We start from the raw sequence: 55,603 nt of genomic DNA on the forward strand, positions 1-55,603 counted from the left end.
TCGTCGGCATACCGCTCTACCTGGTGCTGTGGCTCCTGCTGCCGACCACGGACGGCACCATCGCGCTCGAGAAGGTGCTCACCCGCTGACCCGCCCCGGCGCCGCGGGCGGCGGTGAGGAGGGCCCGAGGACGGTGCGCCGTCCTCCCGCCCGACCTGCAAAGATGGATGGCGTGTCGAAGCCCACCGCTGCCCGCAGCTTCCCCCGCCTGCTCGTCGCCGCCTGTGCGTTCCTCTTCGTGTCCGGCTACTTCGTGGTCCGGTTCCCCGACGTCGAGGGGGCGGAGTACGCCTCCTACGGCTTCAACCTCCTCATCGCGCTCCCGGCGTTCGTCGCGATCGTGCACCAGCTCGGTGCGGCACGCGGGGTCGCGACCCTGGCTGCGGTGTCGGTGTTCGGCTACCTGATCGAAGGCTTCGGGGTCGCCACGGGCGTACCCTACGGCGAGTTCTACTACGGCGAGGCCATGGGGCCGAGGATCCTCGACCTCGTTCCCTACCTGCTCCCGCTCTCCTACGTGCCGCTCGTGATCGGTGCCGTGGCGATGGTGTCCGGATCGGGCACCGCACTCCGCAGGATCGTGCTCGGCGGGCTGCTGCTGGTCGTGATCGACGGTGTCCTCGATCCGGGAGCGGTGGCCCTCGGCTTCTGGATCTGGCCCGGCGGCGGCCCCTATTACGGCATTCCGCTCTCCAACTACGTGGGCTGGTTGATCTCCGGTCTCATCGCCTCAGCCCTCGTGACCCTGATCGGCGGGCGGCGGCTCACAGCGCGACCGCTGCGCCCCGGCCTGCTCGACAGCCTGCTCGTCTCGATGTTCCTGTGGCTGGGCGTCTGCATCTTCTCGGGGCTGGTGTTCCCCGCCGTCCTCGCCGCGGCGCTGATCATCGCGCTGGTCCGACGGCGCCTGCAGCTCGCCCGCGCTCTGTCGACGACGTCGGAACCCTCCGAGGCCCTGGGAGCCCGGGCCCGCTGACGGGTCGAACCACCGGACCCCGGAACCACCCCGACCCGCGAGGGACGCTGGGGTCACGAGGGATCCAGGAGGGTTCCGGGTCCGCGAGCACCTCCGGTATCGCGCGTGTCGAGCCCCGTGACCGTTCGAAAAAATCTGTTGGTGCTACCAGCGGTTCAGACGGGCCCGAGCCGTGCCAGGAGCTTCTGCGTGGACATCATGGCGCCGCCGAGGACCGCCGGGAGCCCGCCGCCCGGATGGACCGACGCACCGACCCTCCACAGCCACGGCCGCAGCGGATCCGAGTAGGGCGGGACGTGGAACGGCCCGCTCATCCAGGCGGGATGCACCGCGCCGTACAGCGCTCCGCCGGCCGACCCGCGCTCGCCGAAGTAGCCGGGGTCGAGGATCTCGTGCCGTGCGATGTAGCTCTCGAGGGGCTCGGGCAGTCCGAGCACGCGCGTGGTCCTGTCGAGCTCGCGCTGCACGAAGGGGTCCGCCAGCGTGTAGGTCTTCCCGTTCGCGGGTGCGGTCAGCAGGAGGGCGAGCGTCGCGGCGCTGTTCGGGTAGACACCCTCCGCCGGGTAGTAGTTGGCAAAGGCCATGGTCTGGTCGGGCTCCTCGCCCGCTTCCAGGCTGCGGTACAGCGCGGCCGGACCGTCCGGCATCACCACGCCGTGCCGCGGCGTCCCCGCCGGGAGCGGGCGCTCGAGGACGGCGTAGATCCCGACCGCCGAGCAGGTGAGCTTCCGCGGCGTCCGTGGGGGCCGTCCGCCCAGCAGGCCTGCGAGGCGGTGGGCATCCAGACCGCTGACGACGGCGTCGGCCGGATAGGTCCCCACGGAGGTGACCACACGACGTCGTCCGATCCGGTGGGCGCCCTCCCCCGTCCGGATCTCCACGCCGGAGCCGAGCGCGATGCGCTCGAGGGACCGGACGAGTTCGTAGATGCCCCCTGAGGGGATCCAGACGCCGTCCTGCGCCATGATGGCCGGCATGCTCGCGTAGAGCGCGGGTGTGCGCGTGGGGCTGACGCCCGCGTTCAGCGTGTGGATCGCGATGACCTCGCGCAGGCCGTCGGGGAGCCACGGGAGGCTGTCGAGGTAGCTGCGGGTGGTCAGTCGCCTGCCGTACAGGCCGGCGAGGCGCGCGAGCGCGGGGTACGACGACCCCTCGAGCGGCCCGGTGGTCAGCAGGCGTGAGACGTCCTCCCCGAGGATGCCGTGCTCGGCGGCGAACCGCGTCCACGCGGCATGCCAGGGGTGGCCCTCGGGAACGGGCAGGGTGCAGGCCTCGCCCCGGTAGTAGTAGGTGCCGACGTCGGACAGCCGCTCGAGTGCGAGACCGGCGACTCCCTTGGCGGGCGCGGAATCGGCGGGGGCCACGGCGTCGAGCCGCGCGAGCAGTTCCTCCCAGACCGAGGGGAAGGTGAAGAGCGACGGGCCGGTGTCCATCCGCTGGCCGTCCACCTCTATGCGGCGGCTCTTGCCGCCCACGTGGTCAGCGGCCTCGAGCAGCGTGACGCTGTGGCCTGCCCGGCCCAGCAGCGCGGCCGCGGTCAGCCCGCCGATCCCTCCACCGACGACGACGACGCGGCTCATCGGTACATCCCGAGCGTGAGCGCGACGACGAGCTGGACGCCCGCGACGGTGCCGGCGACGTAGGGGAAGGCGATCGAGTAACGGTAGAGGCGGTGTCCGGTCTCGGGTCGCGGGTCACGCCAGAGACCCCACAGCAGCCAGCCCGCGATCAGCGCGTTCACGACGGCGACCGGGAGATTGACCAGCGCGAAACACACCGTGGACACGGCCCACCAGGCGCCGCTCCAGGCGACGACGCCGCGCGGACCGAGCCGCACCGCCGTCGTCGTGATGCCCACGCCACGGTCCTCGTCGATGTCCTGGACGGCGTCGTACGTGTGTTTCGCCGCGCTCCAGGCCATGAGGCCGAGCGCCGCGGGCCAGACCGGGGTGGCGCCGAGCGCGTAGGGCACGAACACCAGCGGGAAGGCGTAGGCCGCGTTGCTCAGGGAGTCCAGGTAGGGGCGCGCCTTGAAGCGCAGCGGCGGGGCGGAGTAGAACACGAAGACGAGCGCGTAGAGCGCGATCCACACGAGCGCCGGGACCGGCAGCGTGAGCGCGAACCACGCGAGGAACGGCACGTTGGTGAGGACCACGGCGATCCAGATGGCGCGGACCTCCGACGCCCTGATCCGTGCCCCTTCGAGCGAGCCCTTGCGTGGGTTCAGGGCGTCGGTGTCCTGGTCGAAGACGTCGTTGACGCCGTAGATCAGGAGGTTGAACGGCAGGGTGAGCCAGAGCAGCAGGGCCAGGGCCTGCCCGTCCCAGAAGGCCCCGGTGAGCCAGAGGCCCACCACCCCGGTGCCGATGGTGTTGATCCACAGCACGGGCCGGGAGATGTGGATCATGCGCAGCGCCGCTGGCGCGAAACCTGCCTGGGGCACTCCGGGTGTCCTCCTCGGACCTGTGGGGCGCACCTCCGGTGAAGCCCGGAGCATGCGCGCGTGGAGGTCCCAGCCTACGTGCTCGTACCCCCGCCGGAGGTCCTGTGCACTGCCTCGCACTCCGCCCCGCACCCTGCCGTGCAAGGGGTGCCCCGGCCGCGCGGGTGGTCGGTCCGGCCCGCCGTCGTGTGTCTAGAATCATAGGCGGGCCCGACGCCGTGCTCCTGCTGGATCACCCACTCCCTCGTCAAAGGAACCCACGCCCCATGAGAATCGGAATCCTCACCAGCGGTGGCGACTGCCCCGGCCTGAACGCCGTCATCCGCGGAGCCGTGCTCAAGGGCATCAAGACGCACGACCAGGAGTTCGTCGGGTTCCGGGACGGGTGGCGCGGCGTCGTCGAGGGTGACGTCATCGACCTCCCCCGCCATGCGGTGCGCGGCATCTCGAAGCAGGGCGGCACGATCCTCGGTACATCACGGACCAACCCCTTCGAGGGCAAGGGTGGAGCCGAAGCCATCAAGGAGAACCTCGAGCGCCTCGGTATCGACGCGATGATCGCGATCGGCGGGGAGGGCACGCTCGCCGCGGCGAAGCGCCTGACCGATCTGGGCCTCAAGATCGTGGGTGTCCCGAAGACCGTCGACAACGACCTCGACGCCACCGACTACACCTTCGGCTTCGACACCGCGGTGCAGATCGCCACCGAGGCGATCGACCGTCTGCGCACCACCGGCGAATCGCACAGCCGCTGCATGATCGCCGAGGTCATGGGACGGCACGTGGGCTGGATCGCCCTGCACGCCGGCATGGCCTCCGGTGCCCACGCCATCCTCATCCCCGAGCAGCAGACGAGCATCGAGCAGATCGCCGAATGGGTGTCCACGGCCAACGCCCGCGGACGTGCTCCCCTCGTGGTCGTCGCGGAGGGCTTCGTGCCCTCCCACATGGAGCAGGCGCACTCCGAACGGGGGCTCGACACCTTCGGCCGGCCCCGGCTCGGCGGCATCTCCGACCAGCTGGCCCCCGAGATCGAGGCCCGTACGGGCGTCGAGACGCGCGCCACCATCCTGGGGCACATCCAGCGCGGCGGTGTCCCGACGTCCTTCGACCGCGTGCTCGCGACCCGCCTGGGCATGGCTGCCGTGGACTCCGTGAAGGACGAGCTGTGGGGCACCATGGTCTCGCTCCACGGCACCGAGATAGCGCACGTGGGCTTCGAGGCCGCCCTCGGCAACCTCAAGCGCGTGCCGCAGCACCGGTACGACGAAGCTGCGATCCTCTTCGGCTGACCGCCGACGCGGCCGCGCCCGACCACTCACCCACCGACACCTTCCCACCGAGACCCACGGAACCGAGACGGACCCCATGGCACCCGGCACACCACCCGGAACGGAACTCGACGCAGGGACGATCGCCATCATCGAGCTCGCCTGGGCGCGACTGCTGGGGCTCGACGACGACGCCTTCGACGACGGCCGCGCGGACCGCCTCTACGGCGTGGACAACTCCGCCGACGTCCTCACCTTCGTCACACTGTTCGGCCGTGAGGTCCTCCGCGGCCCCTCGTGGGCGGTGGACGCCGCGCGCGACCTGCCGGGCATCGAGCTGCGGAGACACTCCACCCTGCTCACCCTGAGCAGGGACCACGGCGGCCGCGGACTCGGCGAGGCCCGGCTCTACTTCTGCGACGAGCTGCCGGTGCTCGACGGCCCTCCCGCCGTCGTCTCCAGCGACGCCACGACCGTGCGCGCGCTCGAGCGGCTCTGCCCGCCCGACGACGTCGCCGAGGCCGGTCTGGGCGAGGCGGAGCACCCGTTCGTGCTCGTGGACGCCCCGGACGGGCACGAGCACCAGCCGGACGCACCGACTCCGCTGGCCGGCGCGGGCTACGACGTGTGGGCCGGCATCCTCGCGCACATCTCGGTGCTCACCCCGCCCGACGAGCGGCGGAAGGGCTACGCCCAGCGCGTCACCGCCGTCGCCGTCGAGGAGGCGATGGCCGCCGGCCTGGTACCGCAGTGGCGGGCACGGACGGACAACACGGCGTCGCAGCGGACCGCCCGGCGCGCGGGCTTCGCGTTCGGTGGCACGCAGACCTCGGTGCTCCTCGACCCCGCCTGACCTCCTTGAGGCACGGGGTAGACCTGCCCGGCTCAAGAGGGTCCGGGGCGATCGACGGCCCTGATCAGGAGGCTTCCGGGGACTCCCGAGGCGTGTCCGGGGCGGGGTGAGTCCAGGCGACGCGTCAGCCGAACAGGTCCAGGAGCTCCGTGCGCTCGAACATCGAGGCAGCCGCACGGGCTGACGGCGTTCCCGCGTCGGGATCGGCCCCCGCACCGACGAGCAGCCGCGCCACCTCGGTGTGCCCCTTGAACACGGCGCCCGCCAGCGGTGTCTGGCCGCGGTCGTTGGCCTGATCGACGTCCGCCCCACGCGCCAGGAGGTCCCGCACCAGCGCCGGGTGTCCGTTGTAGGCCGCGAGCATGAGCAGGCTGTCGCCGGCGGTGTTGGTCAACGTGAAGGGCACGCCGGCGTCGAGGTACCGCGTCAGCACGGCGGCATCGCCCTGGCGTGCGGCGTCGAACAAGGCATGAGCCAGTGCGATGGCTGCGGCGGCGCCGTCGTCCGTGGGGGTGCTCACCGCGGAGCCTTCAGGAAGCCGCTCGCCCTGCCGACCACCTGGCCCGCGTCCGGCGCCACGATGACCTCCTGCCCGGCCGCGTACACCTCGTCGCCGTCCTGCACCAGCAGGTCCGTGGACGCGTCGACCGACCGCTTGAGCACGGCCAGAGCCACCGGTCCCATCTCGTAGTGGTGCGCCACGGAGGTCACGCGGCCCACGGTGCGGCCCTCGCTGACGACGGCGCTGCCCACGGCGGGGAGGGTGTGCTGGCTGCCGTCCAGCTGGAGGAACGTCAGCCTGCGCGGCGGGTGCCCGAGGTTGTGGACGCGGGCGATGGTCTCCTGGCCCTTGTAGCAGCCCTTCGCGAGGTGGACCGCCGTCCGCATGAGGTCGAGCTCGTGCGGGATGGTCTTCTCGTCGGTCTCCGCGCCGGCACGCGGCCGCCACGCGGCGACCCTCAGCGCCTCGGCGGCAAGGGAACCGGCGAGCGGCAGCCCGGCGGCGTCGACCACCTGTTCCAGCCGGTCACGGGGCACGAGGTACTCGAACCACGGCCGCTCGCGGCCGGGGTGATCGGCCTCCGGGACGGGAGCGTAGGAGAACCCTCCGATACCGACGGCGGGCCACGGATCCTCCCATACGACGACGTCGTCCCCGAGTTCGGGGAGCGCCCTCGTGGCGCCGAGCACGGCCCACGCGGAGGTGGCGTCCTCGACCTCGACGCGCAGCATGAAGCGCATGCGCTCCAGGAAGGCCGCGAGGGGTGCGGCCTCCGCGCCCTCGGTGACGAGCCACGTGGTGGCGCCGTCGTCCACGACGTGCGCGGCGAACTCTATGCGCCCCTGCACGGTGAGCAGGAGCGTCTCGGAGCTCTGGCCGGGCTCCAGGCCGAGAAGCAGCTGGGAGGACAGCGTGTTGAGCCAGCTCAGGCGATCGGGCCCGGACACGGTGACCACGCCGCGCTGGGAGAGGTCCACCACGGCCTCACCCGCGGCGAGGAGCCGCTGCTCGCGGAAGGGGTCACCGTAGTGGGAGGCGACGCCGGCGTCAGCGCCGCCGCCGTCGACGGCTCCGTGGCGGGTGAGGAGGGGGCTGGCTGGGATCATGACGGTATAACGCCTCTCGGACGGCAGTATTTCCTGGCCCTGTTCGAGGGCCAGGTACGAGGGTGTGCCCTCAGGCCCTCTTGAGGATGGCCGAGGCGTGCGCCTCGAGGGGCTCGCCATCGGAGGCGACGTCCCAGCGCCAGTACAGGTTGCCCTCCACGAGGCCGAACAGCCGCGTGGCCGCCGTGTACTCCTTGGAATGCTGCCCGCGCATCACGAGGTCGGTGCTGAGCTGGATCTGCGGCCCCTTGATGCTGCCGTAGTAGAGCTCGGCGATGCTGCCCGGGTGCACGATCGTGGCGGTGATGTCGAAGCCGCCGCTCTCGTTCCTGAACTGCTCCACCTCGTCGGCGGACTTCAGGGCCGGCACGATGTCCGCCGGGTTCAGTCCGGGCCCCACATCGGCGTCGTTCAGCTTGCGGTCGAGGGCCCAGAAGCCGGTCTCGACGGACAGCGGGCGGAGGCGGGCACCGTTCTCGTCGATGAGCCAGGATTCCGCCTCGTACTGGAGGTACGGCAGGCCGTGCTGCGAGAACACGACCCGCTGGAAGAACCTCTCGGACTCGGCCGTGCCCTCACCGAGCATCCCGGTACCCTCCCAGGTACCGAGGAGCCAGGACAGCGGGACGAGCTCAGGCGTCAGGTCTGTGGGCAGTTCGATCGACATGGGGTGCTCCGGGTCGACGTGCTACTTCTGGCCCTTGTACAGGCGCGTGATCACGAGGGCTGCGAACCCCGCCATGCCGAGACCGGCGACGACCAGCAGCGAGATGAAGAAGATTTCGAGAGCAAGAATGGACATGTTCTCATCCTAACGCGCGGCCCCACGGCGCAGGGACGCGGGACGGCGGGTCCGACGCCGACGATCCACCTGCGGAGGAACGCGCCGGAGCGGCAGGATCAGGCCAGTAGCAGCGTGTCGAGGAAGTACACGAAGGCGCCGATCGCGAGCACGGGCGTGATGCCCGCGGAGAGCGCGGCGAGGACGCCGAGGGGTGCCTCGCGGGCCAGCAGCAGCCGCCGGGACCCGGCGAGCACCACGCCGCACGCGAGCCCCACCGCGGCGGCGGGGAGGGCGGGGACGTCCGTGAACAGCAGCGCCCCGAGCGGCCCGGCGAGGGCGGCGAGGACGACGGCGGTGGGACCGGCGAGGCGGTCGGGGAAGGGCAGCAGGCACGCGAGGACGGCGACGAGCATGCTGATGCCGGTCACGAGCATCATCCCGGAGTCCGCGGCGTTGACGGCGAGCCTGTCCGCGGCCACCCAGCCGGACCCCATGGCCACGGCGAGCACGCCGGAGCTGGAGCCGAGGGTGGATTCGAGGCGAAAGCTCTGACCCGTGCCGCGGACGAGCTGGATCATGAAGACCGCGCCGACGCCGAGGGCTACCGCCGCGGGGAACCACGCGAGGACGGCCGGCCCCGCGACGGTGGCCGTCAGGACGACCGCGAGCAGGGCGCTGAGACCGATGGCGGCCGCCTGGCTCTTCCGGGCCGGTACGCCGAGGACGTGCGGCCACCCGATCGCGGCGAGCACGGAGGCGATGCCGACCGTCACCGCCACGGCGACGAGCGAGATGTAGGAGGACCCGACGACGGCCCCTGCGGCCACGGCCGCCGCCCCTGCGGCAGCTGCCACGCTCGTCCTCTTCACCCCAGCAATACTGCCCTACGCTGCGCGGCGGCGGGAAAGTGGCGCTGTGCCCGCCGGCCCGAGGCGCCCGACACCCGACCGACATAGGACCGACACCGCACCCGCATCCCGTCGTCACCGCACCCACATGACGCACTCACCGCGCCCGTACCGTGCCATCCGTCACATGCGAGCGGCTACAATGGTCGACAACTCGAAGACCCCCGACCGTCCGCCGTCCGCGGCTGCCGGGCTATTCCGCCCGATGATGCGCGTTCCCGACCCCGTGGAGGACATATGCCGCACATCCTGATGTTGACCAACACCACGGGCTCGTCCGTGGACATTCTCCCGGCGCTCGAGCTCCTGAACCACAAGGTGCACATCCTCGCCGCCGAACCCACCGCGCTGCTCGAGACCGAGCCCTGCGACGTCGTCCTCGTCGACGCACGCAAGGATCTCGTGGGCGCACGGTCGCTCACCCAGCTCCTGAAGGCCACCGGCCTCAGCGCTCCCCTGCTGCTCGTCCTGACCGAGGGCGGCATGGCAGCCGTCGCCGCGAACTGGCTGGCGGACGACGTCGTCCTCGACTCGGCGGGCCCTGCGGAGGTCGAGGCGCGGCTGCGCCTCGTGATCGCCCGCTCGGCAGCGGCGAGTCAGGAGCCGAGCACCGAGATCCACGCGTCCGGCGTCGTGATCGACGAGGCCAGCTACACCGCCAGGGTGCACGGGGAGCCGCTGAACCTGACGTACAAGGAGTTCGAGCTCCTCAAATACCTGGCGCAGCACCCAGGCCGCGTGTTCACGCGCGACCAACTGCTGCACGAGGTGTGGGGCTACGACTACTACGGAGGAACGCGCACCGTCGACGTCCATGTGCGGCGGCTGCGCGCGAAACTCGGGTCGGACCACGAGCAGCTCATCGGGACCGTCCGGAACGTCGGCTACCGGTTCACCCTGACCAGGGCCCCGGAGGATCGCACGTCGGTCAATCAGGACGCCTGACCCGGCCACACGCCCCGGCGATCACACGAAGAAGCCCCTCCACCGGGATCGGTGAAGGGGCTTCTTCGTTGCCGCGACTGCGGCCTGTGGTGGAGGACATACGGGTCGAACGTATCGCGGGCACCCCACTGGTGCATCCCCCTCGAGCAGTTCCCGACACTACCCGAGGTCCGCTCGAGACCGCAAACCACGGCAAGCCGTCCGGGATACCGGGGGGCGGACCGCCGCCCCGGCCCGTCGGGATGGCAGGACTAGGCTGGGCGCATGACCGACGCCCCCGCCTCCACCTGGTCCATCGAGCGCACCGTCGGTGCGCCGCCCGGGCCCGTCCTCGGCGAGGTGCTCCGCCTCGCCGCGGCGGCCACGGAGGCCGACGGCAACCCTCCGCTGTCCGAGCAGACCCTCGTGACGCTCCGGGCACCGGACGCCGGGGAACGGCTCACGGTCCTCACGGCCCGGAGCAGGGCGGAGCGCGACGCCGATCTGGCGGGCGTGGCCGTGCTGACCCGCGGAGCGGAGGACGGCACGGTGCTGGAGCTCGTCGTCGGGCCCGACTGCCGGGGCGAGGGCGCCGGGACGGCACTCATCGAGGCGGTCCTGGCCGAAGGCATCGACGACCTCCGCGGTTGGTCCCACGGCAATCACGCGGCGGCCGCGGACCTCGCCACCCGCTTCGGCTTCGAGCCCGTGCGTGAGCTGTGGCGCATGCGGCTGACGCGCGCTGCCGTCGAGGAGTCGGTGCCCGTGGCCGTCCTGCCCGCCGGCGTCGTCATCCGGTCCTTCGTCCGCGGCCGGGACGAAGAGGCGTGGCTCGCAGCGAATGCGGCGGCCTTCGCCCATCACGCGGAACAGGGCGGCATGACGCGCTCCGACCTCGAGGCGCGCCTGGACGAGGACTGGTTCGACGCCGAGGGCTTCCTGCTGGCCGTGCGCGAGGAGGACGACGCGCTGCTCGGCTTCCACTGGACGAAGGTGCACCCGGGGATCGGCGATCATCCGGCCATGGGCGAGGTGTACGTGGTCGGGGTGACCCCGGAGGCCCAGGGCTCGGGATTGGGCAAGGCCCTGACGATCGCAGGCATCGAGCACCTCCACGGCAAGGGCCTGCAGGCCATCATGCTGTACGTCGACGCGGACAACACCGCCGCCGTCGCGTTGTACCGGAAGCTCGGTTTCACCCGCTGGGACGTGGACGTCATGTACGCGGCAGCGGCCGCCTGACCACCTTGTAAGGTTATTTTCGAAGCCCTGCTCCGGCGTGATCGAGCGGGCTGTACGCCACGATGCCCGCTCACACCCGCCGACGCCCGCAGGAGACGTAATGGATTCAGAGACCAGGACCCGGGGGGCGTCCCTGTACGGTTCCTCGGAGACAGCACCGGCTCGGGCCACACAGGACCGCATCGACATCCCGGAGTTCGCGCCCAGCCTCCTGCCGGAGGGGGAGATCCGCCCCGACCGCTTCCTCGACCGCGAGATCAGCTGGCTCGACTTCAACGCGCGCGTGCTGGAGCTCGCGGAGGACCCGGAGCTGTTCCTGCTGGAGCGGGTCAACTTCCTCTCGATCTTCGCCTCGAACCTCGACGAGTTCTTCATGGTGCGCGTCGCCGGGCTGAAGCGGCGTATCGCGACCGGGCTCGCCGTGCCCTCCGCCGCGGGCCTCAGCCCCATCGAGCAGCTCGAGAAGATCATGCAGGACGGCTACGGCCTTCAGCAGCGCCACGCGGCAGTATTCGCCGAGCACATCCGGCCCGCGCTCGCCGCGGAGCAGATCCACCTCACCACGTGGGAGGAACTGGACGACACCGCGCGCGACTACCTGCACAAGGTCTTCGCGGAGAAGGTGTTCCCCATCCTCACGCCGCTCGCCGTGGACCCCGCGCACCCCTTCCCCTACATCTCGGGGCTCTCGCTCAACCTCGCCGTGGTGGTGCGGAACCCCGTCAGCGAGAAGGAACTGTTCGCCCGCTTGAAGGTGCCCGACCAGCTGCCCCGCCTGATGTCGGTGGACGGACCGCGCGCCGGGAACGTGGCAGGTCGCGTGGCGCGGTTCATCCCGCTCGAGGAAGTCATCGCGGTGCACCTCGACCAGCTGTTCCCCGGCATGGAGGTGCTCGAGCACCACCTCTTCCGGGTCACCCGCAACGAGGACCTCGAGGTGGAGGAGGACGACGCCGAGAACCTCCTGCAGGCCCTCGAGAAGGAGCTGCTGCGCCGCCGCTTCGGCCCGCCGGTGCGGCTCGAGGTCACCACGGACATCAACCCCAGCATCCGCGCGCTGCTCTCCCGTGAGCTCGGTGTGGAGGAGGACGAGGTGTTCAACCTCCCCGCTCCCCTGGACCTCCGCGGGCTCAGTGTGATCGCCGGGATCGACCGCGGTGACCTCCACTACCCCAAGCACGTCCCCCACACGAGCCGCTACCTCAACGAGAGCGAGACCTCGAAGGCCGCCAACGTGTTCGCTGCGATGCGCCGCCGGGACATCCTGCTGCACCACCCGTACGACTCCTTCTCCACCTCGGTGCAGGCCTTCCTCGAGCAGGCGGCCGCGGACCCGAAGGTGCAGGCGATCAAGCAGACGCTGTACCGCACCTCCGGCGACTCCCCCATCGTGGATGCCCTGATCGACGCCGCCGAGGCCGGCAAGCAGGTCCTGGCGCTCGTGGAGATCAAGGCGCGCTTCGACGAGCAGGCCAACATCTCCTGGGCCAGGAAGCTGGAGCAGGCCGGTGTGCACGTGGTGTACGGGATCGTGGGGCTGAAGACGCACTGCAAGCTCTCCCTCGTGGTGCGCCAGGAGATCGACGGCCTGCGCCGCTACTGCCACATCGGTACCGGCAACTACCACCCCCGCACGGCCAGGTACTACGAGGACCTCGGCCTGCTGACCGCCAACGAGCAGGTGGGCCAGGACCTGTCCAGGCTCTTCAATCAGCTCTCGGGATACGCCCCGAAGTCGACGTTCAAGCGCCTGCTCGTGGCTCCGCGGTCCGTGCGGTCCGGTCTGATCGACCGCATCGAACGGGAGATCGCCAACAAGCACGCCGGGCTCGCAGCGCGCGTGGTCATCAAGGTGAACTCGATGGTGGACGAGGCGATCATCGACTCGCTTTACCGTGCGTCGCAGGCAGGCGTGAAGGTCGACGTGATCGTCCGGGGTATCTGCTCCGTACGCCCCGGTGTGCCTGGCCTCAGCGAGAACGTGACCGTGCGTTCGGTGCTCGGCCGCTTCCTCGAGCACTCCCGCGTGTTCGCGTTCGCGAACGGCGGCGACCCGGCGGTGTTCATCGGTTCGGCCGACATGATGCACCGGAACCTGGACCGCCGCGTCGAGGCACTCGTGCAGCTGAGCGCGCCCGAGGACATCGCCTACCTGATGACGCTGATGGACCGCTACATGAACCCGTCCGTCTCCAGCTGGCACCTCGACGCATCCGGTGCCTGGTCACGGCACCACAAGGACGACGACGGCACCCCGCTCGAGGACATCCAGTCGTGGCTGCTCGCGTCGCGCGCCCGCCAGCGAGCGGTGTCGCGCCGCTGATGGTGACCCCGACGACGACCGCCACGGAGACCGTGGCGGCTGCTGATCCCGTGGCGGTGGTCGCCGCAGGGACCCTGTGCTGGCGCACGGAGAAGGGCCGGCTCGAGCTGCTGGCCATCCACCGTCCCCGCTACGACGACTGGTCCTGGCCGAAGGGGAAGCTCGATCCGGGTGAGACGACGCCCGAGTGCGCCGTGCGGGAGACCCTCGAGGAGGTGGGCCTGAGCGTCCGGCTCGGCATCCCGCTGCCCACCATCACCTACCCGGTGGCCGCGGGCCTGAAGACCGTGCAGTACTGGGCGGCGCAGGTGGAGCGGCTCGTCCCCGCCCCCGACGGCAAGGAGGTGGACTCCACGCGCTGGGTGACCCCGGAGGAGGCGCGGACCCTACTGACCAACCCGTCCGACGTCGAACCGCTCGACGCGCTCGTGAGCGCCCACCGGGCGAAGGATCTCGCCACCTGGCCGCTGATCGTGGTGCGGCACGCGAAGGCGAAGCCGAGGTCCTCGTGGAGCAGGGCGGAGGGCGACCGACCGCTCGCCGCGACGGGCCGCCGGCAGGCGACCGCGGTGAACCGGCTGCTTCAGGCATGGACACCGCAGCGCGTGGTGAGCAGTCCGTGGGTCCGGTGCGTGCAGACCATCTCCCCCTACGTCACCCAACGCAGCGCGAAGCTGAAGCTGGTGGACGCTCTCACCGAGCGCGACGCCGCACGCAGGCCACAACGTACGCGCGCCGCCGTGGAGCGCGTGATGGACAAGCGGAAGTCCGTGGCCGTGTGCACCCACCGGCCGGTCCTGCCATTGGTCTTCTCCGTCCTGGCCCGCCACATGAACCCTGCGCTCCGCGAGCAGCTCCCCGCCGAGGACCCGTACCTGGCCCCCGGTGAGGCCGTGATCTGCCAGGTGAGCACCAGCAACCACCGGCGCATCGTGTCCGTGGAGCAGTACCGCGCGTACGACGACTGACCCGGGGGGCTTGACCCCACCCACTTTGTATCAAACACTTGGTACAAAGAATATGGGGGACACATGGACTACCTGGGTAGCGCGCTCGTCGGCCTGGCCTTTCAGGCACTGGTGATCTACGGGGTGCTGCGGCTCGTGCACGGCAGCCCCCGGCCGGAGGCCGACCCGATGAGACAGGCCCGGAGGCACGCCTTCTGGGCCGCGGTGATCGCCCTCGTGGCCGGCGGGGTCCTCGGCCAGACGCCGTTCACCGACCTGCTGGACGCCGGGTCCCGGTCCGGGGATCACTGCCTGCTGGAGGATCTCGTCGCCACCGGCCTCCCCCTGCTCTCGGTCTGCGGCGTGTACGTGCTCGCGCAGTTCACCGGGCCCATCGGGGGCGGCGCCCTGCGTACCGCCGACCTCACCGTGCGGGACCTCCGCGGATACCTCCCCGTCGGGCTGACCATCCTTGCCGCCGTCATGGCCTTGCTCACCGGCGTGGCCATCGCCCTGACGGCCGCGTTGCCCGCGGTCGTGCCGGGCGGGCCCTCGATGGCGGACGGGCGTGTTCCCCTGGAACGGCCGCCCGGCACGTCCTTCGCGCTCGCGGCAGGCGGTGTGCACCTCCTGTTCGTCCTCGGCGTCCTGCTCGCCCTGACGGTGATCGTCAGGCGGCGGCGCGTACCCACCCTGACGCACGTCGAGGACAGCATCATCCGCCGGGTGTTCATCAACCGGCTGCTGCGGACGGCCACTCTCGTCTCGGTCTCAGGCCTGAGTGGTGCCCTCGAGTTCGCGTCCAACGGGAGCTTCGAGGAACCGTGGAACGACCTCCGGACCGTCCTCGCCGTGCTGTGGTTCTCCACCGTCCTCGCCATACTGGCCTTCCGTCCGCCGGTGCGGGCGGAGACCGTCGACGAACCGGTGCACGCCGAGCCGGCGGCGACGAGCGGATCGGCCTGGCACGCCGGACTGGTGGTGCTGAGCGGACGGCGTCTCGGCTACGGGGTGTTCGTCCTGTGTTTCGTCCCCTTCTTGCTGGTGCTCCAGGACCTCGGCTCGCGTGCGGGCCTCATCACCCTCGTGGCCGGGTACGTCGGGTTCGGTGGGACACAGCTCCTGGCGGAGGTCGCCCTGACGCGCAACCACGGCGCCGGACCTCGCCGGGGGTGGGCCGGAGTGCACAACCTCCCTGCCACCGTCACGGTCCTGGCGGGGGTCGCCGTCGTCCTCGTCCTCGCTCTCGCCGCCACGACCGCCGCCATCGGGGCGCGACCTGGCTCCGCACCGGCGCTCCCCCTCTGGACGGCGTCCTTCGTGCTCGTCGTGGCCGTGCTCGGCGCCGTGGCGACGATCGCGGCCAGGCGCCCGCCCCTGAGACGCGCGTCTCGGGCGGAGGACGACGCACTGCGGACGGGCACGGTGCGCCGGCTCCTGCTCATGATCTGTTCGGCGGTCCTCGCGCTCGCCGCGATCCTCCTGTGGCAGAACCGAGCGGTGGTCGTCGACGAGGCCCCTGGTACCGGTTCGGGCGGCTCCGGCGCACTCCTCGACGTCGGTCAGGTGGACACCCTCGTGGTGCTCCTGCTCATCATCGCCACCGTTCTCGCATTTTTCCCGCAGCCGCGGGAGATCCACGCCCCTACGCCGTCGACCGCTCCGGACGCCGTGCGGTGAGTGCCGATCTCCGGGTGGATCTCGCGTCCCCGGTGCCGCCGTTCGAGCAGATCCGCGCGGGCGTCACGGCGCTCGTCGCCGCCGGAGACCTCGCGCCCGGCGCCCGCCTGCCGACGGTCCGCAGCCTCGCGGCGGACCTCGGGGTGGCCGCCGGCACCGTCGCGAGGGCCTACCGGGAGCTCGAGGCGACCGGCGTGATCGAGAGCCACGGCCGGCGCGGCACGGCGGTGCGCGCGTCCGCCGTCGTCGGACGCCCCGCGGGCGCACAGCGCGCACCGGTCGTGCACGAACCACCGGACGCAGCACGCGTCGCGGACGACGGCGTTGCGCGCCTGCACGTGTCCGCGGGACTGGCGGACGCCGTCGAGCGGGTGGTCGCAGCGGCCCGGGCCGACGGTGTGCCGGCCGATGCAGTGGCGGCGCTGATCCGCCGGGCGTACCGCGGTTCCCCCTCCGACCCACTCCCCGACCCGACGACGTCCGGCAGCCGCCGGTGAGCGCTCGTCAGTTCATGACCGATGGTGCTGCCGTTCACCGCGCGTTCATTCCCTACGCATACTGTCGATCGTTCATGCAGCGGGCAGCCCGCGGACCACAGGACAGGATCACGACACATGGCCGATGTGAAGCATCTCGTACGGGCACTGGCACCGCACGAGATCGAGGAGATCGTGCGGCTCGGCCCGGCAGGTCCGCTCACGCCCAAGTTGCTCCACGCGATCGACCGAGCAGCCGGCGGACCCGGCGAGGGCCGCGGCTACTACATCTACGGGACGGCGGATGCGGACCGCCCGCGGCCCTTCGTGCTCCGCGGGGACGTCTGCGCAGAACTCTTCGGCGTCCGGCACTGATCCGCCCTCCCGCGCCGGGCCCCGGCCCGTGACGGAACCGGCCCTGCGCCTGCGGCGCCTCGACCGGAGCGAGGGCCTACTCCCGCTCGACGCCATGCCGGCCCTGCTCGACGACGTGGAACGCTCACGCGCCGCCCGGCACCGGCGATCGGCGGACGCGACCGGCTTCGTCGCCGGACGCTACCTCCTCCGACTGCTGGCCGCGGACCTGCTCGACGCCGATCCGCGTGCGCTGCGCACCGCCTTCTCGTGCCCTGTGTGCGGTGGGGCCGGCACGACCTCCGACCACGGCCGACCCGGGTACACGCTCGACGGCGCCCGGGTACCACTGGCGCTCAGTCTCTCCCGCACGGCCTCCGCCGTGCTGGTCGGCGCCCTCGACCTCCGGATCGACGGTCTGCCCGCTCCCGTGGACGGACACGCCGGGAGTCTCGGCGTCGACCTCGAGGCCGCTCGGAGCGTGGTGTTCGACGGCTTCGACGACGTGGCCCTGACCCCCGCCGAGAAGCGACGCCTGGCCACGCTGCCTCCCGAGGGACGGCACCCCGAACGGGCCCGCCTCTGGGTGCGCAAGGAAGCCCTCATGAAGGCCCGGGGTACGGGCTTCGCGCCGGAGGGGCCCGCCACGGTGGACGTCATCGCGGACGTCGACGCGACGTCGGGCGCCCGGATCGTGGATCTCGACCACTGCGACGGCGTACTCCTGCGGGACCTCGGGCTCGTTGCCGCCATCGCCGTCGTCCAGACCTGAATCTGACGTGACCTGACCTGACCTGACCTGACCCGACCTCGGTGTGTACTCGGCCCGAACCTGGACCGCGGAACCGCACCGGGTCCTGATCAGGGCCGGCTAGAGCGGTGGGAGCTCCGCTTCGAAGAGCCACGGCGTGAGCAGGGCCCCGACGTCGACCCCGGGCAGGAAGCGGCCGGCGTGCGCCAGGAAATCCGGCGTGGTCACGCAGCCGAAGCGGTGCTCCGCCGACCACGCGCGCAGCAGGGCGAAGAAGGCGTCATCCCCCGCCGCCATCCGCAGTGCGTGGAGGGTGAGGGCGCCCCGCTTGTAGACGCGGTCGTCGAACATGCCCGAACCACCCGGATCGCCGATGACGAGATCCTGCGGCTCCTGGGTGAGGCGCTGGTGGGCGGACCGCGCGAGGGAGGCCGCCGTCGTCGAACCGCCGGCCTCGGACCAGATCCATTCGGCGTAGCAGGCGAAACCCTCGTGCAGCCAGATGTCCTGCCACCGCGACGCCGTGACCGCGTTGCCGAACCACTGGTGCGCGAGCTCGTGCGCGATGAGTCGCTGCGCCTCCCAGCCCTGGTGCAGGTGGTTGCGCCCGATGATCGAGAGCGTCTGCGCCTCGAGCGGGATCTCCAGCTCGTCGTCGGTGACCACCACGAGGTACTGCGGGAACGGGTAGGGGCCGAAGCTGTGCTCGAAGGCCGCCATCATCTCGTGGTGCCGGGTGAGGGCTGCCTTCGCGGCCGGCGCGAGCGACGGCGGGACGGCGGCGTACTGCGGCACCGGCGTCGCGGGGTCGCGCGGGGCGAGGAGCGCGGCCTCCCGCGGCGCGGCGTGCGTCGGCAGGGCGACGGCGGGGCGTGAGGGATCGTTGAGGGTCACGAGGTCGTAGCGCCCCACCTGGAGCGTGGCGAGGTAGGTGGCCATGGGTTCGGCCTGCTCGTACACCCAGGTGATCCGGCTCGATTTCACGATCCTCGACACCAGGACGCCGTTGCACACCGCGCGATAGCCGGCGTCGGTGGTGACGGTGAAGCGGTAGGCCGCCTTCTGCGACGGGTGGTCGTTGCAGGGGAACCACGACGGCGCTCCCGTGGGCTGGCCGGCCACGAGGACGCCGTCGGTCAGTTCCTCCCACCCGACGTCGCCCCAGGTGCCGGCGATGGGCCCGGGAGTGCCCTCGTAGCGGATGTCCAGGCGGAACTCCGCGTCATCCGGGACGTCGTCGCGGAAGGTGATGACGAGCTTGCCGCCGCGCTCCTTGAAGGACTTGACCCGCACGGTGTCCGAGGTGACCTTCGTGGCGCGGAGGCCGCTGAGGTCCAGCTCGAGCTGCGACAGCGTGCGGTGCGCGCTCAGGGTCAGGACGGCCTTGCCGGCCAGCCGGTTGCTCGCGAGCTTGTAGTCCAGAGCGAGGTCGTAATGCAGTACGCGGTATGATGTGCTGCCGTTCAGGGGGGTGTACGCGTCAGGTGCAGCCAGTGGCAGGGTGCCGCTCACGCACCGTCCCCCGGACCGGACCACGAGGTCACGGGATTGCCCATCCAGTAGGTCCCCGCGGGGACGGTCTCGCCGCGCATCACCAGCGACGCCGGGCCCACCGTGGCGCCCGGGGCGATCTGCGCGGCGGGGAGGATCACGCTGTGCGGACCGAGTGTTGCTCCTGGGGCGAGCTCCACGGTGTCCATGCTCATGATCCTGTCATGGAAGAGATGGGTCTGCACCACGCATCCGCGATTGACGGTGGCGCCGTCGCCGAGGCTCACGAGGTCCGCCTCGGGCAGCCAGTAGCTCTCGCACCACACCCCGTGGCCGATCCTCGATCCGAGCGCGCGGAGCCACCACACGAGCGCCGGTGTACCGCTCGCGGCCCGGGCGAACCAGGGGGCGCTGACGCTCTCGATGAAGGTGTCCACGACCTCGTTGCGCCAGATGAAGGAACTCCACAGGGGGTGCTCCCCCGCCCGGATGCGGCCCACGAGGAGCCATTTCGCCGCGACGGCGCTACCCGCGGCCACCGCTCCGAGCACCATGAACACGACGCCGCTCAGCAGGGCCGCGACGGCGTACCCCGGACCGACGGCGAGGGCGTCGAAGATCACGAGCGCCGCCGCCGCGATCATCACCGTCAGGATGACGGGCACCACGCGGCACAGCTCCCAGAAGCCACGGGCCACCTTGAGCCGCCGGGGCGGCTGGAAGGTGCGGGCCTGGTCACCGGCGACGGCGAGCCTCCGCAGGCGCGACGGCGGGCTGCCGAGCCACGAGCTGCCCGCCTTCGCCTTCAACGGCGTGGCCGAGAGGACGGCCACGAGGGAGTTCTTCGGCACCCGCCTGCCCGCCGACGTCATGCCCGAGTTGCCGAGGAACGCGCGCCGGCCGATCTTCGCCGGCGCGATCCGGAGGTACCCGCCGCCGAGTTCGTAGGAGGCAACCATGGTGTCGTCGGCGAGGAACGCCCCCTCGCCGATGGTGGTCATCTTCGGGATCAGGAGCACGGTGGACGCTTCGACGTTGCGCCCCACCCGGGCCCCGAGGAGGCGGAGCCACACGGGCGTGAAGAGACTCGCGTAGAGCGGGAAGAGGAGATCGCGCGCCATGTCGAGGACCCGCTCGGTGGCCCAGATCTGCCACCCGATACGGCCGCGCGCGGGGAAGTGCCCCTCGCGGAGACCCACCCCGAGCAGCCGCACGGTCCCGAGCACGAGCACCGCCGTGACGAGGAACCAGAGCACCGCCGCGAGGACCACGGGGCCGATCAGCGCGGACCAGTCTGAGGAGAGCGACGCCGCCCCGTCCAGGGCCGCGACGACGGGCAGAGCTGCCACGGCCGCCGCCGCGAACGGGATCAGCGACAGCACGCCGGAGGCTGCGGCGTACACGAGGAAGGCGAGGCGTGACCGGGCAGGGGAGCGCGCGGGCGGCGGCTCGGGCCAGTGCTGCTTCGCCCTGCCCGCCCTCACTGCGGGCGAACCCGAGAACAGCTGCCCCTGCTTCACCGGACCGTGCACGGCGGAGCCCGGGGCCACCTCGGCTCCCGCACCGACCCGCGCACCCGGCATGAGGGTGCTCCGCGCACCGACCACGGCGCCCGCACCCACCACCACCTGCCCGATGTGCACGCGGTCGCCGTCGATCCACCAGCCCGAGAGATCCACCTCGGGTTCCACGGACGCGCCGGCCCCGAGCGTGAGGAAACCGGTGACGGGCGGCACCGAGTGCAGTGCGACGTCGGGCCCGATGGTGGCACCGAGCGCGCGGGCGTACACCGGCACCCAGGGGGCGCTGGCGAGGCCGACGGCCCCCACGCTGTCCGAGATCTGCTCGGCGAGCCACAGCCGCAGGTGCACCTTCCCGGAGCGCGGATAGACGCCCGGCTCCACGCCTCCGAGCAGGAACCGCGCTGCGGCGACGGCGAGCGCCATGCGCCCGAGGGGACTGACGAACACGAGCCAGGACAGGCCCACCCACCACCAGGACAGGGTGGGTGCATCGGTGAGGACTCCGATTCCTGCCAAGACGTTGGTCGCGATCAGGGCGTAGGTGAGCCAGCGCATGCCCGCGAGGAACTGCAGGGGGATGCCCATCAGCGTCTGGAAGACCTGCGATTTCCGCGCGGTGGGCCGCACGGTCCTGATGGGACCCGCCGGCTGCTCGCCGCCGTCGCCCGTTCCCGCCGCGAAAGCTGCGAGCGCGCCGAGGCGCGGGTGCGCGTAGATGTCCGCGACCGTGATGACGGGGTACCTCGTGCGGATCAGGGAGACGAGACGCGCCGCGGCCAGCGAGCCGCCGCCGTGCAGGAAGAAGTCGGCGTCCTCGTCCTCGGGCTCCGTGCCCAGCACGGACGCCCACTGGTCGGCGATCCAGCGGGTCCTCGGGTCGAGATCCCGCGCGGCGCGACCACCGGCCGCACCGGAGGCGCTGACCCCGGCAAGTGGCCACGGCAGCGCGGCGCGGTCCACCTTGCCGCTGGTCTTCGTGGGCAGGGCGTCCGTGACGGTGAGCAGCGGAACGAGTGCGGCGGGCAGGGAGGCGGCGAGGAGCGACCTCAGCTCCGCGAGGTCCGGAGTCCCGCCGGCGGGCACGAGGTAGCCGACGAGCAACTGGTTGCCCGAGGGCGTGCTCTGCACCGCCGCTGCAGCGCCGGAGATGCCGGGCAGCGCCTGCAGGGCGGCGTCCACCTCGCCGAGTTCGATGCGGCGGCCACCGAGCTTCACCTGGTCGTCGGCGCGGCCCGCGAACACGAGACCTGCCACCTCCGCAGTGACCAGGTCACCGGAGCGGTAGGCGCGGTGCCAGCCGAGGGTGGGCATCGGGGCGTACTTCTCGGCGTCCTTCGCCGGGTCCAGGTAGCGGGCGAGGCCCACACCGCCGATGATGAGTTCGCCGGTGGCGCCCTCGACCACCGGGATCCCGGCGTCGTCCACGACGGCGAGGTCCCAGCCGTCCAGCGGAAGGCCGATCCGCACGGGGCCGTCCCCGCCGAGGCGGGCCGCGCAGGCGACGACGGTGGCCTCCGTGGGCCCGTAGGTGTTCCACACCTCGCGGTCGTGCACGGCGAGCCGGCGCGCGAGTTCGGGCGGGCACGCCTCGCCGCCGAAGATGAGCAGCCGGACGTTCTCGAGGGAGTCGGCGGGCCACAGCGCGGCGAGCGTGGGGACGGTGGAGACCACGGTGATGCCGCGCGCGATGAGCCACGGTCCGAGGTCGACGCCGGTCCGCACCAGGGCGCGCGGCGCCGGGACCAGGCAGGCGCCGTTGCGCCACGCGAGCCACATCTCCTCGCACGAGGCGTCGAAGGCCACGGAGAGTCCGGCGAGCACGCGGTCGGCCGGGCCGATCGGCTCGCGCTCGAGGAACAGGCGCGCCTCGGCGTCCACGAAGGCCGCGGCGGAGCGGTGCGTCACGGCCACGCCCTTCGGCGTGCCGGTGGAGCCGGAGGTGAAGATGACCCAGGCGTCGTCGTCGTGCCCGGGCCCGCCCGTCCTGCCGCTCCCCCGGCCCGCGGCGGTGACCGTCAGCCCGCGCTCGACGACGGCGGCCGCGTGCGATTCCGTGAAGACCACGCGGGCGCGTTCGTCGGGATCGTCGGCGTCCACGGGCACGTATGCCGCCCCGGCGGTCAGCACGCCGAGGATCGCGATGTACAGCTCGTTGGTCCCGGAGGGGATGCGGACCCCGACCGTGTCCCCGCGGCCGATGCCACCCGCGGCAAGCACGGCAGCGAAGTCCTCCGCCCGGCCCACCAGGTCGGCATAGCTCAGCGCTTCCGTGCCGTCGTCGAGGGCGGAGGCGTCCGGGTGCTCCGCCGCCGTCGCGCGGAGGATGTCGAGGAGCGTGCGAGGGGCCGGCGCGAGCCCGGATGCCGGGAACTGCGCCGGATACACGCCGGGCGCTCGGTCCGGATCGACGTCTGGGGCCGACGCCCCGGGGGTCGCCGGGGCGGTCCTGGGCGAGGGTGTGGTCACGGAGGGAGTCTTCCGGTGGAAGGTGAACGGCAGGTGACCCGCACGGGGGCCGGCGAGTACCGGCGCAGTCTACCGGCGTCCTAGACTTGCACGCGTGAGCACCCCCCTCCCCGCCTCCGCGCCGATACCCACCCCGTACGAGGACCTCCTGAGGGACGTCATGGCGAATGGTGTGGCGAAGAGCGACAGGACCGGTACGGGCACGCGGAGCGTCTTCGGCCGGCAGCTGCGCTTCGACCTCGGCGAGTCCTTCCCCCTGATCACCACCAAGCGCGTGCACTTCAAGTCCGTGGCGCTCGAACTGCTCTGGTTCCTCCGCGGTGATTCGAATGTCCGCTGGCTGCAGGAGCGCGGCGTGTCCATCTGGAACGAGTGGGCGGACGACGACGGCGAGCTCGGCCCGGTCTACGGCGTCCAGTGGCGCTCGTGGCCCACGCCCGACGGCGGGCACATCGACCAGATCACGCAGGTGGTCGAGGCCCTGAGGAGCAACCCCGATTCCCGCCGGCACATCGTGTCCGCGTGGAACGTCTCCGAGCTGCACAGCATGGCACTGCCCCCCTGCCACGTCTTCTTCCAGTTCTACGTGACCCCCGGCGTGGACGGCGCCCCGGGCAGGCTCTCCTGCCAGCTGTACCAGCGGTCCGCGGACACCTTCCTCGGCGTCCCGTTCAACATCGCGTCCTACGCCCTGCTGACCCTCATGGTGGCGCAGCAGGCGGGTCTCGAGCCCGGCGAGTTCATCTGGACCGGCGGTGACGTCCATGTGTACGACAACCACGTGGAGCAGGTCGCCGAGCAACTCTCCCGCGACCCCTACCCGTACCCGCGCATCGAACTGACCCGGAAGCCAGCGAGCATCCTCGACTACACCCTGGAGGACTTCGCCGTGCTCGACTACCAGCACCACCCCACCATCAAGGCACCGGTGGCGGTATGAGCGCCCCCTCGCTGAGCATCGCCGACGCCGTCGGCCCCCACCCCGTGGTCGGGCTCATCTGGGCGCAGACCGAGGACGGCGTGATCGGTCAGGACGGCGGCATCCCCTGGCACGTGCCGGAGGACACCGCGCTGTTCAAGGCGACCACCACGGGCCACCCCGTCATCATGGGCCGCCGTACGTGGGACTCCTTCCCGGAACGGTTCCGCCCCCTGCCGGACCGCACCAACATCGTCATCTCCACCTCCGTGACCGAGCTGCCGGGCGCCGTCGTGGTCCCGTCCCTCGAGGCGGCATTCGACACGGCACAGGCGGCCCCCGGCGCGGAGGAGATCTGGGTCATCGGCGGCGGTCGCGTCTACACGGACGCCATGCCGAGGGCCAACGCCGCCCTGGTCACCGTCGTGGAGGCCTCCGTACCCGGCGACACGCTGGCGCCGACGCTCGGCACGGAATGGTCACTCGCCGCGCTGAGCCCGGAGACGGGGTGGCTCGAGTCCCGGACGGGTACGCGGTACCGAGTGAGCCTCTGGACGAAGCAGGGCTGACCGAACACGGTGACGCGGCTGCGTGATGGGAAGGTCTCCCCATCGCCACGTCATGGCACCAGCTCTAGGATCGGTCGGACAGCACGGTCCCGACCACGGGACACCCGAACCACTGAGGGCAGGCCGACATGAGCTACGACGCCGCGCGGCAGCGCCGGGACGACGTGACAACTGCGGAGCACGAGCGGCTCGTCCGCGAGACCGGACAGCAGCGCATCCTGTCTCGGGCCCAGAACGGTCAACTCGTCAGTTACCTGCCGGAGGAGTACGGCAACGGCCGCAAGAGTATCGGCCCGACCATCACGACGGCGAGGGGCTACATCGTCTTCGTGAGCATCCTCTCGGTCTTCCTCGTCATTCTCGTCGCCGTCCTGGGGGTCCAGAGGCTCGACCCGACACCCGAGTTCGAGCAACCCGCCTGGGTATGGCTCATGCCCCTGCTCTGGCTGGGAGTCGTCGCGCTCTTCGCGCGCTACATGGTCATCGAGATTCGCGCCGACCGGCTCCGGAAGGAACGCGGCCTGCCGGTGCCCTCGCTCTCGCCCTACTGATCCCGACGCCGACGTCCAGATCTCGACCCGACACGGAGGAGCATGGCATGGTGTACGACGCCGCACGACAGCGCCGGGACGCGGCGACGACCGCCGAGCATGAGCGGCTCGTCCGCGAGACGGGACAGGAGCGCATCCTGTCCCGCGGCCAGAACGGCGAGCTGGTGAGCTACCTGCCGGAGGAGTTCGGCAACGGCAGGAAGGGGATCGGCCCCAAGATCACGACGGCCGGGGGATACATCGCCTCCGTGGCGATCTGCGCTCTCGTGACCCTCGGGACGGTCGGGCTCATCGCGTCGTCCTACCTTCGCGACATCCCGGCACCGCCCCTGTTCATCTGGGTCATTCCGCTCATGTTCCTCGCCGTGACCGCCCTCTTCGCGCGGTACATGGTGATCGAGGTCCGTGCCGATCGGCTCCGGAAGCAGCGCGGCCTCCCGACGCCGTCGGAACTCCCCCGTCAGCCCGGACTGCGGGTCATGAAGCGGGACACCCGTGGCCGCCCCATAAACTCGACGACATGACTTCTCTTCCTTCCGTCGGCTTCGTGGGCTGGCGCGGCATGGTCGGCTCGGTCCTCATGCAGCGGCTCCAGGACGAAGGCGACTTCGCCCGTGTGAACCCCGTCTTCTTCTCCACGTCCGCAGCGGGCGGCGCGGCGCCGTCCTTCGCGGAGGGTGCGGGGACGCTTCAGGACGCGTACGACGTCGAGACGCTCGCGAAGTTGCCGATCATCGTGACCGCGCAGGGCGGCGACTACACCGCCGAGGTGTACCCGAAGCTCCGCGACGCCGGCTGGACCGGCCTGTGGCTCGACGCGGCGTCCACGCTGCGCATGGGCGACGACAGCGTGATCGTGCTCGACCCCGTGAACCGCCGCGTGATCGACGCCGCGCTCGCGAACGGCACGCGGGACTTCATCGGCGGCAACTGCACCGTCTCCTGCATGCTCATGGCCCTCGGCGGTCTCTTCCGCAACGGCCTCGTGGAGTGGGGCACCTCCATGACCTACCAGGCCGCGTCGGGCGGCGGCGCCCGCCACATGCGCGAGCTGCTCAACCAGTTCGGCGCGTTGCACGGCGTCGTGGCCACCAACCTGGACGACCCCGCATCCGCGATCCTCGACATCGACCGCGCCATCCTCGCCAAGCAGCGCCACCCGAGCCTCGAGGCCTCGCAGTTCGGCGTGCCCCTGGCGGGATCGGTGATCCCGTGGATCGACGCCGATCTCGGCAACGGCCAGTCCCGCGAGGAGTGGAAGGCGGGCGCGGAGACCAACAAGATCCTCGGACTCGGCACGCGCATCCCCTTCGACGGCCTCTGCGTGCGGGTAGGGGCCCTGCGCTCGCACTCGCAGGCGCTGACGCTCAAGCTCACCGAGGACGTCCCGGTCGCCGAGCTGGAGCGCATCATCGCGGCGGACAACGACTGGGTGCGGGTCATCCCCAACACGAAGGTGGACACCCTCGCCGGGCTCACCCCCGTGGCCGCCACCGGATCGCTGGAGGTACCCGTGGGGCGCATCCGTAAGCTCGAGATGGGCCCGGAGTACATCAGCGCGTTCACGGTGGGCGACCAGTTGCTGTGGGGCGCGGCCGAGCCGCTCCGCCGCATGCTGATGATCGCCACCGGCAACCTCTAGCGGCACACGCTCGCGTGCCGCCCGCCCAGCCCACCCCGGTCCGGCTCGCGCCGGTCGATACGGAGGTACTCGAACGGCTCGTCGCGGCCGCGACCGTAGGAGCCACCGCCGACGACGTGACCCCGCCGCTGACGGGCGGCGGCGCGTGGACGCCGGAGCGGACGGCCTGGCTACGGAGCTACCATCGGTGCTGTCGGCAGGGACTGTCCGGCCCCGCCGGGGAAGTCACGTGGGCCGTAACCGTGGGGGACGACGTCGTCGGGTCCGTCCGCCTGCAGGCCACCGATGAGGCGGGTGTCCTCGAGACGGGGATCTGGCTCACCCGGGACGCCCGCGGACGGGGACTCGGCAGGGCGGCTGTCGACGCCGTGCTGGAGGAGGCCGCACTCCTCGGTGCGGTGTCCGTATGCGCCGAGACCACGGTGGGGAACAGTGCCGCGCAGAACCTGCTGCGGAGTCTCGGTTTCGACCTGACCACCACCGCGGGCTCCGTCCGCGGCGCGATCAGGCTGGACATTCCCGGCGGTCGCTGAGCCCCGCTCCGCACCGACGACGTCGAGTCGACGCCGCATGTCCGGTCCCTCCAGGAGCTGAAACCGTCCACGCGACCGTCGAGGCGTCGTCAGGCGCGGCTGTCGACGATCGGAAGGGGTTCCAGGTCCGGCGTCGGGTCGGTGCGGAGCCTGGCATGGGTCTCGACGTCGAACCGCTCGTACCCGTAGCGCAGTTTCCGGCGTTCGATGCCCTCGGCGATGTAACCGGCGCGCACCGCGACCGCGCAGGAGGCCGGGTTGTTCAGGCGGTGCCCGAGCTCGAGGCGGAACAGCCCGTCCTCGAACGCCGCGCTCGAGACCGACGCCAGCGCACGGGATGCGAGACCGCGACCACGGACGGACGACGCCAACCAGTAGTACGCCCACGCCGTATCGTGACGCCACTCGATACCGGACAGCCCCACGTTCCCAACGGCAACGCCGTCCACGTCGACGGCCCAGATACGCGCCGACGCCGTACTGGAGAGGTGGGTGTGGATGTGCTCGCGTGCCTCCGACACCGTGAAGGACTCGACGCCCGGGAACTGGCTCAGAAGGTCGGCGTCGGCTCGGAGCGCCGCAGCAAGGGCCGGCGCGTCCTCCGGCCTCCAGGGGCGGAGAACGGCGGTCATGGCCCTCACCCTGCGCGGTGCGGGGCCGCGAGTCAAAAAGTCGGAGGCCACGGGCAGGATGAGCGCATGGAACTCCAGAACGCAGACAGCATCCTCCGGCGGTTCTTCGCGACGAGCGGCCACACGCGTCACCCGGAGAGCCTGCTGCGGTACGAGCGGGTCCATCGGCACCTGCGCGACTACCTCGAACACGACGCCGCCCTGCACCTCACCGAGGACGAACGTGCATTGCTCACCCTCGAACGTCAGTTCGGCACGGACGAGCCCTACGTCCGGGTGATGGGCGCCCGGGACCTGCTGCACGCGCTGCCCGCGTTCCTCTCCCCACCGACGCTGCTCCCCGACTTCCACGACCGGCTGGCGCAGATCAGCGTCGCCTCGCGGCTCGCCCAGTGGCTCTGCACCCGGCGTCTCGTGGCGCGGGAGGACAGCTGGCCGGACGTCGTCCTCACGCGCGCGGCGGCCGAGCAGGCCCGCCGGTCCCCCGCGCTCTAGTTGCCGTGGGCGCTCCGAGTGCGATCAGAGCGAGCAGTTGACGAGCAGCGGCTCGGGCTCGAGACGAATCCCGAAACGCTGCTCCACTCCGTCGCGCACCAGCCGCGCGACGGCGAGCAGGTCCGACGTCGTCGCCCCTCCCCGGTTGGTGAGCGCGAGCGTGTGCTTGGTGGAGAGCGAGGCGCGGCCACCGGCCGCCGCATGACCGGCGTCGTCGACGGACAGGCCGAAGCCCTTGCCGAAGCCTGCATGCTCGATCAACCACGCGGCACTGAGCTTCACCTGGCCGTCACCGCCCGCGGGGTACCGCGGCGCGGCGTCGGGCAGGGCGTCGGCGACCGGCGCTGCAACGATCGGGTTCGTGAAGAACGAGCCGGTGCTCCACGTGTCGGGGTCGGGCGCCTCCGGGGTGTCGAGCACCATGCCCTTGCCCGCGCGGAGTCTCAACACCTCGCGCCGCACGTCCGTCGCGTAGGTGCGGCCGCCCACCTCGATGCCGAGGGCGCGCGCCAGCTCGGCGTACCTGATCGGGGTGCTCATGCGTCCGAGCCCGAGCTGGAACTCGACGGTCAGGACCACGTAGCGCGGCGAGCCGTTCACGGTGGATCGCTTGAGCAGCGAGTCGCGGTACCCGAACTGCAGTTCGAAGTTCGTGAAGCTCTTGATGCTGTCCGTCTCGCGGTCGTGGGTCCGGACGGTCGCGATGGTCTGCGAGACGTCGGAGCCGTATGCCCCGACGTTCTGCACCGGCGTGGCCCCAGTGGAGCCGGGGATGCCGGAGAGCGCCTCCAGGCCGGAGAACGCGTGCATCACCGTGTAGCGGACGAGGTCCTCCCAGTCATGACCCGCCTGCACCTTCACCATCACGCCACCACACGTGGCGTCGTCGTCGTTCACCGTGAATCCGCTCGAGGTGATGTGGACGACGGTGCCGTCGAAGCCGGCGTCACCGATGATCAGGTTGGAGCCCCCGCTGATGATGAGGAGTGGCTCGCCGGCGGCGTCCGCAGTGCGTACCGCCTCCACGATCTCCTGCTCGGTCGAGGCCTCGACGATCGTGCGCGCAGGCCCTCCGACCCGCGCCGTCGTCAATCCGGCCAGCGGCGTACCGGTCATGGGGGCGCTCACGGGAGCCTCACCACGGCCTGTGCCTTCACGAGGACCTTCTGGCCCCCGTACGTGACGGTGAGGTCGATCCGCGCGGTCGACGCCTCGGTGTCGAGGGCTCCCACCACGCCGGTCACCTCGACCACGGCGCCGGGCACACCGGGCTGAGCGGTGGTGTCCTCGACGATCACCGGCTTGGTGAAGCGCGTCTGGTAATCGACGACGGCGGCCGGGTCGCCCACCCAGTCGGTGACGAGCTGGACGGCCGCGCCCATGGTGAACATGCCGTGCGCAATCACACCGGGAAGACCGACGCCCTCGGCGAAGGACTGGTTCCAGTGGATGGGGTTGAGGTCACCCGACGCCCCGGCGTAGCGCACGAGGTCCGTGCGCGTGATGTCGAGGGTCGCGGAGCCGATCTGCTGCCCCACCTCGAGTGAGTCGATGCCGATGGTCATGGCTACTGGTCCTCCCCGCGGACGAGCAGCGACGACGTGCTCGTGGCCGTCCGCTCGCCGTCGATGGTCGAGATCTCCGCACGCGTGGTGATCATGGCGCCCCCGCCCATGGCGCGGACCTGGTCCACGTGGAGCTCCGCCACCAGCTGGTCGCCGGCGACGATGGGGCGGTGGTGCGTGAAGCGCTGGTCGGCGTGGACCACGCGGGTGAAATCGATACCCGCGCTCGGATCGGTGATGAGCTGCGCGTCGGCACGCTGCGCCACGATGATCGCGAACGTGGGCGGGGCCACGAGATCCGCGTGCCCCAGAGCCCGCGCGGCGTCGACGTCGTAGTGCGCCGGATGCGTGGCCTTGACGGCGCGTGCGAAATCCCGGACGGCTTCGCGCCCGACGGCGTAGGGCTCCCCCGCCGGGTAGCTGCGGCCCTGCAGGCCGGGGTCGATCGTCATGGGGACTCCCTCGTGGGTGGTGCCGCGCCGTGGTGGCGCTGCGGGTGGGCGGGATGCCGGGCCGGCCGGTCGGCAGCCGGAGCAGTGGGGGTCGGAGCGGCGGGACTCAGCGCGGGCCCTTCAGCCGCCGGCGCATGTCGCGGGTGCGGATCACCATGCCGGCGAGGTGGCAGATCATCCCGAGCACGATCACCGCGACGCCGGTGTACACCAGGGCGCTCCGGCCGGTCGCCGCTCCGAGGATGGCGACGAGGATGCCGATCGCGGTGGTCACGAGACCGGACACCACGAGCTTGCGGTAGAGGTCCGAGCCGGTCTCCCAGGGCGTGTTCAGCATGGTCCGATTCTACTGCCGATGCACCGGCGCCGATCAGAACAGCGCTTCCTGCACCGTGGGCACCGGCGTGCTGAACCGCCCGAAGCGCAGCCGACGGCCCTTGAGCTGCGCGAGGTCTGCGACGAACAGGACGTCCGTCCCCTCGATCCCCACGAGCGCCGAGGGGCCGAGGACGTCCCGCACGAGGAAACCGTGGTGCCCCTCCCCGAGGAACCCGGGATACGGCTGGGGCCCGGTGAGCGAACGGAGGGAGGTCCAGGACGACGGCGGGTCGAACTCCTCGTGCACCACCTCGAAACCTTCGACGTCCACTCCGCTCCCGAGCAGCCCCCGCGCGGCGTGGGCGAAGCCGTCGTTGACGTCCTCGAGGCGGGTCTGCGCGAGCGGCGCGCACAGCGCGGCCGCCTTGGCGCTCGAACGGACCGCCTGCTGGAGTCCGACGCCGCGGGTCAGCTCGTCCTCGAGCAGGCGGACCACGCGTCCGTCGGCGGCGTGCGCCACGTACTGCGCGACGACGGCTCCCTGCTCCACGAGGCGGGCTCGCTTGCGCAGGTGCGAGGCCGTGCCCACCTTGGTGGAGCCGTCGGCGAAGGTGGCGACGTAGAGCCAGTGCGGCTGGTCGAGGTAGCGCTTGAGCCCCGGCGGGGCGATTCCGGAGCGGTGGATGTCGTGCATGAACCGGAAGTCGTCCTGGGCGAAGCACCTCCCGCACTGGTACCCCCGCTCCGCCTGCCGCTGCTCGGCGCACGCGGTCCAGGTCCTGTCATCGTGGCCGTACACGCGGTGGAACCCGAGGCAGTACTTTCCCGCCGCCGTGATCTCGTAGGCGAGCGTGGTTCCCGGCTCGAGCCGGAGGTCCGCAGCATCCCCACCGGAAGCCGCATCGGCGCCCGGCGTCGGCGGGTCGGTTGCATCTGCCTCGACCGCGTGGAGTGAGAGCACCGGGCCGTCGGTCGACCAGGTCACGCCGCTGCTGAGGTAGGTCGGGCCCAGCTGCTCACCGGCCGCGTGTGAGGGGCCGGCGCCACGGGGGCCGTCGGGGCCCGGACCGGATGCGGTGATCAGGCCAACACCCGGCTGAGGTCGTACGCGGCGGGGATGTCCAGCTGGTCGAAGGTGCAGGAGCGCGCCTCGCGATCAGGCCGCCACCGCTCGAACTGCACCGTGTGGCGGAAGCGGGCGCCCTCCATCTGGTCGTACCGGACCTCGACCACCCGGCGCGGGTGCAGCCTGATGTAGGAGACGTCCTTGGCCGAGGCGAAGCGGCTGCGTTCGGTGGCTCCGCGTTCGATCCCGCCGTCGTCGTCACGCATGACGTCCGGCGCGAGCTCGTCCACGAGCTCCAGGCGGCGCGCGTTGGAGAACGCGGAGACTCCGCCGACGTTCTGCAGCTCGCCGTCGTCGTCGTACAGGCCGAGGAGGAGGGACCCGACGCCCTGGCCGGAGGTGTGGACGCGGTACCCGAGCACCACGGTGTCCGCGCTGCGGTGGTGCTTGACCTTCAGCATGCGCCGCTTGTTCGGTTCGTAGACCGCGCTGAGCGGCTTGGCGACCACGCCGTCGAGCCCCGCGCCCTCGAACTCGACGAGCCACCGGCGGGCGAGATCGACGTCGTGGGTGACCTGGGAGAGGTGCACGGGTGACGCGAAGGTGCTTCCGACGCCCTCGAGGGCCTCGCGCCGAGCGGAGAACGGCAGGCCGGTGAGGTCGTGGTCGTCGAGGGCGAGGAGATCGAAGGCGACGAAGGACGCCGGTGTCTGCCCGGCGAGCAGCGTGATGCGGCTCTCCGCGGGGTGGATGCGCTGGGACAGTGCCTCCCAGTCCAACCGTTCGGCACCCGTTTCGCCCTGCCGCACCACGATCTCGCCGTCGACGACGCAGCGCTCGGGGAGGTTCTCGAGGAGCGCGGCGACGAGTTCCGGGAAGTACCGCGTGAGCATCTTGGAACCGCGGCTGCCGATCTCGCACGAGCCGTCGTCGATCCTGATCACCGCGCGGAAGCCGTCCCACTTCGGTTCGTACACGAGCCCGCCCGGCACGCTGGCGGGTTCGGGTACCTCGGCGACGGCCTTCGCGAGCATCGGCTGGACGGGGAACGGGAGGTCGGTCATCCCTCGATCCTGTCGCACGCGCCCCTCCTTGGCTATCCGAGGGGACAGCGCACCCTGAAGGGCATACGGAAAGGGCCCGCCGTTCGGCGAGCCCTTTCCCATGCGACGCGCGAGGTGCTGTATAGCTCCTGCGGTCAGACCGTCTGGCCCTCGTGCCGGCCCTCGGCGATCTCCTCGAGCAGCTTCGCGTTGAACGCCTCGAGGTCGTCCGGCGTCCGGCTCGTCACGAGCCCCTGGTCGACCACCACTTCCTCGTCACTCCACGTGGCTCCCGCGTTCCGCAGGTCCGTGGCGAGCGTGTGGTACGAGGTCACGGACCTGCCGCTGATCACTCCTGCGTCGATGAGGAGCCAGGGTCCGTGGCAGATGGAGGCGACGGGCTTGTGCTGCTCGAAGAAGCCACGGGCGAAGGCCTGGGCATCGGTGTCGACCCGCAGGAAGTCCGCGTTCACGACGCCGCCCGGCAGCACCAGCGCGTCGAAGTCCTCGGCCTTCGCTTCGGATACCGCGAGGTCCACCTCGAAGGTGTCGGCCTTGTCCATGCCGTCGAACCCCTGCAGCGTTCCGGTCTTCGGGGAGACGAGCGTGGGTGTGCCGCCGGCGTCCTCGACGGCCTTCCAGGGGCTGGTCAGTTCGATCTGCTCCACCCCGTCGGTCAGGAGGAAGGCGACCTTCTTGCCGGTGATCTCGTGTGCGGACATGCTGTTCTCCCTTGCGTAGAGCGTGGCTGTCGGTGCCTCTCCAGCCTAGGAAGCACAGAGTTCATAAGCAAGCTGAGTATCGGTGCGCTACAGGCCCTCCGCGACGGCGGCGGCAGCGGTCAGCCAGGCACGCTGCGTCGCTGGGCGGAGCGCGCCGTAGCGGATGCGGCCCTTGATCAGAGCGGCGTCGAACGGGATGGTGACGGCCCGCCGCGCGAGCTGCCCGAAGCCGTCGGCGATCGACTGGCTCTGCGCCCGCGTCCCGTTCTTGTCGGACTGGCTGACGATCACGACGGCGTTCGCGGACAGCTCCGCGTACCGGCCGCCCCTCGTCCTGAGCGCTTCGAGCAGCAACGCACCTGCCTCGGCATGCTCCTCCAGCGTTGTGGTCGCGATGACCAACTGGTCGGTGTGGTGGATCATGCGGAGCCATCGCTCGGCGGTCTCGTCGTTTCCCGAGTCCACGACGTTCAGGCGGAAGTACTTCGACGCCACCTCGTGCAGGGCGTCGAAGTCGTCCGCCGTCACCTTCTGCTGCGAAGCGAGGACATCGGGCTTCGAACGGAGGACGTCGAACTTGTCCTCGGTCTGGTGGTGCACGAAGCGCGCGAGCAACGCCGACTGCGCGGAGGGCGCCAGGAGCGTCGAGGTCTGCGGGAGCAGGTCCAGCACGGTCGCCTCGTGCGGGCCCTGCTCGGTCCGCCAGCCGAGGGTGCCCCGCGCATCGTTGTTGTCCCAGGCGAGCACCGGGCCGCCACCGTTGCGGGCGAACACGGCGGAGAGCATCACGGTGGTCGGCGTCTTGTTCGCGCCGCCCTTCCCGTTGACCACCGAGACGGTCCGCGGGCCCGGCCAGTGCCTGCTGACCGCGGCGACGTCCGCGCGGACGGCCAGCTCGGCCTGCGAGGGCGGGATCCTCAGGCCCAGCCGCGCGAGGAACCCGCGCAGCCCGCTCTCGGCGGGCACGACGGCGGTGTCCGGCGTCAGGAACGACGCCCTGGTGCCGCGGGGTCGGAGGGCGGTCGAGGCCGCATCGGAGGTCGGCGTGTCCTGGGCTCGAGGCGCGTCCTGTGGACGGGGCGACGGCGCCGGAGACGAAACGGCGCCCGGCACGTGGTCGATCGTGGTCGGGGAATCCGAAGCCGCCGGCCCGGGGTATTCAGCGGCCTCCGGCTGCGGCGATGCCGGAGGCTCCGCCTGCGGTACGGAGGTCACGAGAGGCCCGGCGGCCTGCGGGGCGAAGCCGTGCGATGGGTCGATGGGATCCGCCGGGACGCGGCGCACCGTCGCCTCGACGTCGTCGTCCGGGTGCCCTGCCGCTTGATCGATTTCCGCGAAGCCGGGTTCGCCGGCACCTCCGGGCAGACCCCGCGCAATCGGCTCCTCCGCACGCGGGAGGGTCCCCTCGGGCGCGAAGCGGTCGGCGAAACGCTGCGGCTCCTCGGAGACTGCCGCGCGGCGTCGACCTGCTCGGGTCGGGAAAGCGCTGTCGTCGTGTGCGTCCCCGAGGTGCTCGTTCGTCATCAGTGTCCCGTCCCCAGCGGCCTCCCAGCGAGGCCTCGGTCGTGTCGAAGCTCCGCTCATCCTATCGGCGCGCGCCATCACGATCGGAGGCGGGTCAGAGGTGGGTGAAGGGCAGGTCAGAGGGGTTCGAAGGAGGTCGGGGCCGGTCGAGCGCGGGGGCGACTACAGGTCAGGAGCGTCGTGGCCTCGCGCGGACGTGCATGCGTTCACCCTGCTGCCCGAAGAGGCTGATGAACTCCACCGGGCCGCCGTCGGCGCTCGCGAACCAGTGAGGGGTGTGGGTGTCGAACTCGGCGGCCTCCCCCGGCCGCAGCAGGAAGTCGTTCTCGCCGAGTACCAGCCGGAGCGTGCCGTTGAGGATGTACAGCCACTCGTAACCCTCGTGCACCTGCAGGTCCGGCTCGGTGCCCCGCGCGTCGCCTGCGAGCACCATCTTGAAGGCCTGCACGCCGCCGGGACGCCGTGTCAGGGGGATGGCGGTCATGCCGTGGTGCTCCACCGGAGTGAGGTGGATGCGCGGATCCCCCGTCGCGGGCGCGCCCACGAGGTCGTCGAGCGGTACGCCGTAGAGCTTCGCGATGGGTAGCAGCAGGTCGAGCGTGGCCCGTCGCTGCCCCGATTCCAGCCTGGAGAGGGTACTGACGGAGACGCCGGACGCCGCCGACACCTCACCCAGCGTGAGGTTGCGTTGCGCTCGCAGTGCTCGGAGTCGCGGACCGACGGCGTCGAGCACCGCGTCGAAGTCAGTAGCCATCCCCTTACTTTGCCATATCGGCAACAGATGTTGCACTTCCGAACGCAGCAGAAGGAGAGTGGAAGCTCCACCAGCACCAGGAGGTACGGACATGACATCCACATGGCAGCACCCGGACGGCGGCCGCGCGAGCGGCGACGGACTCGGGAGAGACAGGACGGACGACGTCGGACACGACGCCGCACCCGACGGGCGGTACGACGTCGTCGTCGTGGGTGGCGGTGCCGCCGGACTGAGCGCCGCCGTGACCCTGGCCCGCGCGCTGCGGTCCGTCCTGGTGATCGACGCCGGCGAGCCGCGCAACGCCCCGGCTGCCGGGGTGCACGGCTTCCTCACGCGGGAGGGCATGTCCCCTCTCCATCTGCTCGAGGCAGGGCGCGCCGAGGCCGAGGGCTACGGTGCCGCGGTGCGCCGGGGCGAGGTGGTCGGCGCCGAACGGACGGACGCCGGCTTCACCGTCACCCTGGCCGACGGTGGCCGCGCGATCGGCCGGCGGCTCCTCCTCGCGACCGGGCTCGAGGACGGCCTGCCGGACATCCCGGGCCTCCGCAACCACTGGGGTGCGGGCGTGGTGCACTGCCCGTACTGCCACGGCTACGAGATCCGCGGTCAGCGCATCGGCGTGCTCGGCACCGGTCCCCTGTCGGTGCACCAGACCCTCCTGTTCCGGCAGTGGTCCGAGGACATCACCCTCTTCCTCAACGACACCGTGACGCCGAGCGAGGACGACTGGGACCGCCTGTCGGCGCGAGGAATCCGCGTGGTCGACGGCGCGGTGCTGTCCGTCGACGACGCCGACGGTGTCCTCTCCGGGGTGACGGTGGAGTCGGGCAGGCGCTTCGACCTTGAGGCCCTCGCCGTGGGCACGCGGATGCAGGCACGCACCGATGTGGTGTCCTCCCTCGGACTCCTCGCCGAGGCGCATCCGTCCGGGATGGGCCACGCCCTGACCGGGGGCCCGATGGGCGTGACTGCCGTGCAGGGCGTCTACGTGGCCGGCAACGTCTCGAATCTCGCGGCCCAGGTGGTCGTCGCGGCGGCGGAGGGAACGATGGCGGGAGCGGCCATCAACGCGGACCTCGTCCAGGAGGAGACGGCGTGGGCGGTGGAGGGTAGGAAGGGCGTCTTCTCGGCGGCGTCGGAGGCGGCCGTGAACAACCGCGTGAACAGCGCTCGCCGCCACGGACTCGCGACCGGACTCGAGAGTGGGCTCGAAACCGGACTCGAGGCGGGGCTGGAACGAGGGCTGGAAAGAGGGCACGAGAATGGGCTCGACAGTGCCCTGCTCGGGCGTAGCGTCGGTACCAGGACCACCGAGGTGACGACCACCGAGGTCATGGAGGAAGAGGTTCGCCGTGCTGGTTGAGTACACGCAGGAATTCTGGGACGAGCGCTACGGCCAGCGCCCGCAGATCTGGAGCGGCAGGCCCAACCGGCAGCTCGTCTCGGTCGTGGAGCACCTGAGTCCGGGGCGCGCCCTGGACGTCGGTTGTGGCGAGGGGGCCGACGCCGCCTGGCTCGCCTCCCGCGGGTGGGACGTGCTCGGCATCGACGTCTCGGAGGTCGCGCTGTCCCGAGCGCGCGAGCACGCTCTCGATCTTGAGGACTCCGTCGCCCGACGTCTGACCTGGCAGCGCGTGGATCTCCTCGCCTCCCCGGAGCTCCCTCGGGACCTGGACCTCGTCACCGTGCAGTTCATGCACCTGCCGGAGCCCGAACGCTCGCAGGTGTTCGCCATGCTGGCTTCCCTCGTGGGATCGGCAGGAAGCCTCCTGATCGTCGCGCACGATCCCTCGGACCTCCACTCCGGTATCGGCCGGCCGCACCAAGCGGACCTGTTCCACACCCCTGAGCAGATCGCGGCGCTGCTCGACGAGACGTGGGACATCCGGATCTGCGAATCGCGCCCGCGCATGGAGTCGAAGGACGGCCGCGAGGTGCAGATCAGCGACGCCGTGCTGCACGCGGTCCGTATCGGCTGAGGCGCCGTTATGCGGGTGATCGCCCGCCCTGGACGGCGTAGGGGCGGCACCTGTCCATCATGAGGCTGAGCGATCGCGGCGGTCCGACGTCGAACGGGTGACAGCCGCCCGGTTGTCGGGCCGCGGTGAGCGAGCCCCGGTAACGGGGGCGGGCGTGGTTACGCTGACGCCATGAACGCCGTCAGCATCGCGAACGCCACGACGCCGCCCGCGCCGGGCGTCACAGATCCCACCGTGGGGGTGCGCAGTGGTGGGAGATCGTCGGTGCCCTCGCGCCCTTCGCCGTCCTCCTCGCCGCGGTGCTCGCCACCGTCATGGCCTTCGCCACGCTCCGTCAGCGCGCGACGGCGGACCGCGCCGCGCTCGAGCAGAAGAGACGCGCCGATGACCGCGCCGAGTGGTGGCGACGGACGCAGTGGGCCATCGACGCTGCGACCTCCCTCGATCCGATCCGTCAGGAGGCCGGTGTCGAGGCCTTGCTCCAGCTCTCCTACAGCGAGCTCGCCACGGAAGAGGACCGCCTGATCCTCGATGCCATCTGGGTCAGTAACCCCGTGGCCAACCCGGACGGCGCTGGACTGCCCGGCGACCCTGCCGGACAATAGGGCGTAGGACGAGGAGAAGGAGAGTGGCGATGACCGACACCGCGCGCACACGACAGACGCCGTCCACGCCGGCCGCCTACCGTCGGCCCGCGGACACCCAACGGGTCACGGCCGCGAAGGCCCGGCTCCGCGTGGCCCTCGACGAACAGTTGGGCCGCACCACACCGCAATCCGTGAAGGACATCGCGGCCCGCAAACGCTGACGTTCTGACAGACCCGCACCCGTACGGCACGAAGCCCGGCAGGGATACCTGCCGGGCTTCGTGCGTCCCACCCCTGGTCGACGCCGCACCGGGTACAGCGGGACCGGTAGGAAGGGTTCCAGGAACGACGAAGGCCCCGGAGCTGAGCTCCGGGGCCTTCGGGTTGTAGCGGTGCCGGGACTCGATCCCGGGACCTCACGATTATGAGTCGTGCGCTCTAACCAGCTGAGCTACACCGCCCCGAAATGAGGCCGCCCGCACCGATCGGATGATCGTCACGGGCCCCTCATTCCAGAGCCCCCCACCGGAATCGATCCGGTGACCTCGTTCTTACCAAGAACGCGCTCTACCACTGAGCTAGGGGGGCAACAGCAAGAAACATTACCAGTTTCCCTGGGCTCTGGCGAAATCACCGGAGCCCCCTCCGGACCTGCGTGGACCGCAGATCCGGAGGGTGACGATCAGCGGGTTCCTACCACTGCTCGGACTGCGCCGAGGAGCGTCCGGTGCCTGCTCCGGCACCCTTCGCGTGGCGCGGCTTGCGGTTGGCGTCGCCCGAGAAGCGGGTGTCGCCGTCGCGCTTCGGGAAGTCCTTCTTGAAGGGCTTCTTGAACTCGCCCGCGCCGCGGTTGCCCGCAGGCTTGCGGCCCTTGTCCAGCTCGAGGTGGATCAGCTCGCCGCCGATCCGCGTGCGGGAGAGAGCCCGCAGCTGATCGGTCGAGAGATCCGCCGGGAGTTCCACGAGGCTGTGGTCGGCCCGGATGTCGATGCCGCCGATCTGCGAGGACGAGATGCCGCCCTCGTTGGCGATCGCACCGACGATGGAGCCCGGCATCACGCGCTGGCGACGGCCCACCGCGATGCGGTAGGTGGCGTTGCCCTCGGTGAGGGTCCGCGTGGGTCCACGTGACCCGAAGGCGTCCTTCCGGCCCTCGGCCCGCTCGCGCTGACCGGCGGGTGCCACGGGGATGTCCTGGACGAGGATCGGCTGGCCGTTCTGCGCCATGACGGCGAGGGCGGCAGCGATCTCGGTCGCGGGCACGTCGTGCTCGCGCTCGTAGGTGGCGATGAGGTCGCGGAACAGGGCCACGTCCTTGCCGGCGAGCGTCTGCGTGATCTTGTCCGCGAACTTGCTGAGGCGCAGCTCGTTGATCTTGTCCGTGGAGGGCAGCTGCATCTGCTCGACCGGCTGGCGCGTGGCCTTCTCGATCGACCGCAGCAGGTACTTCTCACGCGGGGTGATGAAGAGGATCGCGTCACCCGAGCGCCCTGCACGGCCGGTGCGGCCGATGCGGTGGACGTAGGACTCGGTGTCGTTCGGGATGTCGTAGTTCACGACGAGCGAGATGCGCTCCACATCGAGGCCACGGGCGGCGACGTCCGTGGCGACGAGGATGTCGATCTTGCCGTCACGCAGGGCCTCGACCGTGCGCTCACGCTGCTGCTGCGGGATGTCCCCGTTGATGGCTGCTGCCGAGAAGCCCCGTGAACGCAACTTGTCCGCCAGGTCTTCGGTGGCCGCCTTGGTGCGGACGAAGGCGATGATGCCGTCGTAGTCCTCCACCTCGAGGATGCGGGTCATCGCGTCGAGCTTGTGCGGGCCCATGACCTGCAGGTAGCGCTGACGCGTGTTGGTGCCCGTGGTCGTCTTGCCCTTGACCGAGATCTCGGCCGGATCGTTCAGGTACTTCTTGGCGATGCGGCGGATGGCCGGGGGCATGGTCGCGGAGAACAGGGCAACCTGCTTCTCCTCGGGCGTGGAGGAGAGGATCTTCTCGACGTCCTCGGCGAAGCCCATGCGGAGCATCTCGTCCGCCTCGTCGAGCACCACGTACTCGAGGTTGGAGAGGTCGAGCGACCCCTTCTCGATGTGGTCGATGACGCGTCCGGGCGTTCCGACGACGACCTGCGCGCCACGGCGGAGGCCGTTCAGCTGCGGGCCGTAGGGGGATCCGCCGTACACGGGGAGGACGGTGAAGCCCTCCATGTGCTTGGCGTAGGACGTGAAGGCGTCGGCCACCTGGAGCGCGAGCTCGCGGGTCGGTGCGAGCACCAGGACCTGCGTGTTCTTGCTGGGGCCGCCGTTGACGTCGGCGAGCTCCGCCATCTTCGAGAGCGCCGGGACGGCGAACGCGGCGGTCTTGCCGGTGCCGGTCTGCGCCAGGCCCACGACGTCGCGGCCTTCGAGGAGTGCGGGAATGGTGGCCGCCTGGATGGGCGACGGCTTCTCGTAGCCGAGGTCGGTCAGGGCGGCGAGGATGCGGCCGTCGAGGTTGAGCTCGGTGAAGCGGATGGTCACGTCGTCGTCGCCCTGTGCGGCGGGAGCCGTGGTCGGCTCGGTGACGGGCATGATGTCGATGATCTGCTCGGGCAGGTTTTCAGGCACGGAAAAAATTCCTCCAGGTAGGTGCCGGACAGCCCTGACGGGCTGGAGCCCGCAGAGCCGAATGAACGTGGAATCCGTACCTGTTTCAATCCCGGGGCCGAACTCCTCGTCACACCGTGGTCGCCGCTGTCTCAGCGGTGGGTGTGACTCTTCTTCTAGCCGGCGCTCCCTGATGAATCTGCTCGTGAGTCTTAGCTCCGAGCCCCAACACAACCAACCGTCCGAAAGGGACGGAAACTACGGGGATACCGGTGTGGGGGATATCTCCAGTCTACGGCACGTCGCCACCGCGTCACCACGAAAGGAGGACGACGCCGGGGTGACCTTCGGCACGTCAGGCGGAAGCCGCCATGCGGAGCCCCGCCAGGGCGGCCTTGCGGACCTGCGGGGTGAGCGTCAACCGGCCCTCGGTGGCTGCGTCCAGGAGCACCTGCGCCTGGTCGCCGTCGAGGCCGGCGTACACCTGCGAGGCCGTGATGCCGTGCTCCGGGACGTCCGTCACGCGGACGGTGTCACCGGCGGCGATGCTGCCCTTGGTCACCACGCTCAGGTAGGTCCCCACACGGTTCGCCTCCGCGAAGCGCTTCACCCAGGACCGCTCCCCCAGGTAGCGCGCGAAGTTCACGCACGGCGTGCGGGGCATGGTCACCTCGAGCACCACCTCCGGGCCGACGGCCCACCGCTCTCCGATCACGGCGTTCGAGGCGTCGATGCCCGCGACCCGCAGGTTCTCACCGAACAATCCCGGCGTCACCTCGCGCCCGAGCTGCTCCGCCCAGAAATCGGCGTCCGCCTGGGAGTAGGCGTACACCGCCTTCGTGGGGCCGCCGTGGTGCTTGCGGCTCGCCTGGAGGTCCCCGGTCAGGCCGAGGGCATGGACGGCGACGGCGCCCTCGACCGGGCGCTTGTCGATCGCCGTCACACCGGTGGAATCCTTCGTGGGGTGCAGTGCGTGCACCCGGCAGACGGCGAGGAGGGAGCCTTGGATCATGGCGCCCATCCTAGGCGGTGCCCACCCGGCCTCCTTCCTAGGGGTCGAACCGGTAGCCCATGCCGCTCTCGGTCACGAAGTACCGGGGCACGCCCGGGTCCGGTTCGAGTTTCTTCCGCAGTTGCGCCATGTACACCCGGAGGTACTGGACGTCCTTGGCGTAGGCGGGGCCCCACACGTCCAGGAGCAGCTGCTGCTGGGACACCAGGCGCCCGGGCTGCGCGATCAGCCGGTCGAGGATCTTCCATTCGGTGGGCGTGAGCCGCACGTCCCGGCCGTCCTTCGTGACGCGCCGTGCACCGGCGTCGAGCATGAAGTCGACGGTCTCGATGACCGGCGCGTCGGCGGTGATGGCGGCCCGTCGGGTCGCGGCGCGGAGCCGTGCGAGCAGCTCGTCGAGCCCGAACGGCTTCGTCACGTAGTCGTCCGCGCCGGCATCGAGCGCCGCCACCTTGTCCTGCGAGCCGTGACGGGCCGAGAGCACGATGATATGGACCTGCGACCACCCGCGGATCCGCTCGAGGACCTGCACGCCGTCGATGTCCGGCAGACCGAGATCCAGCACCACCACGTCCGGGTGGTGCTCCGACGCCGCCGCGAGCGCGGTCTCGCCGTCCACCGCCGTGACGCACTGGTACCCGTAGGCGCGGAGATTGATCTCCAGGGCGCGGAGGAGCTGCGGCTCGTCGTCGACCACGAGGACACGCGTCACAGGTCCACCGCTCCGGTGGAGATGGGGAGGCGGATCACGAGGGTGAGCCCGCCGCCCGGCGTCTGCTCGGCGTCGAGCACGCCGCCCATCACCTCGGTGAAGCCCTTGGCGACGGCAAGTCCGAGCCCCACACCGCCGCCGGCTGGGGCGTCGTCGAGCCGCTGGAACGGGCGGAACATGGCGGCCACCTCGTCGCGGGAGACGCCCTGGCCGTGGTCGATGACCCGCAGCTCGCTCGCCGGGAAGCCATTGATGAGCGCTCGTCCGGTCCCGCCGACGGACGCCCTGATCTCGATGGGCGACTCCGGCGCGTACTTCACCGCGTTCTCGACGATGTTCGCGAGCACGCGCTCGAGCAGGCCGGGATCCGCCTCGATGGCCGGGAGGTTGGGCGGGAGGGAGACCTGCACGCGGTCCTCGGGCACGTTCGCGAGCGCGGGAGCGACGACGTCGCCCCACCGGAGGGGCCGCACGTGCGCGTTGACGGCGTCACCGGTGATGCGCGACATGTCGAGCAGGTTGTTCACGAGGTTGTCCAGCCGGTCGGAGTAGTCCTCGATGGTGCCGAGCAGCTCGTCCTCGTCCTCCGCGGAGAACGTCACCTCCGACTGCCGGAGGCTCGTGACGGCGAGCTTGATCCCCGCGAGCGGGGTGCGGAGGTCGTGGGAGACGGAGCGGAGGATCGCCGTGCGCATCACGTTCCCCTCCACGAGCCGCCGGTTGGTCCGCGTGCTGGCCAGCAGTTCCTGGCGCTGCAGCATCGAGCGGAGCTGCCCTACGAACGCGGTGAGCACACCGCGGTCACGCGCGGACAGGGAGCGGCCGAAGAGGGCCAGCGTGACGCCGTCGTCCACGGGGGCGACGGCGACCGCCGCCTCGAGCGCCCACAAGACCTCGCGGGGACGCCGCTCCGTGCCCTTGTCCGACACGCTCCTCCGGGCAGGGCCTCCTCCGCGCCGCCGCCCCGATGCGGTCGGCTCGGCGGGAGTCGGCCGTTCGGCCAGGGCCCTGAGCTCGGCCACCGGCGCTGCGGAGGGCGCGCCCGGAGCGTCCGCCACCGGAGTCGTGGCATCGCCCGTCGCGCCCCTCGCGCCGGCCTCCTCGGAGGTGCCTGCTGGGCCGTCCGCCGCTGGAGCGTCGTCGGAGGGGCCGAAGAGCGCCACGGCGTCGGCGTCGAACTGGGCCTGGACGTGCCGGAGGAAACCCTGCAGCGTGTCCTCCTCGGCGAGGACGCCGCGGGCCAGCTCGCCCAGCAGCGCCGCTTCCTGCTGCGCCAGCGCGGCTTCGCGGGAACGGCGGGCCGAGAGCCCGACCACGAGGGAGACGGCCACCGCCACCGTGATGAAGATCAGGACCGTCACCACGTTCCCGGTATCGGCGATCTCGAGGGACCCGAACGGCTCGGTGGAGGTGTAGTTCAGGATGATGCTGCTCCACAGGGCTGCCAGGAGCGCGGGCCACAGGCCCCCGATCAGTGCGACGGCGATGACGCCCGCGAGCTGGAACAGGACGTCGACGGCGAGCAGCGACCGCCCGACGGCGAGGACCGCGACCTCCAGCAGGGGCGGCAGGAGCAGGGCGACGACGCAGGCCACGACCACGCGGAGGCGGCTGACCGGCGCCGCGATGGTGCGCAGCGGTGCCGGCGGGACGCGCGCGGACGCCGCAGCCATCAGGTGTCCCGGGTCCCGGCGACGAGTTCGTCGGCCGGGTCCGAGAGACGCAGCGACTCCTCGAGGCGCGCGTCCGTCCGGAGCCGCCGCGAGAGCAGCACCCAGAACACGGTGATGCCGAGGGCGCAGAACACACCGGCACTCGAGGCCATCAGCCAGCCGGTGGTGAGTTGCGAGTTGAGGTCCTCCGCGCCGAACAGCAGGCCGATCGTCTTCGGCGAGTAGACGAAGACGGCGAGCGTGAGAACGAACAGGACGGCCGCCGTCCGCCGGTACGCCGGGAGGTCGCGCGGGAGGCCCGCGGCCTGACCGGCGAGCACCGCGAGCACGACGGCGATCCACACCCAGTGGTGCGACCACGAGATGGGCGAGATGAGGAGCATCAGCAGGGCGGTCATGGCGATGGGGGTGAAGCGGTCACCGCGCTGCCGGCCGGTATGGAGGACGAAGGAGGTCGCGGCGACCAGCAGCAGGGAGATCAGCAGCCAGGGAACGGTGGAGGGGAAGTCCGGACCCATGAAGTGGAGGACCGCCCCGCGGATCGAGAGGTTGTCCACGTATCCCTCGCCGCCGATCCGGCCGGTGTCCCGGAGCATCTGCAGCCAGTAGGTCGCCGATTCGGCGGGCAGGAGGAGAAAGCCGAGGGCGATGGTCCCCACGAACCCGGCCCCCATGGTGAACAGCTGCTTCCACTCCCCCCGCACCAGGAAGTAGAGCCCGAAGACGAGGGGCGTCAGCTTGATACCGGCCGCGATCCCGGTGAGCAGACCGGTCGGGACGCGGCGGTGCGGCCCGGAGAGGAGGTCCGCCGCGATCATCGCGAAGAGCAGGATGTTGACCTGCGAGAAGGCCATGGTCTCGCGCCACGGCCCCAGCAGGCAGACCAGGCCCGTGCCGGCGATCGCGAGCGGCAGCGCGGTGGGATGCCGGAGCGTGGCCCCGAGACTCCGGAAACCGCCTAGGTAGCGCGTGACGACCAGCGAGGTGAGCGCGGCGACGAGGATCGAGAGCCCCACGAAGATCGCCGCTCCCGTCTCCGCGCTCACGAGCGTGAGCACCGTGAAGGCGAGCGCGGCGAACGGCGGGTAGGTGAACAGGAGCGAGCCCGCGCCCTCCCCGAAGGACCGCGTGTAGAGGGAGCCGTCGGCGTCCACCACGGACTGTCCGCCCATGCGGTACACGCGGTAGTCGAGGCCGATCACGTCCGCCCAGGTGAACGCCCAGGTGAGCAGGGCGGCGGCGACGACGACCGAGGCCACGAGCCCCAGCACCCGGACGAACGGCGTCGCGGGGGCGGTGCGCTGGCTCATGGATCCCTTCCGAAGGAGGTGCGTGCGGAACCGGCTCGCGGGGGGTCCCCGGCACGGCTCATCCAGTGTAGGCACGGCCCCGGGCGTGCACCCGCGGACGGCTAGGGTGGAAAACAGTCCGGTACCTCTGCGAAAGGCCCACCTGCTCATGTCACAGCCCACGGCAACCACCTCCCCCATCACGGCGATCACGAACGCCCACGTGATCCCGATCGACGGCGAACCCTTCGACGGGACGGTGGTGGTGGAGGACGGCCGCATCACCGCGCTCGGGGCGTCGGTGGACGTCCCCGAGGGGGCCACGGTCATCGATGCGGGCGGCAAATGGTTGCTCCCCGGCTTCGTGGACGCGCACGTGCACCTCGGCACGCACGAGGAGGGCGAGGGCGCCGCGGGTGACGACACCAACGAGATGACGGACCCGAACACGGCGGGCGTCCGCGCGATCGACGCCATCAACCCCTTCGACCCCGGATTCGACGACGCCCTGGCGGGCGGCGTGACGACGGTGAACGTGAACCCCGGCTCCGGCAACCCGATCGGTGGTCTCGCCGTCGCCCTTCACACGCACGGCCGGTACCTCGAGGAGATGGTGCTCCGCTCCCCCAGCGGTCTGAAGTCCGCGCTCGGCGAGAACCCGAAGCGCGTGTACGGGGCCAAGGGCAAGACGCCCTCCACCCGCCTGGGCACGGCGCTGGTGATCCGCGAGGCGTTCATGGAGGCCCAGAACTACATGGGCAAGGCCGACGAGAACGCGCGTGATCCGCACATGGAGGCCCTCGCCATGGTGCTCCGCCGCGAGATCCCCTGGCGCCAGCACGCGCACCGCGCCGATGACATCGCCACCGCGATCCGCATCGCCGACGAGTTCGGGTACGACCTCGTGCTCGACCACGGCACCGAGGCCCACCTGCTCGGAGATGTCCTGGCCAAGCGGGGCACGCCCGTGCTGATCGGTCCGCTGTTCACCACCAAGTCCAAGGTGGAGCTGCGCGGGCGGTCCATCGCGAACCCGGGCAAGCTCGCCCGGGCGGGCGTCGAGATCTCGATCATCACCGACCACCCGGTCATCCCGATCAACTTCCTGGTGCACCAGGCCACCCTCTCCATCAAGGAGGGCCTGGACCGAGAGACCGCACTGCGCTCGATCACCATCAACCCCGCGAAGGTCCTCGGACTCGCGGACCGGCTCGGGTCCCTCGCCGTCGGGAAGGACGCCGACCTGGTGCTGTGGAGCGGCGACCCCCTCGACGTCATGCAGCGTGCACTGCAGGTGTGGATCGGCGGCGCCGAGGTCTACTCGTACGACGTCGAGTCCCACACCGCCACCGTTGCTCCCCGGGGCTAGGCAGCCGGTGGCGACTCCCCTGCCGCCGCGGCCCTTCACCCTGCGCGCGGCCCTGGTGCTGTGGCTCACAATCTCCGTACTGATGCTCATCGCCGCCGGCACGTTCATCACGTCGGCGGCGGTGCAGGATCTCGAGCGCGCAGGGTTCATCGGGCTGGGCGCGCTGTTCGGGGCACTCGCCGTGCTGCAGCTGATCCTGCTGATCCCCCTGCGGCGGGGCAGGCGGGGCGCGCGTGAACTGCTGACGACCATCGGGATCATCGCGGGCGTGCCCATCATCGTCCGCGGGACGCCGGGGCTCTCGCTGATCGCGGGCGCCATGCTCGTGGCGGTGCTCCTCATGTGGCTCCCGCAGAGCAGCGACTACTTCCAGCTCACGCAGCCGAAGGCGAAGAAGCGGTTGCGGTTGCCCTTCTCCCGCTGACCGGGTTCGGGTCCGCGCTGCCCTCGCTGTCAGTGTCGGGCTGCGGATCCCGTCCCCAGGGGCGGCTGCGGCTTGGTGCACGCGCTTGAAGCGCTGGACCGCGTGTCGGGTCGTGACGCGCCGCTGATTAGCAACCCTCACGCGTCAACGGCGCGCATGAAGCCGCAGCCCGCCGTGCGACGTGCAGCCGAAGCTGCGAATGCCGACACACGAAAGGCCCCTCCGAGGAGGGGCCTTTCCTGTATCTACCAGCTCAGGAAGATCAGCGCAGTGCCGCGATGGCCTGCTCGAGGTCGCCGATGAGGTCCTCGATGTCCTCGATGCCGACCGAGAGCCGGATGAGGTTCTCGGGGACGGCGAGCTCGGTGCCCTTGACGGACGCGTGCGTCATGTCGGACGGGTAGTTCATGAGCGACTCGATGCCCCCGAGGGACTCCGCGAGGATGAACACGTGGGTGTTCTCGGCCACCTTCTTCGCCGCCTCCGCACCGCCCGTGAACGTCACGGAGATCATGCCGCCGAAGTCCTTCATCTGCGCGGCGGCGAGCTCGTGCCCCGGGTGCTCGGTGAGGCCCGGGTAGTAGACGCGCTCCACCTCGTCCTGCTCCTGCAGCCAGCGGGCTATCGCCATCGCGTTCGAGGAGTGCCGGTCCATGCGGACGCCGAGCGTCTTCAGACCACGTGTGGTCAGCCAGGCCTCCATGGGCGCGGAAACGGCACCCACCGCGAACTGGATGAAGCCGACCTTCTCGGCCAGCTCGTCGTCGTTCACCACGACGGCGCCGCCGCTCGCGTCCGAATGGCCGCCGATGTACTTGGTGGTGGAGTGCACGACGACGTCGGCCCCGAAGGTCAGCGGCTGCTGCAGGTAGGGCGAGGCGAAGGTGTTGTCGACCACGAGCAGCGCCCCGGCGTCGTGGGCCAGCTGCGCCGTCGCCGCGATGTCGGTGATCTTCATCATCGGGTTCGACGGCGTCTCGACCCACACCATCTTGGTGTTGTGCGCGGCGATCGCGGCCTGCACGGCGGCAGTATCGGCCATGTCCACGGCGGTGTTGGTGATGCCCCACTGGGACAGCACGCGGTCGATCAGGCGATAGGTGCCGCCGTAGGCGTCGTTCCCGAGGACGATGTGATCGCCGGGCCGGAGGGCACCACGGATCAGCGCGTCCTCGGCGGCGAGGCCCGAGGAGAAGCTGAAGGCGTGCTTGCCACCCTCGAGGGCGGCGATCTGGACCTGCAGCGCGTCACGCGTCGGGTTGCCGCCGCGGCCGTACTCGTACCCGTTGCGCAGCTGACCTATGCCGTCCTGCGCGAAGGTGGTGGTCTGGTACAGGGGCGGGATCACCGCTCCCGTGAGGGGATCGGGGGTCTGCCCCGCGTGGACCGCTCGGGTGTTGAAACCCTGGGCGTCAGAGTGCGTCACGATGCTCCTGCGAATGGGGGTGGGGTGGTTACGTGCTCAGGTATGTCAGCAAGTCCTGACGCGTGAGAATTCCCACGGGCGCGCCGACGTTCGTCACCATCAGCGTGTCGCTGTGCTCCAGCGCCGTGCGCGCCGCGTCCACCGATTCCAGGGCGCCGATGAGGGGCAGCTTCGACTCCATGTGGTCGGCGACGGCGTCGGTCATGGATGCCTCGCCGCGGAAGATCTTCTCGGTCAGCGTGCGCTCGTGGACGGCCCCGAGCACTTCGCCGATCCTCACGGGCGGCTCGTGGGAGAGCACCGGCATGGAGGACACCCCGTGCTTCTGCATGAGCGCGACGACGTCGCGCACCGTCCCGCTGGGGCGGACGTGGACGAGGTCCGGCAGGGCCCCGCTCTTCGCGCCCAGCACGGCGGCGATGGTGGTGTCGCCGCCGTCGGACATGAAGCCGTAGTTCTTCATCCAGTCGTCGTTGAACACCTTGCCGAGGTACCCGCGGCCGCCGTCGGGCAGGAGGACCACCACGAGGTCGTCGGCCGTGAGGGTGCGGGCGACGCGGAGTGCCGCGACGACCGCCATGCCGCACGAACCGCCGACCAGCAGGCCCTCCTCGCGGGCGAGGCGGCGCGTCATCTCGAAGCTCTCGGCGTCGGTGACCGCAAGGATCTCGTCGGGGACGGCGGGGTCGTAGGAGTCGGGCCACATGTCCTCGCCCACGCCCTCGACGAAGTAGGGGCGCCCCGTGCCGCCGGAGTAGATGGAGCCGTCCGGGTCGGCGCCGATGATGCGCACCGGACCGCCCTCGCGGTCCGCGGAGATCTCCTTGAGATAGCGGCCGGTGCCGCTGATGGTGCCGCCGGTGCCGACGCCCGTGACGAAGTGCGTGAGCTTCCCGTCGGTGTCGGCCCAGATCTCGGGGCCGGTGGTCTCGTAGTGGCTCAGCGGGCCGTTCTGGTTGGAGAACTGGTCGGGCTTGTAGGCGCCCTTGATCTCGCGGACCAGGCGGTCGGATACGCCGTAGTAGGACTCGGGGCTGTCGGGGGCGACCGCCGTGGGCGTGACCACCACCTCCGCGCCGTACGCCTTCAGCACGTTGCGCTTGTCCTCGCCCACCTTGTCCGGCACCACGAAGACGCACTTGTAGCCGCGCTGCTGCGCCACGAGCGCGAGGCCGACGCCGGTGTTGCCGGAGGTCGGTTCCACGATGGTGCCGCCGGGCTTGATCTTGCCCTCGGCCTCGGCGGCGTCGATGATCTTCACCGCGATGCGGTCCTTCACCGAGCCACCCGGGTTCAGGTACTCGACCTTCGCGAGGACGGTGGCGGCGATGCCGTCGGTGACGGAGTTGAGCTTGACCAGCGGCGTGTTGCCGATGAGGTCCACGATCGAGTTGGCGTACTTCATGCCCTCAACGCTACCGGCTGGTACACACGGTCCCGAGCGGGTGTGACGCCGCAGGACACGAACCGCGCCCACCAGGGGCTGGGACAGCCGGGCGCCGGAGCCTAGGCTGGGCGGATACCCAGCCTGCTGACAAGGAGTGCCAGTCATGACGAACGTGTACAGGATCGCGGCCATCGCGGGGGACGGCATCGGCAAGGAGGTCATGCCGGAGGGCCTGCGCGCACTCGACGCCGCGGCCGAGGCCTACGGTTTCCGCGTGGAGGTGTCCGAGTTCGACTACGCCAGCGCCGACTACTACGTGGAGCACGGCAAGATGCTGCCGGACGGCTGGTTCGAGGAGCTCCGCGCCTTCGATGCCATCTTCTTCGGCGCGGTGGGCTGGCCCGACGTCGTGCCCGATCACGTCTCGCTGTGGGGCAGCCTCCTGCAGTTCCGCCGGCACTTCGACCAGTACGTGAATCTCCGCCCGGTGCGCCTGCTCCCCGGGATCACGAGCCCGCTCGCGGGCCGCGAACCGGGCGATGTCGACTTCTACGTGGTGCGCGAGAACACCGAGGGCGAGTACTCGAGCGTGGGCGGGCGCATGTTCGAGGGGACGGAGCGGGAGACCGTCATCCAGGACACCGTCATGACGCGGACGGGCGTGGACAGGATCCTCCGATACGCGTTCGAGCTGGCCCAGAAGCGGGAGAAGAAGCACCTCACCTCCGCGACCAAGAGCAACGGCATCTCGATCACCATGCCCTACTGGGACGAGCGCGTGGAGGCGATGGCGGCGCAGTACGAGGGCATCCGCACCGACAAGTTCCACATCGACATCCTCTGCGCGAACTTCGTGCTGCACCCCGACTGGTTCGACGTCGTGGTGGCCAGCAACCTCTTCGGCGACATCCTCTCCGATCTCGGGCCCGCCTGCACGGGGACCATCGGCGTGGCACCGAGCGGCAACATCAACCCGGACCGCACCTACCCGAGCCTCTTCGAGCCGGTCCACGGCTCCGCACCGGACATCGCGGGCCAAGGCATCGCCAATCCCGTGGGCCAGATCTGGAGCGCGTCCATGATGCTCGAGCACCTCGGCGAACCCGAGGCCGCCGCGGGCGTCCTCTCGGCCATCGAGTCCGTCCTCGCGGCCGGCGGCGACACACTCACGCGGGACCTCGGGGGCACGGGCACGACGTCGTCGCTCGGGGAGGCGATCACCGCCGCCATCCGCGCATGATCGCTCGGTCGTGGCGCCCCTGAACCGTCGCACCGCCGTGACACCATGAACGGATGAGCATCGCCCCCGCCGTCGCACTCCCGGGCGCGGAGACCGCGGAGTGGATCCCTGACGGCCCGTACGACCTCGCCAGGACCATCCGAACGCTGCAGTGCGGCGCCCATGATCCCTCCTTCATCGTCCAGGCGCCGATCCACTGGCTGGCCTTCCGCAGCGCCGACGGTCCTGTGACCCTGGCGCTGCGCCAGCACGGCACGCTCAACGAGAGCCGGGTCCGCGCGACCGCCTGGGGCCCGGGTGCGGGGAATGCCCTGGAATGCCTGCCGCGCCTCCTCGGCGCCGACGACGACTGGAGCGCGTTCGACGACGCCGCGTTCCGTGCGACCCTGCCCGACCTCGCACAGAAGGGCAGGTACCTGAACCCCGGGCTGCGCCTCCCCGCCTGCGGCCGCATGATGGACACCGTGGCGCGCGTCATCCTCGAGCAGAAGGTCACCGGCATCGAGGCGAAGCGGGCATGGCGCTACCTCCTCACGCGGTACGGCGACGCCGCTCCGGGTGCCGGCGACGTGGCACCCGCAGGGCTGCGCCTCCCTCCGACGGCCGAGCAGTGGCGCAGGGTCCCCTCCTGGGACTGGCACCGGGCCGGCGTCGATGCGAAGAGGTCGACGACGATCCTCAAGGCCGCGCTCGTGGCCACCGGGCTGGAACGCCTCGCGTCGAAGCCGGGCGGCGACGCCGTTGCCGCCGGCCTCCGGTCCGTCCCCGGCATAGGCGTCTGGACGGTCGCGGAAGTGGTTCAGCGCACGCACGGCTGCCCGGATTCCATCTCCGTGGGCGATTACCACCTCGCGGCGTACGTGGGCGCGGCGCTCACGGGACGGCGGACCGACGACGCCGGGATGATCGAACTGCTGAAGCCCTGGAAGGGGCAGCGCCAGCGCGTGGTCCGGTCCCTCTACTCCAGCGGTTTCCGCAAACCGACCTTCGGCCCGCGCCTCTCGCCAGAGGACCATCGCTCCCGCTGACCCCTTACCGAGCTCTGCGGACCCGTCCGGTCCCCGGCACTAGGGTGGAGGCATGAGCGAAAAAGTCGATGTCACCGCCGTGTTCACCCCGCTCGAGGGCGAGTTCTTCCGCGTGAAGCTCGCCCTGGAGATCGCGATCGAGCAGGTGGTGCAGGAGCCCGGATGCATCCAGTACGAGATCACGGACGCGCAGGAGGACCACATTGTCCTCACCGAGCAGTGGGAGAGCACCGAACTGCTCGAAACCCACCTCCGCGGGCCCGCGGTGCAGGACCTCGGCGAGTCACTGAGCGCGCTGCTCGCCAAGCCCGCCGAGATCGTCCGCTCGGACCAGCCGGCCTGATCCCGCCCTCCTCGGCAGACGAGTCCGGACTCGTCCGACCCTGCCGGAGCATGAAGAAACCCCGCACTCGAGGAGTGCGGGGTTTCTTTCTGCCCGGAACATCGGCAGCCGGCAGGGTTACTGCGCGGCGGGGCCGCTGCCCTCGGTCTGCTGCTGGGCGATCTGCTCGTGGACAGCCTTCATGTCGAGGCCCTTCACGGCGTCGACGAGTTCGCCGAACTGCGTGGCGTTCAGTGCACCCGGCTGGGAGAACACGAGCACCTTGTCCCGGAACGCCATGAGCGTGGGGATCGAGGTGATGCCCGCGGCGGCGGCGAGCGACTGCTCGGCCTCGGTGTCCACCTTCGCGAAGGTGACGTCGTCGTGCTGCTGCGAGACGGCGTCGTACACGGGAGCGAACTGCTTGCACGGTCCGCACCACTCGGCCCAGAAGTCAACGAACACGATGTCGTTGCCCTCGATGGTCTCGGGGAAGCTTGCCTCGGTGATATTGATAGTCGACATCGTTCAAGGCTAGCGACCGCGCCGAGCGCTGTCAGGCGTGTTCGCTACCGAAGAAGACCCCCCAGGCACGAGACCCGAGGAGACCCGGTGACCGATCCCCACGGCCTCGCCCGCTTCGTCGAGGCGCAGGACGCCCACGGCACCTATGCGGGCGCGCTCGCGGAACTGCGGCGTGGGAGGAAGACCGGCCACTGGATGTGGTTCGTCTTCCCGCAGATCGCCGGCCTCGGGAGCAGCCCGACGTCGATCCGGTACGCGATCGCGTCGCTCGAGGAGGCCCGCGCCTACCTGGCGCATCCGGTCCTCGGAGCGCGGCTCGAGGAGTGTGCCGCGGCCCTCCTCGACCTCGACGGGTCGGACGCCACGGCGGTGCTCGGCGGCATCGACGCCCGCAAACTGCACTCCTCGATGACCCTCTTCCACCGCGCGGATCCTTCCCGCGGCGTGTTCCGCGACGTCCTGGAGCGCTACTTCGCAGGCGCGGAGGACCCAGGGACGACGGCGATCCTCGCGGGGTGAGCGTCACCCCGGCAGGGTCCTAGCTGCTGTGGTTGAGCTTCTCGATGACCGGGAGTGCGGCGGCGAGTACAGCCGTCTCGTCGTCGTCGAGCTGCGCCAGGAGGGCCGCGACGCGCTCGTTACGACGGCGGCTCGCATCCTCCCAGGCACTGCGCCCCTTCGCAGTGAGGTGAACCAGGACGGCGCGTGAGTCCGTCGGGTCGGGCCGCCTCGTCACGAGGCCCGCCTGCTCGAGCTTGATGATCTGCTCGGTCGCGGAGGGTACGCGGACACCCAGGTTCGCTGCGACGCGGCTGACCCTGAGCGGCTGGTCCGCCGCCATGCCGAGCGTGCTCATCTGCATGGTGGTGATGTCGCCCGGCTCCTCCATGGACCGGCTGAGGTACACGGCGTGGCGCAGGGTGGTCCTGAAGGACTCCGCAAGGGCCAGCAAGTGCGGATCTGACGGCGAGGAGGTCATGATGACGCACCCTAACAGGCGGCATCCCGGTCAGGTGCGGAGGCGGCTAGGCCTGCCGCAGCCCCCGGAAGCGTGAGGCACGGTCGCGTGGCCTCCTCTTGAGCGCGGGGAGTTCGAACAGGAGGTTGACCGACGCGTGCCGGCGCGTCGAATACATCCATGCCAGACCGACGGGCGCGCCCACCCCCACGAGCACGAGGAGCGGCAGCATGAACCAGCCCTCCGAGAGGCCGGCGGAGTCGGCCAGGGCCAACGCGATCATGATGGGCCCGAGGTGCGCCACGTAGAACACGAGGGAGTAGCGACCCACGAACTCGAGGGCCGCCGTCGTCCTTCCCGTGGGCAGGCGGGGGAAGACCCAGCAGAGGACGCCGAGCGCGCCGAGCACGCCCCAGACGAATTCGCCGCGGTACAGCACGTCGCGTCCGGCGACACTGAGCACGCCCACCGTCACGGCCGAGGCGGCCGCGAGCGCCAGGACCCAGGGCCTGCTGATGGCCCGTTCCACGGCCCCGGCGTGCTTCGCGCACCACGCGCCGAAGAAGAAGAAGGCTGCGAGGAAGGCCATCGTCTCGGCCCTGCTCGCGTCGGGCAGGAGGAAGGAGACGCCCAAGCCCACGCCGGCGATCACCAGCGGTGGCACACGCCTGAGCGGGAACGCGAGCACGTAGAACACCAGGATGAACCACAGGTACCAGAGGTACGTCGGCGAGAAGTAGGCGATCTGCGCGAGCGACGTGACTGCGAGGTCCCCGCTGGCGGCGAGGATGATCACCGACCACAGGACATAGGGCCACGCGACCATCGACACCTTGCCGGCGAAGTACTCGCGGCCGGTCTTCGCGACGGACTGCGGCAGCAGGATGCCCGAGAGGAACATGAGCACCGGCATGCGGAACGGTTCGAGGAACAGGTTGACCTGATCGACTCCGGGCACGGGACCTGTGGCGATGCGGAGCGCTTCACCGGCATGGAGCAGGACGACGAGGAGGATGGCGACGCCGCGCAGGCTGTCGAGCCACCCGATCCGGGCGTTCGGTTCACTGGTGATGGTGGCCCTCCTGCCCCTCGTTCCTCACTGTAGGGGCGGCTCCTGACAGTTCTCGGGAGCGTGCGGCGGTATTGCGGGAGGCCGGAAAACCTGCTCCGAAGGAGCGGATGGACTCCCGCGGGTCGACCTGCACATCGTCGATCCCATGCGAAAGGCCGGCACCTCCGTTGTCTCCAACGGCTGTACCGGCCTCTCGGTCCTGTGGC

57 protein-coding genes and 3 tRNA genes (2 of these 60 only partly in view) are annotated in these 55,603 nt (G+C 70.7%); 29 read left to right on the top strand and 31 right to left on the bottom strand.

Translation table 11 applies throughout. The features are described 5' to 3' along the window. Nucleotides 1-89, top strand: the 3' portion of a protein-coding gene (locus AC4D16_RS05875) for a PspC domain-containing protein (RefSeq protein WP_490948316.1). 151 nt of this gene lie to the left of the window's left edge; only the last 89 of its 240 coding nucleotides appear in the window; the start codon falls outside the window, past its left edge; it ends in the stop codon at nt 87-89. An 83-nt stretch (nt 90-172) separates the two neighbouring features. Next, a complete protein-coding gene (locus tag AC4D16_RS05880) occupies nt 173-976 on the top strand; it encodes a carotenoid biosynthesis protein (protein ID WP_490954270.1) in 804 nt (267 codons plus the stop codon). Between the two features lie 155 nt (nt 977-1,131). On the opposite strand, the gene AC4D16_RS05885 is transcribed toward AC4D16_RS05880, so the two are convergent. After that, nucleotides 1,132-2,556 carry a phytoene desaturase family protein gene (locus tag AC4D16_RS05885; RefSeq protein ID WP_490954271.1) on the bottom strand — a complete coding sequence of 475 codons (1,425 nt, stop codon included), beginning with the start codon at nt 2,554-2,556 and terminating at the stop codon, nt 1,132-1,134. Next, nucleotides 2,553-3,419, bottom strand: coding sequence for a UbiA family prenyltransferase (locus AC4D16_RS05890; RefSeq protein ID WP_490954272.1), 867 nt, complete (start codon nt 3,417-3,419; stop codon nt 2,553-2,555). Before AC4D16_RS05890 ends, AC4D16_RS05885 begins: the two co-directional genes overlap by 4 nt. Before the next feature lie 266 nt (nt 3,420-3,685). On the opposite strand from AC4D16_RS05890, the gene AC4D16_RS05895 reads away from it, so the two are divergent. Both AC4D16_RS05895 and AC4D16_RS05900 read left to right on the top strand, forming a co-directional pair. Further along, a complete protein-coding gene (locus tag AC4D16_RS05895; RefSeq protein WP_490948312.1) occupies nt 3,686-4,711 on the top strand; it encodes a 6-phosphofructokinase in 1,026 nt (341 codons plus the stop codon). Between the two features lie 76 nt (nt 4,712-4,787). Then, nucleotides 4,788-5,543: a GNAT family N-acetyltransferase gene (locus AC4D16_RS05900; protein ID WP_490948311.1), complete on the top strand. Its 756-nt coding sequence runs from the start codon at nt 4,788-4,790 to the stop codon at nt 5,541-5,543. 124 nt (nt 5,544-5,667) lie between these two features. On the opposite strand, the gene AC4D16_RS05905 is transcribed toward AC4D16_RS05900, so the two are convergent. The 4 genes from AC4D16_RS05905 to AC4D16_RS05920 all read right to left on the bottom strand — a co-directional run bounded on the left by AC4D16_RS05905 (nt 5,668) and on the right by AC4D16_RS05920 (nt 8,789). Continuing rightward, nucleotides 5,668-6,063, bottom strand: a complete 396-nt coding sequence (locus AC4D16_RS05905) for an ankyrin repeat domain-containing protein (protein WP_490948310.1) — start codon at nt 6,061-6,063, stop codon at nt 5,668-5,670. After that, nucleotides 6,060-7,151, bottom strand: coding sequence for a CAF17-like 4Fe-4S cluster assembly/insertion protein YgfZ (gene ygfZ / locus AC4D16_RS05910; RefSeq protein ID WP_490948309.1), 1,092 nt, complete (start codon nt 7,149-7,151; stop codon nt 6,060-6,062). The genes AC4D16_RS05905 and ygfZ overlap by 4 nt, the downstream gene beginning before the upstream one ends. Before the next feature lie 70 nt (nt 7,152-7,221). Next, entirely contained in the window at nt 7,222-7,818 is a 597-nt protein-coding gene (locus AC4D16_RS05915) for a heme-binding beta-barrel domain-containing protein (RefSeq protein WP_490948308.1), read from the bottom strand. Between the two features lie 233 nt (nt 7,819-8,051). Further along, nucleotides 8,052-8,789 carry a hypothetical protein gene (locus AC4D16_RS05920; protein ID WP_490948307.1) on the bottom strand — a complete coding sequence of 246 codons (738 nt, stop codon included), beginning with the start codon at nt 8,787-8,789 and terminating at the stop codon, nt 8,052-8,054. Between the two features lie 291 nt (nt 8,790-9,080). On the opposite strand from AC4D16_RS05920, the gene AC4D16_RS05925 reads away from it, so the two are divergent. The 8 genes from AC4D16_RS05925 to AC4D16_RS05960 all read left to right on the top strand — a co-directional run bounded on the left by AC4D16_RS05925 (nt 9,081) and on the right by AC4D16_RS05960 (nt 17,561). Next, entirely contained in the window at nt 9,081-9,788 is a 708-nt protein-coding gene (locus tag AC4D16_RS05925; protein ID WP_490948306.1) for a winged helix-turn-helix transcriptional regulator, read from the top strand. Between the two features lie 264 nt (nt 9,789-10,052). Next, nucleotides 10,053-11,009 carry a mycothiol synthase gene (mshD, locus tag AC4D16_RS05930; protein WP_490948305.1) on the top strand — a complete coding sequence of 319 codons (957 nt, stop codon included), beginning with the start codon at nt 10,053-10,055 and terminating at the stop codon, nt 11,007-11,009. A 100-nt stretch (nt 11,010-11,109) separates the two neighbouring features. After that, complete coding sequence (locus AC4D16_RS05935) at nt 11,110-13,332, top strand: RNA degradosome polyphosphate kinase (RefSeq protein WP_490948304.1); 2,223 nt, start codon at nt 11,110-11,112, stop codon at nt 13,330-13,332. Then, nucleotides 13,332-14,300, top strand: coding sequence for an NUDIX hydrolase (locus AC4D16_RS05940; RefSeq protein ID WP_490948769.1), 969 nt, complete (start codon nt 13,332-13,334; stop codon nt 14,298-14,300). The genes AC4D16_RS05935 and AC4D16_RS05940 overlap by 1 nt, the downstream gene beginning before the upstream one ends. A 63-nt stretch (nt 14,301-14,363) precedes the next feature. Then, complete coding sequence (locus tag AC4D16_RS05945; RefSeq protein WP_490954273.1) at nt 14,364-15,959, top strand: hypothetical protein; 1,596 nt, start codon at nt 14,364-14,366, stop codon at nt 15,957-15,959. Continuing rightward, nucleotides 15,956-16,456: a GntR family transcriptional regulator gene (locus AC4D16_RS05950; RefSeq protein WP_490954274.1), complete on the top strand. Its 501-nt coding sequence runs from the start codon at nt 15,956-15,958 to the stop codon at nt 16,454-16,456. The genes AC4D16_RS05945 and AC4D16_RS05950 overlap by 4 nt, the downstream gene beginning before the upstream one ends. A 117-nt stretch (nt 16,457-16,573) precedes the next feature. Next, complete coding sequence (locus tag AC4D16_RS05955; protein ID WP_490948301.1) at nt 16,574-16,810, top strand: hypothetical protein; 237 nt, start codon at nt 16,574-16,576, stop codon at nt 16,808-16,810. A gap of 28 nt (nt 16,811-16,838) precedes the next feature. Next, nucleotides 16,839-17,561, top strand: a complete 723-nt coding sequence (locus AC4D16_RS05960; protein ID WP_490954275.1) for a 4'-phosphopantetheinyl transferase family protein — start codon at nt 16,839-16,841, stop codon at nt 17,559-17,561. Nucleotides 17,562-17,660: 99 nt separating this feature from the next. Here the strand turns inward: AC4D16_RS05960 and AC4D16_RS05965 are convergent, their stop codons facing one another. Then, complete coding sequence (locus tag AC4D16_RS05965) at nt 17,661-19,052, bottom strand: M1 family metallopeptidase (protein ID WP_490954276.1); 1,392 nt, start codon at nt 19,050-19,052, stop codon at nt 17,661-17,663. After that, nucleotides 19,049-23,020 (bottom strand): Pls/PosA family non-ribosomal peptide synthetase, encoded by a 3,972-nt coding sequence (locus AC4D16_RS05970; RefSeq protein WP_490954277.1) that lies wholly within the window; start codon nt 23,018-23,020, stop codon nt 19,049-19,051. Before AC4D16_RS05970 ends, AC4D16_RS05965 begins: the two co-directional genes overlap by 4 nt. A gap of 160 nt (nt 23,021-23,180) precedes the next feature. Between AC4D16_RS05970 and AC4D16_RS05975 the strand changes: the two genes are divergently transcribed. The 6 genes from AC4D16_RS05975 to AC4D16_RS06000 all read left to right on the top strand — a co-directional run bounded on the left by AC4D16_RS05975 (nt 23,181) and on the right by AC4D16_RS06000 (nt 27,234). Beyond that, nucleotides 23,181-23,960 carry a thymidylate synthase gene (locus AC4D16_RS05975; protein WP_490948768.1) on the top strand — a complete coding sequence of 260 codons (780 nt, stop codon included), beginning with the start codon at nt 23,181-23,183 and terminating at the stop codon, nt 23,958-23,960. After that, nucleotides 23,957-24,508, top strand: coding sequence for a dihydrofolate reductase (locus AC4D16_RS05980; RefSeq protein ID WP_490948297.1), 552 nt, complete (start codon nt 23,957-23,959; stop codon nt 24,506-24,508). The genes AC4D16_RS05975 and AC4D16_RS05980 overlap by 4 nt, the downstream gene beginning before the upstream one ends. 128 nt (nt 24,509-24,636) lie before the next feature. Further along, nucleotides 24,637-25,059, top strand: a complete 423-nt coding sequence (locus AC4D16_RS05985; RefSeq protein ID WP_490954278.1) for a hypothetical protein — start codon at nt 24,637-24,639, stop codon at nt 25,057-25,059. Between the two features lie 47 nt (nt 25,060-25,106). Next, the gene (locus AC4D16_RS05990) at nt 25,107-25,583 is read left to right on the top strand and encodes a hypothetical protein (RefSeq protein ID WP_490954279.1); all 477 of its coding nucleotides are present in this window, start codon (nt 25,107-25,109) and stop codon (nt 25,581-25,583) included. Beyond that, a complete protein-coding gene (gene asd, locus AC4D16_RS05995; RefSeq protein ID WP_490948291.1) occupies nt 25,580-26,701 on the top strand; it encodes an aspartate-semialdehyde dehydrogenase in 1,122 nt (373 codons plus the stop codon). Before AC4D16_RS05990 ends, asd begins: the two co-directional genes overlap by 4 nt. 14 nt (nt 26,702-26,715) lie before the next feature. Next, nucleotides 26,716-27,234, top strand: coding sequence for a GNAT family N-acetyltransferase (locus AC4D16_RS06000; protein ID WP_490954280.1), 519 nt, complete (start codon nt 26,716-26,718; stop codon nt 27,232-27,234). Nucleotides 27,235-27,323: 89 nt separating this feature from the next. On the opposite strand, the gene AC4D16_RS06005 is transcribed toward AC4D16_RS06000, so the two are convergent. Beyond that, the gene (locus AC4D16_RS06005) at nt 27,324-27,866 is read right to left on the bottom strand and encodes a GNAT family N-acetyltransferase (RefSeq protein WP_490954281.1); all 543 of its coding nucleotides are present in this window, start codon (nt 27,864-27,866) and stop codon (nt 27,324-27,326) included. 66 nt (nt 27,867-27,932) lie between these two features. Here AC4D16_RS06005 and AC4D16_RS06010 point away from each other — a divergent pair, with 66 nt between their 5' ends. Then, complete coding sequence (locus AC4D16_RS06010) at nt 27,933-28,361, top strand: hypothetical protein (protein ID WP_490948288.1); 429 nt, start codon at nt 27,933-27,935, stop codon at nt 28,359-28,361. A 24-nt stretch (nt 28,362-28,385) separates the two neighbouring features. On the opposite strand, the gene AC4D16_RS06015 is transcribed toward AC4D16_RS06010, so the two are convergent. From AC4D16_RS06015 to AC4D16_RS06055, 9 genes are all read right to left on the bottom strand, one after another. After that, nucleotides 28,386-29,477 carry a UDP-N-acetylmuramate dehydrogenase gene (locus tag AC4D16_RS06015; RefSeq protein ID WP_490954680.1) on the bottom strand — a complete coding sequence of 364 codons (1,092 nt, stop codon included), beginning with the start codon at nt 29,475-29,477 and terminating at the stop codon, nt 28,386-28,388. An 8-nt stretch (nt 29,478-29,485) separates the two neighbouring features. After that, a complete protein-coding gene (locus tag AC4D16_RS06020) occupies nt 29,486-29,926 on the bottom strand; it encodes a MaoC family dehydratase (RefSeq protein WP_490948287.1) in 441 nt (146 codons plus the stop codon). A 2-nt stretch (nt 29,927-29,928) separates the two neighbouring features. After that, nucleotides 29,929-30,378, bottom strand: a complete 450-nt coding sequence (locus AC4D16_RS06025; protein ID WP_490954282.1) for an FAS1-like dehydratase domain-containing protein — start codon at nt 30,376-30,378, stop codon at nt 29,929-29,931. A gap of 106 nt (nt 30,379-30,484) precedes the next feature. Continuing rightward, the gene (locus AC4D16_RS06030; protein WP_490948285.1) at nt 30,485-30,715 is read right to left on the bottom strand and encodes a hypothetical protein; all 231 of its coding nucleotides are present in this window, start codon (nt 30,713-30,715) and stop codon (nt 30,485-30,487) included. Nucleotides 30,716-30,748: 33 nt separating this feature from the next. Then, a complete protein-coding gene (locus AC4D16_RS06035) occupies nt 30,749-31,681 on the bottom strand; it encodes a DUF2797 domain-containing protein (protein WP_490954283.1) in 933 nt (310 codons plus the stop codon). Nucleotides 31,682-31,776: 95 nt separating this feature from the next. Then, nucleotides 31,777-32,826, bottom strand: coding sequence for an ATP-dependent DNA ligase (locus AC4D16_RS06040; protein WP_490948283.1), 1,050 nt, complete (start codon nt 32,824-32,826; stop codon nt 31,777-31,779). A gap of 134 nt (nt 32,827-32,960) precedes the next feature. Continuing rightward, nucleotides 32,961-33,527, bottom strand: a complete 567-nt coding sequence (locus tag AC4D16_RS06045) for a type 1 glutamine amidotransferase domain-containing protein (protein ID WP_490948282.1) — start codon at nt 33,525-33,527, stop codon at nt 32,961-32,963. Nucleotides 33,528-33,614: 87 nt separating this feature from the next. Continuing rightward, complete coding sequence (locus tag AC4D16_RS06050) at nt 33,615-35,051, bottom strand: MinD/ParA family ATP-binding protein (RefSeq protein WP_490954284.1); 1,437 nt, start codon at nt 35,049-35,051, stop codon at nt 33,615-33,617. Nucleotides 35,052-35,220: 169 nt separating this feature from the next. Beyond that, entirely contained in the window at nt 35,221-35,805 is a 585-nt protein-coding gene (locus tag AC4D16_RS06055; RefSeq protein WP_490948280.1) for a helix-turn-helix domain-containing protein, read from the bottom strand. Between the two features lie 91 nt (nt 35,806-35,896). On the opposite strand from AC4D16_RS06055, the gene AC4D16_RS06060 reads away from it, so the two are divergent. The 4 genes from AC4D16_RS06060 to AC4D16_RS06075 all read left to right on the top strand — a co-directional run bounded on the left by AC4D16_RS06060 (nt 35,897) and on the right by AC4D16_RS06075 (nt 38,595). After that, complete coding sequence (locus AC4D16_RS06060; RefSeq protein ID WP_490954285.1) at nt 35,897-37,171, top strand: NAD(P)/FAD-dependent oxidoreductase; 1,275 nt, start codon at nt 35,897-35,899, stop codon at nt 37,169-37,171. Further along, the gene (locus AC4D16_RS06065; protein WP_490954286.1) at nt 37,161-37,787 is read left to right on the top strand and encodes a class I SAM-dependent methyltransferase; all 627 of its coding nucleotides are present in this window, start codon (nt 37,161-37,163) and stop codon (nt 37,785-37,787) included. Before AC4D16_RS06060 ends, AC4D16_RS06065 begins: the two co-directional genes overlap by 11 nt. Nucleotides 37,788-38,086: 299 nt before the next feature. Beyond that, nucleotides 38,087-38,392 (top strand): hypothetical protein, encoded by a 306-nt coding sequence (locus tag AC4D16_RS06070; RefSeq protein WP_490954287.1) that lies wholly within the window; start codon nt 38,087-38,089, stop codon nt 38,390-38,392. A 29-nt stretch (nt 38,393-38,421) separates the two neighbouring features. Further along, nucleotides 38,422-38,595, top strand: coding sequence for a hypothetical protein (locus AC4D16_RS06075; RefSeq protein ID WP_490954288.1), 174 nt, complete (start codon nt 38,422-38,424; stop codon nt 38,593-38,595). Between the two features lie 166 nt (nt 38,596-38,761). Here the strand turns inward: AC4D16_RS06075 and AC4D16_RS06080 are convergent. The 7 genes from AC4D16_RS06080 to AC4D16_RS06110 form a co-directional block, all read right to left on the bottom strand. Next, nucleotides 38,762-38,835 (bottom strand) — tRNA-Met (locus tag AC4D16_RS06080). A gap of 55 nt (nt 38,836-38,890) precedes the next feature. Then, a tRNA-Thr gene (locus AC4D16_RS06085) sits at nt 38,891-38,962 on the bottom strand. A gap of 105 nt (nt 38,963-39,067) precedes the next feature. After that, nucleotides 39,068-40,945 carry a DEAD/DEAH box helicase gene (locus tag AC4D16_RS06090; RefSeq protein WP_490948766.1) on the bottom strand — a complete coding sequence of 626 codons (1,878 nt, stop codon included), beginning with the start codon at nt 40,943-40,945 and terminating at the stop codon, nt 39,068-39,070. Between the two features lie 370 nt (nt 40,946-41,315). Next, nucleotides 41,316-41,972: an MOSC domain-containing protein gene (locus AC4D16_RS06095; RefSeq protein ID WP_490954289.1), complete on the bottom strand. Its 657-nt coding sequence runs from the start codon at nt 41,970-41,972 to the stop codon at nt 41,316-41,318. A gap of 37 nt (nt 41,973-42,009) precedes the next feature. Next, nucleotides 42,010-42,684 (bottom strand): response regulator, encoded by a 675-nt coding sequence (locus tag AC4D16_RS06100; RefSeq protein WP_490954290.1) that lies wholly within the window; start codon nt 42,682-42,684, stop codon nt 42,010-42,012. After that, on the bottom strand, nt 42,681-44,357 hold the full coding sequence (locus AC4D16_RS06105) for an ATP-binding protein (protein ID WP_490954291.1): 1,677 nt from the start codon (nt 44,355-44,357) through the stop codon (nt 42,681-42,683). The genes AC4D16_RS06100 and AC4D16_RS06105 overlap by 4 nt, the downstream gene beginning before the upstream one ends. Continuing rightward, the gene (locus AC4D16_RS06110; protein WP_490954292.1) at nt 44,357-45,667 is read right to left on the bottom strand and encodes a glycosyltransferase 87 family protein; all 1,311 of its coding nucleotides are present in this window, start codon (nt 45,665-45,667) and stop codon (nt 44,357-44,359) included. Before AC4D16_RS06110 ends, AC4D16_RS06105 begins: the two co-directional genes overlap by 1 nt. Nucleotides 45,668-45,815: 148 nt before the next feature. On the opposite strand from AC4D16_RS06110, the gene AC4D16_RS06115 reads away from it, so the two are divergent. Together AC4D16_RS06115 and AC4D16_RS06120 are read left to right on the top strand one after the other, a co-directional pair. Then, nucleotides 45,816-47,015: an amidohydrolase gene (locus AC4D16_RS06115; RefSeq protein WP_490954293.1), complete on the top strand. Its 1,200-nt coding sequence runs from the start codon at nt 45,816-45,818 to the stop codon at nt 47,013-47,015. 7 nt (nt 47,016-47,022) lie between these two features. Beyond that, the gene (locus AC4D16_RS06120) at nt 47,023-47,439 is read left to right on the top strand and encodes a hypothetical protein (RefSeq protein WP_490954294.1); all 417 of its coding nucleotides are present in this window, start codon (nt 47,023-47,025) and stop codon (nt 47,437-47,439) included. 262 nt (nt 47,440-47,701) lie between these two features. On the opposite strand, the gene AC4D16_RS06125 is transcribed toward AC4D16_RS06120, so the two are convergent. Both AC4D16_RS06125 and AC4D16_RS06130 read right to left on the bottom strand, forming a co-directional pair. Further along, a complete protein-coding gene (locus tag AC4D16_RS06125; protein WP_490954295.1) occupies nt 47,702-48,865 on the bottom strand; it encodes a cystathionine gamma-synthase in 1,164 nt (387 codons plus the stop codon). Nucleotides 48,866-48,893: 28 nt separating this feature from the next. Further along, nucleotides 48,894-50,270: a cystathionine beta-synthase gene (locus AC4D16_RS06130; RefSeq protein ID WP_490954296.1), complete on the bottom strand. Its 1,377-nt coding sequence runs from the start codon at nt 50,268-50,270 to the stop codon at nt 48,894-48,896. Between the two features lie 145 nt (nt 50,271-50,415). Between AC4D16_RS06130 and AC4D16_RS06135 the strand changes: the two genes are divergently transcribed. From AC4D16_RS06135 to AC4D16_RS06145, 3 genes are read left to right on the top strand one after another with little or no spacing between them, the layout of a single operon-like run. Then, nucleotides 50,416-51,492 (top strand): tartrate dehydrogenase, encoded by a 1,077-nt coding sequence (locus AC4D16_RS06135; RefSeq protein ID WP_490948267.1) that lies wholly within the window; start codon nt 50,416-50,418, stop codon nt 51,490-51,492. Between the two features lie 53 nt (nt 51,493-51,545). Further along, complete coding sequence (locus AC4D16_RS06140; protein ID WP_490954297.1) at nt 51,546-52,520, top strand: DNA-3-methyladenine glycosylase family protein; 975 nt, start codon at nt 51,546-51,548, stop codon at nt 52,518-52,520. A gap of 52 nt (nt 52,521-52,572) precedes the next feature. Then, nucleotides 52,573-52,863: a putative quinol monooxygenase gene (locus AC4D16_RS06145; RefSeq protein WP_490954298.1), complete on the top strand. Its 291-nt coding sequence runs from the start codon at nt 52,573-52,575 to the stop codon at nt 52,861-52,863. Between the two features lie 117 nt (nt 52,864-52,980). On the opposite strand, the gene trxA is transcribed toward AC4D16_RS06145, so the two are convergent. Next, a complete protein-coding gene (trxA, locus tag AC4D16_RS06150; RefSeq protein WP_490948264.1) occupies nt 52,981-53,367 on the bottom strand; it encodes a thioredoxin in 387 nt (128 codons plus the stop codon). 87 nt (nt 53,368-53,454) lie between these two features. Between trxA and AC4D16_RS06155 the strand changes: the two genes are divergently transcribed. Further along, nucleotides 53,455-53,886, top strand: coding sequence for a DUF1810 domain-containing protein (locus tag AC4D16_RS06155; protein ID WP_490954299.1), 432 nt, complete (start codon nt 53,455-53,457; stop codon nt 53,884-53,886). Between the two features lie 19 nt (nt 53,887-53,905). On the opposite strand, the gene AC4D16_RS06160 is transcribed toward AC4D16_RS06155, so the two are convergent. The 3 genes from AC4D16_RS06160 to AC4D16_RS06170 form a co-directional block, all read right to left on the bottom strand. After that, the gene (locus AC4D16_RS06160) at nt 53,906-54,346 is read right to left on the bottom strand and encodes a MarR family winged helix-turn-helix transcriptional regulator (protein WP_490954300.1); all 441 of its coding nucleotides are present in this window, start codon (nt 54,344-54,346) and stop codon (nt 53,906-53,908) included. A 46-nt stretch (nt 54,347-54,392) separates the two neighbouring features. Beyond that, nucleotides 54,393-55,397: an acyltransferase family protein gene (locus tag AC4D16_RS06165; protein WP_490954681.1), complete on the bottom strand. Its 1,005-nt coding sequence runs from the start codon at nt 55,395-55,397 to the stop codon at nt 54,393-54,395. Nucleotides 55,398-55,599: 202 nt separating this feature from the next. Continuing rightward, nucleotides 55,600-55,603 (bottom strand) — tRNA-Tyr (locus AC4D16_RS06170); it runs 78 nt beyond the window's last position.

This window comes from Arthrobacter sp. TJ-236 (assembly GCF_058269235.1).

Bases quoted from the DNA above. Each gene is read 5' to 3' on its own strand.
- AC4D16_RS05885 (WP_490954271.1), bottom strand. From the start codon at position 2,556: ATGAGCCGCGTCGTCGTCGTCGGTGGAGGGATCGGCGGGCTGACCGCG.
- AC4D16_RS05895 (WP_490948312.1), top strand. From the start codon at position 3,686: ATGAGAATCGGAATCCTCACCAGCGGTGGCGACTGCCCCGGCCTGAAC.
- AC4D16_RS05900 (WP_490948311.1), top strand. From the start codon at position 4,788: ATGGCACCCGGCACACCACCCGGAACGGAACTCGACGCAGGGACGATC.
- ygfZ (WP_490948309.1), bottom strand. From the start codon at position 7,151: ATGATCCCAGCCAGCCCCCTCCTCACCCGCCACGGAGCCGTCGACGGC.
- AC4D16_RS05915 (WP_490948308.1), bottom strand. From the start codon at position 7,818: ATGTCGATCGAACTGCCCACAGACCTGACGCCTGAGCTCGTCCCGCTG.
- AC4D16_RS05925 (WP_490948306.1), top strand. From the start codon at position 9,081: ATGCCGCACATCCTGATGTTGACCAACACCACGGGCTCGTCCGTGGAC.
- mshD (WP_490948305.1), top strand. From the start codon at position 10,053: ATGACCGACGCCCCCGCCTCCACCTGGTCCATCGAGCGCACCGTCGGT.
- AC4D16_RS05935 (WP_490948304.1), top strand. From the start codon at position 11,110: ATGGATTCAGAGACCAGGACCCGGGGGGCGTCCCTGTACGGTTCCTCG.
- AC4D16_RS05940 (WP_490948769.1), top strand. From the start codon at position 13,332: ATGGTGACCCCGACGACGACCGCCACGGAGACCGTGGCGGCTGCTGAT.
- AC4D16_RS05945 (WP_490954273.1), top strand. From the start codon at position 14,364: ATGGACTACCTGGGTAGCGCGCTCGTCGGCCTGGCCTTTCAGGCACTG.
- AC4D16_RS05955 (WP_490948301.1), top strand. From the start codon at position 16,574: ATGGCCGATGTGAAGCATCTCGTACGGGCACTGGCACCGCACGAGATC.
- AC4D16_RS05975 (WP_490948768.1), top strand. From the start codon at position 23,181: ATGGCGAATGGTGTGGCGAAGAGCGACAGGACCGGTACGGGCACGCGG.
- AC4D16_RS05980 (WP_490948297.1), top strand. From the start codon at position 23,957: ATGAGCGCCCCCTCGCTGAGCATCGCCGACGCCGTCGGCCCCCACCCC.
- AC4D16_RS05985 (WP_490954278.1), top strand. From the start codon at position 24,637: ATGAGCTACGACGCCGCGCGGCAGCGCCGGGACGACGTGACAACTGCG.
- AC4D16_RS05990 (WP_490954279.1), top strand. From the start codon at position 25,107: ATGGTGTACGACGCCGCACGACAGCGCCGGGACGCGGCGACGACCGCC.
- asd (WP_490948291.1), top strand. From the start codon at position 25,580: ATGACTTCTCTTCCTTCCGTCGGCTTCGTGGGCTGGCGCGGCATGGTC.
- AC4D16_RS06005 (WP_490954281.1), bottom strand. From the start codon at position 27,866: ATGACCGCCGTTCTCCGCCCCTGGAGGCCGGAGGACGCGCCGGCCCTT.
- AC4D16_RS06010 (WP_490948288.1), top strand. From the start codon at position 27,933: ATGGAACTCCAGAACGCAGACAGCATCCTCCGGCGGTTCTTCGCGACG.
- AC4D16_RS06015 (WP_490954680.1), bottom strand. From the start codon at position 29,477: ATGACCGGTACGCCGCTGGCCGGATTGACGACGGCGCGGGTCGGAGGG.
- AC4D16_RS06020 (WP_490948287.1), bottom strand. From the start codon at position 29,926: ATGACCATCGGCATCGACTCACTCGAGGTGGGGCAGCAGATCGGCTCC.
- AC4D16_RS06025 (WP_490954282.1), bottom strand. From the start codon at position 30,378: ATGACGATCGACCCCGGCCTGCAGGGCCGCAGCTACCCGGCGGGGGAG.
- AC4D16_RS06030 (WP_490948285.1), bottom strand. From the start codon at position 30,715: ATGCTGAACACGCCCTGGGAGACCGGCTCGGACCTCTACCGCAAGCTC.
- AC4D16_RS06040 (WP_490948283.1), bottom strand. From the start codon at position 32,826: ATGACCGACCTCCCGTTCCCCGTCCAGCCGATGCTCGCGAAGGCCGTC.
- AC4D16_RS06045 (WP_490948282.1), bottom strand. From the start codon at position 33,527: ATGTCCGCACACGAGATCACCGGCAAGAAGGTCGCCTTCCTCCTGACC.
- AC4D16_RS06050 (WP_490954284.1), bottom strand. From the start codon at position 35,051: ATGACGAACGAGCACCTCGGGGACGCACACGACGACAGCGCTTTCCCG.
- AC4D16_RS06055 (WP_490948280.1), bottom strand. From the start codon at position 35,805: ATGGCTACTGACTTCGACGCGGTGCTCGACGCCGTCGGTCCGCGACTC.
- AC4D16_RS06060 (WP_490954285.1), top strand. From the start codon at position 35,897: ATGACATCCACATGGCAGCACCCGGACGGCGGCCGCGCGAGCGGCGAC.
- AC4D16_RS06075 (WP_490954288.1), top strand. From the start codon at position 38,422: ATGACCGACACCGCGCGCACACGACAGACGCCGTCCACGCCGGCCGCC.
- AC4D16_RS06090 (WP_490948766.1), bottom strand. From the start codon at position 40,945: ATGCCCGTCACCGAGCCGACCACGGCTCCCGCCGCACAGGGCGACGAC.
- AC4D16_RS06095 (WP_490954289.1), bottom strand. From the start codon at position 41,972: ATGATCCAAGGCTCCCTCCTCGCCGTCTGCCGGGTGCACGCACTGCAC.
- AC4D16_RS06105 (WP_490954291.1), bottom strand. From the start codon at position 44,357: ATGGCTGCGGCGTCCGCGCGCGTCCCGCCGGCACCGCTGCGCACCATC.
- AC4D16_RS06110 (WP_490954292.1), bottom strand. From the start codon at position 45,667: ATGAGCCAGCGCACCGCCCCCGCGACGCCGTTCGTCCGGGTGCTGGGG.
- AC4D16_RS06115 (WP_490954293.1), top strand. From the start codon at position 45,816: ATGTCACAGCCCACGGCAACCACCTCCCCCATCACGGCGATCACGAAC.
- AC4D16_RS06130 (WP_490954296.1), bottom strand. From the start codon at position 50,270: ATGAAGTACGCCAACTCGATCGTGGACCTCATCGGCAACACGCCGCTG.
- AC4D16_RS06135 (WP_490948267.1), top strand. From the start codon at position 50,416: ATGACGAACGTGTACAGGATCGCGGCCATCGCGGGGGACGGCATCGGC.
- AC4D16_RS06140 (WP_490954297.1), top strand. From the start codon at position 51,546: ATGAGCATCGCCCCCGCCGTCGCACTCCCGGGCGCGGAGACCGCGGAG.
- AC4D16_RS06145 (WP_490954298.1), top strand. From the start codon at position 52,573: ATGAGCGAAAAAGTCGATGTCACCGCCGTGTTCACCCCGCTCGAGGGC.
- trxA (WP_490948264.1), bottom strand. From the start codon at position 53,367: ATGTCGACTATCAATATCACCGAGGCAAGCTTCCCCGAGACCATCGAG.
- AC4D16_RS06160 (WP_490954300.1), bottom strand. From the start codon at position 54,346: ATGACCTCCTCGCCGTCAGATCCGCACTTGCTGGCCCTTGCGGAGTCC.